Source organism: Candidatus Enterococcus moelleringii (assembly GCF_017377575.1).
GTDB lineage: Bacteria > Bacillota > Bacilli > Lactobacillales > Enterococcaceae > Enterococcus_A > Enterococcus_A moelleringii.
The window spans coordinates 115,343-173,013 of sequence record NZ_JAFREM010000004.1 but is presented as its reverse complement, the minus strand read 5'-3'; the positions used below and the strand labels follow the sequence as shown (position 1 = coordinate 173,013).

54 protein-coding genes (2 of these 54 running past the window's edge) are annotated in these 57,671 nt (G+C 43.5%); 37 read left to right on the top strand and 17 right to left on the bottom strand.

Annotated features, from left to right (window positions below):
* The 8 genes from rplU to JZO70_RS02610 form a co-directional block, all read left to right on the top strand.
* Positions 1 to 277, top strand: partial view of a 50S ribosomal protein L21 gene (gene rplU, locus JZO70_RS02645; RefSeq protein WP_207671990.1) — the 3' portion only. 32 nt of this gene lie to the left of the window's left edge; the window shows 277 of its 309 coding nt (coding positions 33-309); its start codon lies beyond the left edge, outside the window; it ends in the stop codon at positions 275 to 277.
* 21 nt (positions 278 to 298) lie between these two features.
* A complete protein-coding gene (locus tag JZO70_RS02640; protein ID WP_207671989.1) occupies positions 299 to 640 on the top strand; it encodes a ribosomal-processing cysteine protease Prp in 342 nt (113 codons plus the stop codon).
* A 16-nt stretch (positions 641 to 656) separates the two neighbouring features.
* Entirely contained in the window at positions 657 to 950 is a 294-nt protein-coding gene (gene rpmA, locus JZO70_RS02635; RefSeq protein ID WP_207671988.1) for a 50S ribosomal protein L27, read from the top strand.
* A 157-nt stretch (positions 951 to 1,107) separates the two neighbouring features.
* Positions 1,108 to 1,347 carry a type II toxin-antitoxin system RelB/DinJ family antitoxin gene (locus JZO70_RS02630; protein ID WP_207671987.1) on the top strand — a complete coding sequence of 80 codons (240 nt, stop codon included), beginning with the start codon at positions 1,108 to 1,110 and terminating at the stop codon, positions 1,345 to 1,347.
* The gene (locus JZO70_RS02625; RefSeq protein ID WP_207671986.1) at positions 1,344 to 1,640 is read left to right on the top strand and encodes a type II toxin-antitoxin system RelE family toxin; all 297 of its coding nucleotides are present in this window, start codon (positions 1,344 to 1,346) and stop codon (positions 1,638 to 1,640) included. The genes JZO70_RS02630 and JZO70_RS02625 overlap by 4 nt, the downstream gene beginning before the upstream one ends.
* Positions 1,641 to 1,881: 241 nt before the next feature.
* Positions 1,882 to 3,240, top strand: a complete 1,359-nt coding sequence (gene brnQ, locus JZO70_RS02620) for a branched-chain amino acid transport system II carrier protein (RefSeq protein WP_207671985.1) — start codon at positions 1,882 to 1,884, stop codon at positions 3,238 to 3,240.
* Between the two features lie 116 nt (positions 3,241 to 3,356).
* Positions 3,357 to 3,749, top strand: a complete 393-nt coding sequence (locus JZO70_RS02615) for a BlaI/MecI/CopY family transcriptional regulator (RefSeq protein WP_207671984.1) — start codon at positions 3,357 to 3,359, stop codon at positions 3,747 to 3,749.
* Complete coding sequence (locus JZO70_RS02610; RefSeq protein WP_207671983.1) at positions 3,742 to 5,100, top strand: M56 family metallopeptidase; 1,359 nt, start codon at positions 3,742 to 3,744, stop codon at positions 5,098 to 5,100. The genes JZO70_RS02615 and JZO70_RS02610 overlap by 8 nt, the downstream gene beginning before the upstream one ends.
* A gap of 43 nt (positions 5,101 to 5,143) precedes the next feature.
* Here the strand turns inward: JZO70_RS02610 and JZO70_RS02605 are convergent, their stop codons facing one another.
* Positions 5,144 to 6,103 carry an aldo/keto reductase gene (locus JZO70_RS02605; protein ID WP_207671982.1) on the bottom strand — a complete coding sequence of 320 codons (960 nt, stop codon included), beginning with the start codon at positions 6,101 to 6,103 and terminating at the stop codon, positions 5,144 to 5,146.
* A 124-nt stretch (positions 6,104 to 6,227) separates the two neighbouring features.
* Here JZO70_RS02605 and JZO70_RS02600 point away from each other — a divergent pair, with 124 nt between their 5' ends.
* Together JZO70_RS02600 and JZO70_RS02595 are read left to right on the top strand one after the other, a co-directional pair.
* Entirely contained in the window at positions 6,228 to 6,764 is a 537-nt protein-coding gene (locus tag JZO70_RS02600) for a TetR/AcrR family transcriptional regulator (protein WP_207671981.1), read from the top strand.
* An 84-nt stretch (positions 6,765 to 6,848) separates the two neighbouring features.
* A complete protein-coding gene (locus JZO70_RS02595) occupies positions 6,849 to 7,415 on the top strand; it encodes a methyltransferase family protein (RefSeq protein ID WP_207671980.1) in 567 nt (188 codons plus the stop codon).
* A 46-nt stretch (positions 7,416 to 7,461) separates the two neighbouring features.
* On the opposite strand, the gene JZO70_RS02590 is transcribed toward JZO70_RS02595, so the two are convergent.
* Both JZO70_RS02590 and JZO70_RS02585 read right to left on the bottom strand, forming a co-directional pair.
* Positions 7,462 to 8,763, bottom strand: a complete 1,302-nt coding sequence (locus JZO70_RS02590) for an FtsX-like permease family protein (protein ID WP_207671979.1) — start codon at positions 8,761 to 8,763, stop codon at positions 7,462 to 7,464.
* On the bottom strand, positions 8,753 to 9,520 hold the full coding sequence (locus tag JZO70_RS02585; protein ID WP_207671978.1) for an ABC transporter ATP-binding protein: 768 nt from the start codon (positions 9,518 to 9,520) through the stop codon (positions 8,753 to 8,755). The genes JZO70_RS02590 and JZO70_RS02585 overlap by 11 nt, the downstream gene beginning before the upstream one ends.
* Positions 9,521 to 9,713: 193 nt before the next feature.
* Between JZO70_RS02585 and trkA the strand changes: the two genes are divergently transcribed.
* Together trkA and JZO70_RS02575 are read left to right on the top strand one after the other, a co-directional pair.
* Positions 9,714 to 11,075, top strand: a complete 1,362-nt coding sequence (gene trkA, locus JZO70_RS02580) for a Trk system potassium transporter TrkA (protein WP_207671977.1) — start codon at positions 9,714 to 9,716, stop codon at positions 11,073 to 11,075.
* 11 nt (positions 11,076 to 11,086) lie between these two features.
* Positions 11,087 to 12,526: a TrkH family potassium uptake protein gene (locus tag JZO70_RS02575; protein ID WP_207671976.1), complete on the top strand. Its 1,440-nt coding sequence runs from the start codon at positions 11,087 to 11,089 to the stop codon at positions 12,524 to 12,526.
* A gap of 87 nt (positions 12,527 to 12,613) precedes the next feature.
* Here the strand turns inward: JZO70_RS02575 and JZO70_RS02570 are convergent, their stop codons facing one another.
* Complete coding sequence (locus tag JZO70_RS02570) at positions 12,614 to 13,636, bottom strand: hypothetical protein (protein WP_207671975.1); 1,023 nt, start codon at positions 13,634 to 13,636, stop codon at positions 12,614 to 12,616.
* A 433-nt stretch (positions 13,637 to 14,069) separates the two neighbouring features.
* On the opposite strand from JZO70_RS02570, the gene JZO70_RS02565 reads away from it, so the two are divergent.
* The gene (locus JZO70_RS02565) at positions 14,070 to 15,848 is read left to right on the top strand and encodes an ammonium transporter (protein WP_207671974.1); all 1,779 of its coding nucleotides are present in this window, start codon (positions 14,070 to 14,072) and stop codon (positions 15,846 to 15,848) included.
* Between the two features lie 122 nt (positions 15,849 to 15,970).
* On the opposite strand, the gene JZO70_RS02560 is transcribed toward JZO70_RS02565, so the two are convergent.
* From JZO70_RS02560 to JZO70_RS02540, 5 genes are read right to left on the bottom strand one after another with little or no spacing between them, the layout of a single operon-like run.
* The gene (locus tag JZO70_RS02560; RefSeq protein WP_207671973.1) at positions 15,971 to 19,543 is read right to left on the bottom strand and encodes a WxL domain-containing protein; all 3,573 of its coding nucleotides are present in this window, start codon (positions 19,541 to 19,543) and stop codon (positions 15,971 to 15,973) included.
* Positions 19,524 to 19,847, bottom strand: a complete 324-nt coding sequence (locus tag JZO70_RS02555) for an EF2685/EF0750 family sortase-dependent surface protein (RefSeq protein ID WP_207671972.1) — start codon at positions 19,845 to 19,847, stop codon at positions 19,524 to 19,526. Before JZO70_RS02555 ends, JZO70_RS02560 begins: the two co-directional genes overlap by 20 nt.
* Positions 19,848 to 19,869: 22 nt before the next feature.
* The gene (locus tag JZO70_RS02550; RefSeq protein WP_207671971.1) at positions 19,870 to 20,940 is read right to left on the bottom strand and encodes a WxL protein host-binding domain-containing protein; all 1,071 of its coding nucleotides are present in this window, start codon (positions 20,938 to 20,940) and stop codon (positions 19,870 to 19,872) included.
* A 47-nt stretch (positions 20,941 to 20,987) separates the two neighbouring features.
* Complete coding sequence (locus tag JZO70_RS02545) at positions 20,988 to 21,698, bottom strand: WxL domain-containing protein (protein ID WP_207671970.1); 711 nt, start codon at positions 21,696 to 21,698, stop codon at positions 20,988 to 20,990.
* Positions 21,699 to 21,717: 19 nt separating this feature from the next.
* The gene (locus JZO70_RS02540) at positions 21,718 to 22,422 is read right to left on the bottom strand and encodes a WxL domain-containing protein (RefSeq protein WP_207671969.1); all 705 of its coding nucleotides are present in this window, start codon (positions 22,420 to 22,422) and stop codon (positions 21,718 to 21,720) included.
* Positions 22,423 to 23,112: 690 nt separating this feature from the next.
* On the opposite strand from JZO70_RS02540, the gene JZO70_RS02535 reads away from it, so the two are divergent.
* Positions 23,113 to 25,017: an endonuclease MutS2 gene (locus JZO70_RS02535; protein WP_207671968.1), complete on the top strand. Its 1,905-nt coding sequence runs from the start codon at positions 23,113 to 23,115 to the stop codon at positions 25,015 to 25,017.
* Positions 25,018 to 25,388: 371 nt separating this feature from the next.
* A complete protein-coding gene (locus JZO70_RS02530) occupies positions 25,389 to 26,015 on the top strand; it encodes a DUF536 domain-containing protein (protein WP_207671967.1) in 627 nt (208 codons plus the stop codon).
* Between the two features lie 47 nt (positions 26,016 to 26,062).
* Here JZO70_RS02530 and JZO70_RS02525 read toward each other — a convergent pair whose 3' ends face one another.
* The 5 genes from JZO70_RS02525 to JZO70_RS02505 form a co-directional block, all read right to left on the bottom strand.
* On the bottom strand, positions 26,063 to 26,446 hold the full coding sequence (locus JZO70_RS02525) for a VOC family protein (RefSeq protein WP_207671966.1): 384 nt from the start codon (positions 26,444 to 26,446) through the stop codon (positions 26,063 to 26,065).
* A 64-nt stretch (positions 26,447 to 26,510) separates the two neighbouring features.
* Positions 26,511 to 27,281, bottom strand: a complete 771-nt coding sequence (locus JZO70_RS02520; protein ID WP_207671965.1) for a DUF6597 domain-containing transcriptional factor — start codon at positions 27,279 to 27,281, stop codon at positions 26,511 to 26,513.
* Complete coding sequence (locus tag JZO70_RS02515) at positions 27,274 to 27,570, bottom strand: MazG-like family protein (RefSeq protein ID WP_242703728.1); 297 nt, start codon at positions 27,568 to 27,570, stop codon at positions 27,274 to 27,276. The genes JZO70_RS02520 and JZO70_RS02515 overlap by 8 nt, the downstream gene beginning before the upstream one ends.
* 95 nt (positions 27,571 to 27,665) lie before the next feature.
* The gene (locus JZO70_RS02510; RefSeq protein ID WP_207671964.1) at positions 27,666 to 28,070 is read right to left on the bottom strand and encodes a DUF2871 domain-containing protein; all 405 of its coding nucleotides are present in this window, start codon (positions 28,068 to 28,070) and stop codon (positions 27,666 to 27,668) included.
* A 12-nt stretch (positions 28,071 to 28,082) separates the two neighbouring features.
* The gene (locus JZO70_RS02505; RefSeq protein ID WP_207671963.1) at positions 28,083 to 28,460 is read right to left on the bottom strand and encodes an HsmA family protein; all 378 of its coding nucleotides are present in this window, start codon (positions 28,458 to 28,460) and stop codon (positions 28,083 to 28,085) included.
* Positions 28,461 to 28,636: 176 nt separating this feature from the next.
* Here JZO70_RS02505 and JZO70_RS02500 point away from each other — a divergent pair, with 176 nt between their 5' ends.
* The 19 genes from JZO70_RS02500 to JZO70_RS02410 all read left to right on the top strand — a co-directional run bounded on the left by JZO70_RS02500 (position 28,637) and on the right by JZO70_RS02410 (position 50,595).
* Positions 28,637 to 28,909, top strand: coding sequence for a SemiSWEET family transporter (locus JZO70_RS02500; protein ID WP_207671962.1), 273 nt, complete (start codon positions 28,637 to 28,639; stop codon positions 28,907 to 28,909).
* 397 nt (positions 28,910 to 29,306) lie between these two features.
* On the top strand, positions 29,307 to 32,078 hold the full coding sequence (locus tag JZO70_RS02495; RefSeq protein WP_207671961.1) for a sigma-54-dependent transcriptional regulator: 2,772 nt from the start codon (positions 29,307 to 29,309) through the stop codon (positions 32,076 to 32,078).
* 191 nt (positions 32,079 to 32,269) lie between these two features.
* A complete protein-coding gene (locus JZO70_RS02490; RefSeq protein ID WP_207671960.1) occupies positions 32,270 to 32,791 on the top strand; it encodes a PTS sugar transporter subunit IIB in 522 nt (173 codons plus the stop codon).
* Positions 32,792 to 32,841: 50 nt separating this feature from the next.
* A complete protein-coding gene (locus tag JZO70_RS02485) occupies positions 32,842 to 33,816 on the top strand; it encodes a mannose/fructose/sorbose PTS transporter subunit IIA (RefSeq protein WP_207671959.1) in 975 nt (324 codons plus the stop codon).
* A gap of 33 nt (positions 33,817 to 33,849) precedes the next feature.
* Positions 33,850 to 34,659 carry a PTS mannose/fructose/sorbose transporter subunit IIC gene (locus JZO70_RS02480; protein WP_207671958.1) on the top strand — a complete coding sequence of 270 codons (810 nt, stop codon included), beginning with the start codon at positions 33,850 to 33,852 and terminating at the stop codon, positions 34,657 to 34,659.
* An 18-nt stretch (positions 34,660 to 34,677) separates the two neighbouring features.
* Positions 34,678 to 35,589 (top strand): PTS system mannose/fructose/sorbose family transporter subunit IID, encoded by a 912-nt coding sequence (locus JZO70_RS02475; RefSeq protein WP_207671957.1) that lies wholly within the window; start codon positions 34,678 to 34,680, stop codon positions 35,587 to 35,589.
* Positions 35,590 to 35,695: 106 nt separating this feature from the next.
* Positions 35,696 to 36,067: a DUF956 family protein gene (locus JZO70_RS02470; protein ID WP_207671956.1), complete on the top strand. Its 372-nt coding sequence runs from the start codon at positions 35,696 to 35,698 to the stop codon at positions 36,065 to 36,067.
* 152 nt (positions 36,068 to 36,219) lie between these two features.
* A complete protein-coding gene (locus JZO70_RS02465) occupies positions 36,220 to 36,957 on the top strand; it encodes a helix-turn-helix domain-containing protein (RefSeq protein WP_207671955.1) in 738 nt (245 codons plus the stop codon).
* Between the two features lie 227 nt (positions 36,958 to 37,184).
* Positions 37,185 to 38,954, top strand: a complete 1,770-nt coding sequence (locus tag JZO70_RS02460; RefSeq protein WP_430748881.1) for a PTS mannitol transporter subunit IIBC — start codon at positions 37,185 to 37,187, stop codon at positions 38,952 to 38,954.
* Positions 38,955 to 39,036: 82 nt separating this feature from the next.
* The gene (locus JZO70_RS02455; RefSeq protein WP_207671953.1) at positions 39,037 to 41,094 is read left to right on the top strand and encodes a PRD domain-containing protein; all 2,058 of its coding nucleotides are present in this window, start codon (positions 39,037 to 39,039) and stop codon (positions 41,092 to 41,094) included.
* 13 nt (positions 41,095 to 41,107) lie between these two features.
* Positions 41,108 to 41,545, top strand: coding sequence for a PTS mannitol transporter subunit IIA (locus JZO70_RS02450; RefSeq protein ID WP_207671952.1), 438 nt, complete (start codon positions 41,108 to 41,110; stop codon positions 41,543 to 41,545).
* Positions 41,546 to 41,547: 2 nt separating this feature from the next.
* Complete coding sequence (locus JZO70_RS02445) at positions 41,548 to 42,687, top strand: mannitol-1-phosphate 5-dehydrogenase (protein ID WP_207671951.1); 1,140 nt, start codon at positions 41,548 to 41,550, stop codon at positions 42,685 to 42,687.
* A gap of 496 nt (positions 42,688 to 43,183) precedes the next feature.
* Entirely contained in the window at positions 43,184 to 43,888 is a 705-nt protein-coding gene (gene nagB, locus JZO70_RS02440) for a glucosamine-6-phosphate deaminase (RefSeq protein ID WP_207671950.1), read from the top strand.
* A gap of 121 nt (positions 43,889 to 44,009) precedes the next feature.
* Positions 44,010 to 44,681: a response regulator transcription factor gene (locus tag JZO70_RS02435; RefSeq protein WP_207671949.1), complete on the top strand. Its 672-nt coding sequence runs from the start codon at positions 44,010 to 44,012 to the stop codon at positions 44,679 to 44,681.
* On the top strand, positions 44,657 to 45,787 hold the full coding sequence (locus JZO70_RS02430; protein ID WP_207671948.1) for a sensor histidine kinase: 1,131 nt from the start codon (positions 44,657 to 44,659) through the stop codon (positions 45,785 to 45,787). Before JZO70_RS02435 ends, JZO70_RS02430 begins: the two co-directional genes overlap by 25 nt.
* Positions 45,788 to 45,882: 95 nt before the next feature.
* A complete protein-coding gene (locus JZO70_RS02425) occupies positions 45,883 to 46,542 on the top strand; it encodes an ABC transporter ATP-binding protein (RefSeq protein WP_430748880.1) in 660 nt (219 codons plus the stop codon).
* Position 46,543: 1 nt separating this feature from the next.
* Complete coding sequence (locus tag JZO70_RS02420) at positions 46,544 to 49,030, top strand: ABC transporter permease (RefSeq protein WP_207671946.1); 2,487 nt, start codon at positions 46,544 to 46,546, stop codon at positions 49,028 to 49,030.
* Between the two features lie 95 nt (positions 49,031 to 49,125).
* Positions 49,126 to 49,845, top strand: a complete 720-nt coding sequence (locus JZO70_RS02415) for a pseudouridine synthase (RefSeq protein WP_207671945.1) — start codon at positions 49,126 to 49,128, stop codon at positions 49,843 to 49,845.
* Positions 49,846 to 49,890: 45 nt separating this feature from the next.
* Positions 49,891 to 50,595, top strand: coding sequence for an MgtC/SapB family protein (locus JZO70_RS02410; RefSeq protein WP_207671944.1), 705 nt, complete (start codon positions 49,891 to 49,893; stop codon positions 50,593 to 50,595).
* A gap of 70 nt (positions 50,596 to 50,665) precedes the next feature.
* Here JZO70_RS02410 and nrdF read toward each other — a convergent pair whose 3' ends face one another.
* The 3 genes from nrdF to nrdH all read right to left on the bottom strand — a co-directional run bounded on the left by nrdF (position 50,666) and on the right by nrdH (position 54,570).
* Positions 50,666 to 51,631, bottom strand: a complete 966-nt coding sequence (nrdF, locus tag JZO70_RS02405) for a class 1b ribonucleoside-diphosphate reductase subunit beta (protein WP_207671943.1) — start codon at positions 51,629 to 51,631, stop codon at positions 50,666 to 50,668.
* Positions 51,632 to 52,062: 431 nt separating this feature from the next.
* Positions 52,063 to 54,222, bottom strand: coding sequence for a class 1b ribonucleoside-diphosphate reductase subunit alpha (nrdE, locus tag JZO70_RS02400; protein WP_207671942.1), 2,160 nt, complete (start codon positions 54,220 to 54,222; stop codon positions 52,063 to 52,065).
* Positions 54,223 to 54,351: 129 nt separating this feature from the next.
* Positions 54,352 to 54,570, bottom strand: a complete 219-nt coding sequence (gene nrdH / locus JZO70_RS02395) for a glutaredoxin-like protein NrdH (RefSeq protein ID WP_207671941.1) — start codon at positions 54,568 to 54,570, stop codon at positions 54,352 to 54,354.
* Positions 54,571 to 54,924: 354 nt separating this feature from the next.
* On the opposite strand from nrdH, the gene JZO70_RS02390 reads away from it, so the two are divergent.
* The 3 genes in view from JZO70_RS02390 to JZO70_RS02380 are tightly spaced (each overlapping or abutting the next) and all read left to right on the top strand, a layout consistent with a single transcriptional unit that may run on beyond the window.
* Positions 54,925 to 55,395, top strand: a complete 471-nt coding sequence (locus JZO70_RS02390; protein ID WP_207671940.1) for a FeoA family protein — start codon at positions 54,925 to 54,927, stop codon at positions 55,393 to 55,395.
* Entirely contained in the window at positions 55,396 to 57,561 is a 2,166-nt protein-coding gene (gene feoB, locus JZO70_RS02385) for a ferrous iron transport protein B (protein ID WP_207671939.1), read from the top strand. It abuts the gene before it with no gap.
* Positions 57,549 to 57,671, top strand: partial view of a FeoB-associated Cys-rich membrane protein gene (locus JZO70_RS02380; protein ID WP_207671938.1) — the 5' portion only. 9 nt of this gene lie beyond the right edge of the window; 123 of the gene's 132 nt are visible here — the first part of the coding sequence; it begins with the start codon at positions 57,549 to 57,551; the stop codon falls past the right edge of the window. Before feoB ends, JZO70_RS02380 begins: the two co-directional genes overlap by 13 nt.

The window sequence follows — 57,671 nt, the reverse complement described above, 5'->3', positions numbered from 1 at the left end:
AATCAAAGTTGAAGAAGGTCAAGCAATCTACATCGAAAAATTAGATGTTGAAGCTGGCGAAAAAGTCACTTTTGATCAAGTAGTTTTAGTCGGCGGTGAATCTACGAAAGTAGGAGCTCCGATCGTTGAAGGTGCAATCGTTGAAGGTACAGTTGAAAAACACGGCAAACAAAAGAAAGTCGTAACATTCAAGTACAAACCTAAAAAACATTCACACCGTAAACAAGGTCATCGTCAACCTTACACTAAAGTTGTCATTGACTCAATCAAAGCGTAAACTGCTGAAAGAAGGTGCCGAATGATACTAGGTACATTCACACGTAATGAAGCAGGTCGTATTGTTTCTTTTGAACTCTCTGGCCATGCGCAATCCGGTGAATACGGACACGATATCGTTTGTGCCGGTGTTTCCGCTCTAGCAATCAGTACCGTTAACGGCATTGACGCGCTGGCAGGAACGCAGCCAATCATTGATGCGGATGAAGTTGAAGGTGGTTACCTTTATGCGGAACTCGTTTCGGGATTGACTCAGGAGCAAACCAATATCACGCAAATTTTATTAGAAAATTTGTTGTTGGGCTTACAGGCCATTGAACTTGAGAACGATCAGTATATCCAAACAAAAACAATCAAACAATAATCAGGAGGTGCATCTTATGTTGATGAAAATGAATTTGCAATTCTTCGCTCATAAAAAAGGTGGCGGTTCAACTTCTAACGGACGTGACTCAGAATCTAAACGTTTAGGCGCTAAACGTGCAGACGGTCAAACTGTTACAGGTGGATCAATCCTTTACCGCCAACGCGGTACAAGAATCTTCCCAGGCGAAAACGTGGGTAGAGGCGGAGATGATACTTTGTATGCGAAAGTTGACGGCGTAGTACGTTTCGAACGTAAAGGCCGCGACAAAAAACAAGTATCAGTATATCCAGTAGCTTCAGAAGCTTAATTAGTAAAGATAAGGCCAGAATCCTTTGGGGTTTTGGTCTTTTTTTGTATACAGTTTGGGATGATTGGAGATTTGGATTTCTTCTGGAAATTGATTCGAGAGTACAAAAGGTGTATAATAGGTGTATAAATTCATTTGCATGAAAGAGGTGTCTTTGATGAAAACTAAAGAGAGATTAAACGTTAATTTAGACAAAGATCTGAAAGAAGAAACTTCAAAAGTTTTAGATGAGTTGGGCTTAGACTACACTACTGCTATAACTATGTATTTTAAACAGATCGTAAACAAGAAAAAAATCCCATTTGAAATTTCAACTGAGAAATACTACTCTGTGGAAGAGGTTTTTGGTGATAATTGGCGAGATAGAGTAGCTGAACTTGAGGATGAATGGGAATGAGATATGAAATCAAATTGACTAAGTCGTCTAAGAGAGATTTGGCAAGGTTAGATAACAGTCAGAAGGATCAAATCCTGAAGTCATTCGTCAAAATTGAGCAAAGTGGAATGTCAGCTGGTCAACAATTGCATGGCAAATTGAAAGATTGCCGAAAGCTCAAGCATAAGAAATTAGGGCTGAGAGTGATTTTTCGAGAATCTGCAATAGGCATCGAGATTATTGAAATAGTAGTTGTAGGTAAGCGAGCAGACAGTGAAGTCTATACGTTAGCTGAGAAAAGACTCGGGAGATAAAGGTGGGGTAACTTAACTTAGGTTAAGTTGCTTTACCTTTATTTTTTGTTGAAAGAATGTCGTCTTTTGCATGTATTTTTTCAAAAGACGTATCAATCATTAAACCCTCAATTTTTGATGGAAGCACCTCATTCTAAACAAAGAATGAAAATTTGGAAAGAATAACTTGTAAGTTTTCATCCGCTTAGGTACTATTACCCTATATTTCTTCACATTATATAATATAGATTGTAGGGGTTTGATGGATAAAAAGCTTTCGTTTAAGCAGTATTTATATGTAGGATCAATGTTGTTTGGTCTATTTTTTGGGGCGGGGAATTTAATCTTTCCTGTGAATATGGGGCAGCTCGCTGGTGAGAATGTGTTTATGGCGAACCTGGGCTTTTTGGTTACCGGGATTGGCTTGCCTTTTCTTGGAGTTATTGCGATCGGGATTTCCCAGAGTAAGGGAGTTTTCGAGCTGGCCTCAAAGATTGATCGGAGATATGCTTTTATTTTCACTATTTTGATCTATCTGGTGATTGGTCCGTTTTTTGCGTTGCCGCGCTTGGCGACCACTTCTTTTGAAATTGGGTTGGCGCCGTTTATCGGCAGCGGGGATCAAAAAATTGCTCTGGCAGTCTTTAGTTTGGTATTCTTTCTAGCAACTTGGTTCTTTTCACGAAAACCGACTAAGATTTTGGATTATGTTGGAAAATTCTTAAATCCGATCTTTTTGCTGTTGTTGGGGGCGCTGCTATTTTTAGGCTTTACTCGTCCTTTGGGGCCGGTGGCCGGCACGGCGGTACAGCCGGTGTATCAAACAACGGCATTTGCTCAAGGCTTTATTGAAGGCTACAACACGCTGGATGCGTTGGCTTCGCTGGCGTTTGGGATTATTATTGTGACCACCATTCAATCGATGGGTGTCATCAAGCCAAATCAAATCACCAGAGACACGATTAAGTCTGGTGCCATCAGCATTTTTCTGATGGGAATCATCTACAGCATGTTGGCGTACCTGGGAACGATGAGTTTGGGGAAATTTGCCATCAGTGAAAATGGCGGAATCGCTCTAGCGCAAATCGCCAATGAGTATCTAGGCACGGCGGGTAGTGTCCTGCTGGCATTGATCGTTATTTCGGCTTGTTTGAAAACGGCAATTGGCTTAGTAACGGCTTTTTCGGAAACCTTCGTGGAATTATTTCCGAAACACAGCTATCAATTTTTTATTGTCTTGGCTAGTGTCTTGCCGTGTTTGTTTGCCAATGTTGGCTTGACCAATATTATCAAAATATCTTTACCGGTCTTGATGTTTGTCTATCCGTTGGCGATGACGCTGATTTTATTATCAATTGCAGGTCCGTTGTTTAAGCATCGCCGGGGGGTGTATCAAATGACTACGGCCTTCACCATCGTTCCAGCGATTTTTGATGGGTTGGCAGCTAGTCCTGCTGGAATTTCTAATAGTCCAGTTGTCAGTTCGCTTTTGACTTTTGTTGGAAAGTATTTGCCGTTTTTCCATATCGGTATGGGCTGGATTTTACCGGCAGTAGTTGGGTTCTTGATTGGATTGGTTTATGCAATGTATGGGGAAAAGCATGTGAAATATTCAGGGTAGTGAGTTAAGTCCATCTTCGGGTGGGCTTTTTTTTAATGGAAAAAACTTTGACTTTCTTGTTGGATCGCTATACAATCGTTTTAGACATTTGTCGATAATAGAAGGGGTGAGTATGAATGGTAGAAATAAAAAAGCTGCCGGATGCGGAATTTGAAGTAATGAAGGTGATTTGGCATTCGGAAATACCAGTTGTTGGGAACACAATTGTAGAAAAGCTGGGATTAGAAACGAAGAAGGAATGGAAGCTGCAAACAGTCCATAAGTTATTATCGCGGTTGGAAGAGAGAGGCTTTTTGCGATCGGAGAAAAATGGCAAGCAGCGTTTTTTTACGCCTTTGATTATGGAAGAAGACTATCTGCAATATGAGGCGCAAAATTTTGTGAAGTCTCATTATGAAGGTTCGCTTTTAAATTTGGTGAATGCGATGTACCAAGGGAAAAACTTGGATGAACAGGACCTGGATGAGCTGCAGGAGTGGTTAGACGAAAGGAGTAAACGGGATGATTGATTTTATGGTAGCGTTGTTTAGTTGTTCGCTAGGGATGAGTTTGATGATGGCAATGTTTTTAGTATTGGTACGCTTTTTTCAGCAAAGGTTTTCCCCTAGATTCTTTTACTATCTTTCGGTAGCGCTGCTTTTTGGGTTTGCAATTCCGTTTCGGGTGAAGCTGCCGCATTTTTTGATAGGCAGGACAGTAAATCCATCAAACACGGTTTCTCTCCAAGAAAATATTGTGACAGCAGTGCAGGAAAATACAGTACTGGAAACCGGCAAGTGGTATTCAATGGTTGATCCAGTGTTCACATGCTGGCTGATTGTTGCCGCATTGATTCTGATTTATTATGTGGTGCAGCACGTGGAGTTCACCCGGACACTTAATCGTTGGATAGAATCGGATGATCATTTGTTATCAAAGCTGGATATTTCAACGGATTTAAAAACGGTTCGCTGTAAATGTATTACTACTCCGATGCTGGTTCAGTTGGATCAACCGACAATTTTGCTGCCGGATGTAGACTATTCACCGGAAGAATTGGCGCTGATTATTCAGCATGAAGAGATCCATTTCTTGAGAAAGGATTGGCTGTTGCGAGGAGTAATGATTTTCGCGGTGGCGCTTCATTGGTTCAATCCACTGGTGTATGTCTTGGCGCGGCAGATGACGAAGTGGTGCGAAATTTCTTGTGATGAAGAAGTAACCAAAAATTTAAGCAGGGCCCAACGCTACAAATATGCCGACATTATCCTCGAAACAGTTAGAAGACAATCGAAACAAAGTATGCTGTCTTCGTTATTGTCTGACGGAAAACACGAGTTGCAGCAGCGGCTTTCCTTTATTGTTGAGACTAGAAAGCGGCCTTTTAATGCCGATGGGCTAGTTGTATGTCTGCTTTTGATCCTTGGTGGAAGCACCGCTATTAGCCTCCCCACTAGTGCGGCGACCGGTGGGAGCATCGATATCAGTATTCCTGAGGGCGAGCTGTCTGTTGAAGAGTACTACCAAACGGAAGCTGAGAGAAAGGCAGAGTTTGAGATAGCGATGTCGGAAGTGTTCAGTAATGAGTTTAAAGAAAGCGACTTTGCTGGGATGACGATCAGCTATGATGAAAGGGGTGTGCCGATTGTCAGGGATCCTAATGCCGAAGAAAGGAACCATGCAATATCTGCAAAAACAAAAAAACGGCTTACCAGCTTCTACTCCTCTTCATCCTGTGATAAGGATTCTCTGTATTTCCAAGTGGAAAGAGACAACATTATTGGCGTAACTGCCGGCGGATATGGCTACAAAGCTGTTAAAGTGAAGTATGCTGGAAAGACTGGTTACATGAAAAGTTCAAATATTACTTTTAGATTCTAATAGGACGCTCAATCTTATTTTTGGATTGAGCTTTTTTGGTGCGCTAAATTTTACAGCTGCTCAAAGCATCCCGCTCAGCCGGCTTCAGCTTGAAGGTAGTTGAGCCAATGTTCTGCTCCACATGGTGAAGTTTAGTAGCACCAGGGATGGCAAAGACGGTTTCGCCGTGTGAGTGGATCAACCAATTGAGGGCAATTTGAGCTGGAGTCTTATCATATTGATCGCCTAGTTCCTTCAAGAGGTCGATAAGCGGCTGGGTTTTCTGCAGCTTTTTCTCGGTAATGCCAGATTGATATTTGCGCAGGAAGAAAAGCTGCCGCATTAATTCAGGATGTTCATGAAATTTCCCCGTCAGCAGGCCTTGCTGCAAAGGTGAATAGGCAATAATGGAAATGCCGAGTCGTTTGGCTGTATCAAGTACACCGTTTTGTTCGATTTTCCGATTCACCAGGTTGTAGCAGACTTGGTTAGAAACAAGTTGGGCTCCGGCATCCTGCAGATAAAGGTGAGCTTTTTCCATTTGTTTAGGGGAAAAGTTGCTGACACCGACATAGCTGATTTTGTGCTGGTAGACTAATTCGCACATCGCCTCTACTTGCTTTTCGATGGAAGAAAAAGAAGTGGGATGGTGAATTTGATAGAGATCAATGGTTGATTTTTGTAAAAGGGCTAGACGTTGGTCAATTGTTGTGGTTATTGAGCGAGCCGTTCTAGCCAAGGGCCACCACTTGTCAGCGATATATGGGGCTGTCATGCCTTCGCTTTCCAATTCTTGAATGATTCTGCCGATGACTCGTTCTGATTCACCGTTGCCATAGGCTTCGGCGGTATCCACCCAGTTGACGCCGTTTTCTAAACTGATTCTTAGGATTTCTTTCATCGTTTGGAAATCCACCTGATTCCAAAATTTTGAAGTTAGTCCGTTTCCTCCTGAAAACTGCCAAGTACCTAAGCCGATGGGAGATAAGGCTAGTTCGGTTGTTCCGAGTTTTCTTGTTTCCATCCAATCCTTCTTTCCTGCTGCGTTTGTGATATCTTGGGTTTGATTATATACTTGAAAAGATCGGCAATTCAATAGGTTTTGCCAAGTGCTACATAGTCGAAAAAATGTGACAGGAGCTGCAAAGATGAAAAGAGTGAAACAAATTGAACAATCCAAAGCGTGGTTTGTCGAAGCTTTACTGAGCTTGATGGAGAAGGAAAACTTTGAAACAATTACGATTAAGCAGATTGCGGAAGCGGCTCAGCTGGATCGCCGTACCTTTTATCGGCATTTTTCTTCCAAGGAAGAGGTCCTGAATTATCGGATCAAGCAGCTTTTAGCTAGTCACTTTGGGAAAATTAAGCAGTTGAAGTTGCGGGGTGAGGAAGAAATTATCTGCCAGCATTTTTACTTCTTAGAGGAGCAGATCCAACTGATGAAGGTCCTGAAAAAGCAGCAGCTGTTTTCATTTTTGTTGGACAGCTATGGGGAATACACCGAACTGTTTGCGACTATTTTTGCAGATGCACCGCTGGTAGAAAACGAAAACAACTATCAAATCGCTTTTAAAGCTGGGGGCTTTTTGAATATGGTCGCTTATTGGATTCAGCAGGAAACTCGGGAAAGTCCTGAAGAAATGGCGGCGTTATTGACGCGTTTTTATCGTTTTGGGGTGGAGTGAAATTGGATTGTCCTTGACTGAGTAACCTCGCTAAGTTAAAGTTAAACATATGAATAGATAAACATATGAAAGCGAGGGATTGGAATGCTGATAAGAGCTTTGGTGTTTGGACTAGTGTGTCTGTTTTATCTTGCCTATTTAGTAAAAGCGTTGTTGTTGAAACGACAAGGTGTTCAAGTGAATTTATTAGGAGTGGGCAGGAAGAGCAAGCGGACGTTGGCTTTTGAATTGCTGATGGGGATAGTAACCGTGGTAGGCGGGATCCTGCAATTTTTGTCACCAATATTCGTAGAGCCCAGCTCATTTCCCTTGAGCTGGCTAGGTGTACTGCTGGCATTGTTGGGAGCGGGATTCTTCATTATCGCAGTGAAGACGATGCAGGATAATTGGCGAGCGGGCTTCGATGAGGAGCAGGAGACAGAACTGGTTACAAGTGGAATTTATCGGTTCAGCCGGAATCCAGCCTTTGTGGGCTTTGATTGTTTGTACCTTGGTGTGGCATTGGCATTTCCAACCTTGATAAACATTGTGCTGGCAATTGTTGCTTTAGTACTTTTTCATATCCAGATTGCTGGTGAGGAAAAATATCTGCTGGCAACCTTTGGTGAGAGTTATCGCTGCTATCAAGCAGCTGTCAGAAAATATATCTAAAATAAGCCGGATTCCTAGTAAGTGAAGGAATCCGGCTTATTGGTGTTTATGGTTGCAGGACTTTTTCAATCAGCTTCACGTTTAACCGATAAGAAATCAGGGTAAAGCTGCAGCCCAACAAAATGAAGAGGGCAAGAAAACTGCTGGCTGAAGCAAAAATGGTCTCTGTCACTTGATTTGAAAGATCACTGAAGTAGGAGCCGATCAAAAGCACAGCGATGGTCACGCCAAAGGTAACAACTGGTAAAAGAAATCGAATGGCGATGTCAGTTAGCGCAAACTTTTTCAAGGCTGGCTGATCTTTGCCTAAATAATGCAAAATGCGAAAATCGTTCTGTGTTTGGTAGCTGTCGATCATTTGGATCAAGGACAGCAACGTGAAATAAAGAAAGACAAAGATGAAGCACAGCATTCGCTGCAGAAAAATCATATAGACGGCGACTGAGAAATCTGGAAAGACTCCGACGGCCAATAAGCTGGAAAAGATCAGCGATGAAAAGGCGAATATCAGACACAGGCACAAGATCGTATACAGAACCGCCGTTGTTCGGTGGCTGCTTAATAATTTGCTGATGCGAACCAAGCGGTTGTTGGTATATAGATCCGCGTTTTCCGGCTTCCGATAATGGCTGAGTCCGGCAAACAGTGTTTTGTAAAAGACGAAAATATTAAGGATTAGCGGCAGACTGACGACCGAGCTTAATGACAATCCCAGTCCTTCAATATCCCAAAAGATTAACCCGAATAAACCAAACGTAATAAGCGAATTCAGGTCCAAACACCTTTTCCAAAAACGGAGGGAACGTTTTTCACGGCGCTCTTGCTGAACCTTCCAATCCACCAGCTGACTTAATCGCACTTTTTTGATTCTTCTTCTTAGCAGCAAGGCCGTAAAGAATTCGATTAACAACAGATAGCCGAGATTTTGGCCAAAAATGCCTAGGATCGGAACCTCGATTGATAAAGAAGCGCGGCTAAAGAAGGCGAACAGTGCAAATAAACTTCCTACCAAAGCGGTGCCTAAGACCAGGCAAACCATTCCCAGCAAGAATAATTCTCCACAAACTAAGAGGGAGATCCGGTCTTTGTTGATTCCCAACAAGGAGTAGGTGGCTAATTCCTGGGCCCGCTGCTTAAGGAAAAACTGGTTCATATAATCCAGCATGGCGATCGCAATCAGCAAAATCAGCGCAGGCAATGAAGAACCCGAAAGTCCCGTCTGAGCCGAAATAGTGGAAACGATGTTGGACAGACAGATAATCGCCGTCAGTACAGTCAGGGTAACCACATAAATCAGATAGTCCTTCAGTGAACGGCGGGCGTTGCGGAGGGTTAAATTAAGATACATGGTCATCATCTCCTAAAAAAGCGTCCATTTTTTCCAGGATCAGCTGAAAGGTTTCCTTTTGCGAAAGCTGATCAGTTGTCAGCTCGTTAATGAAGCGGCCGTCCTGCATGAATAGAATGCGTTGGCAATAGCTGGCAGCGATGGCGTCATGAGTGACCAGCAAAATCGTGGTTCCTTTAGTTTCGTTCAGTTCTTTTAAGGTGGTCAAAAATTGCTTAGCTGAACGCGTGTCTAAGGCACCGGTGGGCTCATCAGCCAAAATCAGATCTGGTGATGTGGCTAAAGCGCGGGCACAGGCACAACGCTGGCGTTGACCGCCGGAAACCTGATGGGGAAACTTATGCAGCAGCTCATGAATGTCCAGTTGCCGAGCAGTATCCAAAACCAGTTGATTAATCTCGTTTTTCGGATGCCCTTTGACAGTAAGAGCCAGGGCAATATTTTCATGCAGGGTCAAATTCGCCAGCAGATTGTAATTTTGAAAAACGAAGCTTAAATGCTGGCTGCGAAACGTGGCTTGTTCCTTTTCCTTTAATTGCGACAGTTCTTCGTCGCCAACTAAAACCATGCCCGAGCTGGCAATGTCCAAAGTGGAAATAATATTCAGCAGGGTTGATTTGCCAGATCCTGAGGCCCCCATAATCGCGACAAAATCGCCTTTCTTCACTGAAAAGCTCAGGTCATCAATTGCCGTGTAGCTGGTGTCTTCAATCTCGTAGACTTTGGTTAAATTTTTTACTTCCAGAATATTGGTCATAGGTCAGCTCCTAGTGTTTTATTTAAGTTTAGCATAGCCAGTGGATTTTACACTAAAAAATTGAAAAAGCAAATTACATATGAAAGCTGCTGTCAAATAAAACCTCAATTATAAAAGGATTGTCTCGACACTTCGTTGTATTCCCCAGTGGGATGAATTAAAATGAAATGGAAGATAAAGTAGGGGGAGAACCGTGAAGATTATCATTTTGGGTGCCGGCAAAGTAGGCAAGGCACTGACGCAGCAACTGGCCAATGAAGATTATGATGTGGTGATTATTGATCTGGATGGCGAGAAGGTGGAACAGATCGTCAATCAATTCGACGTTTTAGGAATTGCCGGCAATGGCGCGACTTTTGACATTTTACAGGAGGCGGAGGTCGCAGAGGCGGATATCGTGATTGCCGTGACGGATTCTGATGAATTGAATATTTTGGCGGGAATGATGGCGAAAAAGATGGGTGCCGCCAATTCGATCGCCCGGGTGCGTAATCCAGATTACTTGAAACAGCGCTCCTTTATGCGGGATCAGCTGGGCTTGTCGATGATTATCAATCCCGAGCTGGAGGCCGCCAATGAGATTCGCCGGATTTTGCTTTTTCCGGCAGCCTTCAAGGTAGATACCTTTGTAGGTGGGAAAATTGAGCTGGCAGAATTTCGTTTAACCGATAAAACCAAACTAAACGGGGTACCGTTGTATCGGTTAGTGACAATTTCTAAAACCAACGTCTTGATTTGCGCGGTGCAGCGGGGCGAAGAATTGATTATCCCGGATGGTGATTTTGTTTTGGCTAAGGGTGATCGGATTCATGTGATGGGGAGTCACCGTGATTTGGTGCGCTTTTGCCAGGATATTGGTTTGTTTGAGCAGAAGACGAAGCGGATTATTATTGTTGGCGGTGGGCGGATCGCTTTTTATTTGGCCCGTCAGTTAACGGAGCACAACATTCAAGTCAAGATCATCGAAAATAATCCTAAGCGCTGTTTGGATCTGTCGCGGAAATTACCAGATACGATGATTATCGAATCCGACGGCAGTGAAGAAGAAGTGCTGCTTGAAGAGGGCATTGAAAATGTCGATGCGCTGGTGGCTTTGACGGGATTAGATGAAGAAAATATCGTGATTTCTTTGTACGGCAAACAAATGCATGCGAAAAAGACCGTCGCCAAAGTAACGCGGATGAATTTCTCGCAAGTCTTAGAGCAGCTGGAAATTGACAGCGTAATTTCGCCAAAAGGAATTATTGCTACCCAAATTTTGCGTTACGTTCGAGCCAAAAACAATAAGGATGACGACAGCAGTGTCAAAACGCTCCACAAATTAGTCAACGATAAAATCGAAGCGATGGAGTTTGTGGTGACCGATCATACTTGTTTTGTGAATAAACGCATTGCAGACTTGAATTTTAAAGACAACATTTTGATTGCAGCGATTTCCCGTGAACAGGGTTTTGTGATTCCTAAGGGTGATACCGTGATTTATTTAAAGGATCACATCGTTATTCTCACCACTGATAAGAAAATTTGCAGCTTAAACGACATCATTAGGAGATAGTGCGAGAAATTATGAATAAAAAAATGATTTTGTTTACGTTAGGTAAATTATTAAAGGTTGAGGCGGTTTTCCTGCTGCTTCCGCTGCTGGTGGCATTAACCAGTGGGGAAGAAGAGGTCGCGGCCTACGGCATTGCTTTTGCCATCACCTTTTTAGTTGGGACTTTATTAAGCTTGAAGGCGCCAGAAAATCGGAACATTTATGCTAAAGAAGGCTTCTTCATCGTTGGCATCAGCTGGTGCCTGCTTTCCTTTTTTGGTGCGCTGCCATTAGTCTTTTCCGGTGAAATCCCTTCATTTGTCGATGCTTTTTTTGAAACGGTCTCTGGTTTTACGACTACCGGGTCCTCGATTTTGACCGATCTGGACGTCATCAGTCGCGCAAGTCTCTTTTGGCGCAGCTTTACCCATTGGGTCGGCGGTATGGGTGTACTGGTATTTACCGTAGCCTTTATTCCCTTGGCTTCTGGCCGCTCGATGCATATTTTGAAAGCCGAAATGCCGGGACCGGTGGTGGGGAAACTGGTCTCCAAGGTCCGGGTATCGGCCCGGATTTTGTATGTCATTTATGCGGTGTTGACGGCGATCGAAATTGTTTTGCTGCTGCTAGGGGGCATGCCGCTGTTTGACAGTGTGCTGAATTCCTTTGCCACGGCTGGAACTGGCGGCTTTTCCATGACTAACGAAGGCATCGGACTGTACAACAGTGCCTACATCGATGGCGTGATTACCTTTTTTATGATTTTATTCGGCATCAATTTCAATCTGGTCTATTTCTTTTTGATCGGCAAAATTCTGCCGGTACTGAAAAGCGAAGAGCTGCGAGGCTATCTGGTGATTATTACCTTAGCCACCGTCGGAATCACCTTGAATATTTCGCCCATGTACCACTCCTATTTAGAAGCCTTTCGTTACGCCGTTTTTCAAGTTGCTTCTATTATAACTACCACCGGGTTTGCCACCGCCAATTACGATTTGTGGCCGATGTTCTCCCAAACGATTCTGCTGCTGCTAATGTTTGTCGGCGCCTGCTCAGGATCCACTGGTGGGGGAATCAAGGTTTCCCGGATTTTGATGCTCTTTAAAAATGCCGTCAAGGAAGTCAAAAAGCTGCTGCATTCCCGCAGTGTCATGACCGTGAATTTTGAAGGAAGTGCGGTTTCGCCGAAAACCCTCAACAATATTCACTCGTTTCTGGTGCTCTACTTTTTAGTTTTTGCGGTCGCGCTGCTGATTTTATCGCTGGAAAATCTAGATTTCCAAACAACTTTTTCGGCAGTTGCTACCTGTATCAATAACGTCGGCCCCGGCTTTAAGGCAGTCGGCCCGACGGAAAACTTTGCCTTTTTGTCTAACTATTCAAAATTAACCCTGTCTTTTGTGATGCTGGCAGGTCGTTTAGAAATATTTCCCATCTTTATCCTGTTCTCCAAATCCTTTTGGAAGGGATAGCCAATTAGTCGAATGTGTGCGTGCTGTGATTTACCGATCGCAGGTGGCCGTTCGGCTTTTTTTATTTCTGAAATCTGGTATCAGCAGCTATTTCTTCTTGCGCCCCTTCTTTTTCTTTCCGGAATTTTTCGGTTTTTTGTTTTTCTTCTTTTTCTTTTTCGTTTCACCATGCCAGCCAGGTAAATTGCCCATTAGTCGGTTTTTGACCTGGTCCTTTATGTCCGAATTTTTCTGCGTGTCCGGGTCTTTTGGCGGCTGTTTTGTATCCGGCTCAGGTGACGAGCTTTCATCAGGTGACGGTGCAGCTTCTGTTTGAGCCTTCGTTCTTGCCTGTTCGTTGGAACCTTTGCTTGAAGTATTGACTGTTGTATCTGCTGGTTGCTTTTCTGTTGGTGCGGGTTCAGTTCGTTCTTGATTAACCGGTTTCATTTCTTCGACAATATTCTGAGCTTCCACCGGCTGCTCCTGGGTTTTGGCGATTTGCTCTTCACTTTCGCTATCGTAAATCGGAGTAGTTGGATGGTAAACATAGCGAACCAATTCTGTAAAACGGCGCGTGCCGTCTTCTTTTTGGAAAATAGTAAGGGTGTTTAAAATGCTCAATAGCTCGGTGGTCTCTTGAACAGAATAGCAGGGATCGACATTTTTTAAGGTCCAGCGGTGTTTTTTGCCGGCCTCATCGCGATAGGTGGTTACGATATTCATTAATTCGGCTGCTTCACGTTTGCCGCTGTAGAGCATTGGCTGAAGGTTTTCGCTATGCAAACGAGTTTCCTCGGTTATTTTCAAATATTCTTGCTCGTTGTTAAACAGGCGAGCTTTCACTTTTTTCCACTCATCGTCAGAAAAATACGAGCGGAAATAAACGCATAGATGACGAACGGAGGTCAAAGCAGCGGGATCGTGCTCTAATAAGATGGTACAAATCGATTCTTTGGCTAGACATGAGAAATTTTCAGTGCTGAAGGCGTTGCGTACCAGCACAAACACGGCACATTGCAGCACGTAGGCCGCGTCAAGGTAAAGCTCATAATGGGATTGGAGTCTTTTTTCGAGGTTCTTGCAAGTGAGGTCACTCAATTGTTTTAATTGTAGGATTACTTTAGTCATATATTTGCTCCTTTTATGTAATTATCAATCATGCTATAAATATATCGTAAGCGCTTGCTCTGGTCAATAGTCATTTTCAGGTTGAAAAAAGTCTCTATAAATAGCAATTATTTAAAATGTGAAATGCAAGCTGGTTTTTTTAATAATTAATATAAAAATTCAGCAGGTTAAAGGTCCAGGGATTTTAATCAAAAGAAACAGTATTTAATAATGAGCAAAAATTTTTTTTGAGAAATAGCTATTTTTAAGAGAGTTTAGCTGGAGCGTTTAGTAACTGATCACAAATGTATGTCATTAAATATTACATAATAAAAGCGTTGAGCTGAAAAAAACGGAATTTGTGTCATATAATCTAACATAAAGTATTGACGGATAACTTTTTTGGTGGTAATTTGTTAGATAAGGTTACACGAAAAAAGAAAGGGTTGGTAGGATGTATTCATCAGTAGACGTAATTTGGACGTTGTTAGGAGCTTTTCTGGTATTTTTCATGCAGGCAGGTTTTACTTTAGTAGAAGCGGGATTCACTAGAGCGAAAAACGCCGGCAACATCATTATGAAGAACTTGATTGATTTTTGTTTCGGAACGGTCTTGTATTGGATCATTGGTTTTGGCATTATGTTTGGCGGAAGCAGTGCCATCTTTGGCGGATTTAACTTTTTCGCTTCAGGAACACTGACCTTTGATCTTCCGACACCAACGTTCCTGTTGTTCCAAACAGTATTCTGTGCGACAGCAGCAACCATCGTTTCGGGAGCGATGGCAGAACGAACTAGTTTCATTGCTTATTGTATCTACAGTGCCATCATTAGTGGTCTTATCTATCCGATTTCTGGGCACTGGATCTGGGGCGGCGGCTTCTTAGCTGAAATGGGCTTCCATGATTTTGCCGGATCAACCGCGGTTCATATGGTTGGTGGTGTAGCAGCCTTTGTTGGGGCAGCGATCTTAGGCCCACGTATTGGGAAATACACGAAGGACAAAAAATCACAGGCGATTCCAGGGCATAACTTAACCTTTGCGGCTTTAGGGGTATTTATCCTTTGGTTCAGCTGGTTTGGTTTTAATGGTGGTTCAACCACTTCAATGACTGGTGACGACACGATGATTTTAGCATCAAATGTATTAGTGAACACCAATATTGCAGCAGCTACCGGTACGATTGCGGCAATGGTTGTTTCTTGGATTAAGTACAAAAAACCAGATGTATCTTTAACCTTGAATGGTACGTTGGCTGGTTTAGTCGGGATTACTGCCGGCTGTGACGTGGTAAGTGCACCAGGTGCAGTGGCAATTGGTTCGATTGCTGGGATTGTGATGGTCTTTGCGGTTGAATTTATCGATAACAAATTACACGTAGATGATCCTGTTGGTGCCGTAGCGGTTCACGGGGTATGTGGCGCTTTAGGTACTCTTTTGACTGGTGTCTTTGCTGTAGAAGGTGGTTTGTTGTATGGCGGCGGCTTGAGTTATTTGGGAACGCAGTTTATCGGCGTATTTGTTACGATGGCTTGGGTTGGCGCGACAACTACGGTATTGTTCACCGTATTAAAACACACCGTCGGCTTACGAGTTTCAGCAGAGGAAGAAATTGCTGGGATGGATTTGATGGAGCATGGCTTGCCAACAGCATACAGCGGCTTTGTCATTACACCAGATATGACGGATGGCAGTGGTCAAACAGTGACGCAAAATGCTCTTGCTGGCAATGGTTCACTCTTGAATCCAACCCCAGAATTGGCAACCAATGTGGCGAATATCCAGTTAGAAGACACAGTAGAGGAAACTAGTTCAGCGACAACGGCAACCAAAGACTGGTTACGACCGTCCGCTGCTAAAGAAAAAACCGACATTACCACGATTTCAGTGGTGATTAACGAAAATAAATTGGAAAAATTGAAAAATGGCTTGGAAGACATCGGGATCGAAGGTCTGACTGTCACTCAAGTATTAGGGCATGGCATTCAAAAAGGCAATACCGAGTACTACCGTGGTTCACCAGTTCCAACCAAGCTTTTGCCGAAAGTGAAGGTTGACGTAGTAGTCAGCAGCATCCCGGTTCACCAAGTCGTGGAAAAAATGAAACGCATCCTCCACACTGGTAACCCAGGGGACGGCAAAATCTTTGTTTCAAACATGGAAAACGTGATTCGTATCAGTAACAGCGACGAAGGCTCTGAAGCGCTGCAAGGATACGACACCAAAATCTGATGTTAGCTAGGTACACCACCTGCTTGACATATTCTCATTCTTTAGCGGCTTGCCCACACAGCAAGTACGTCGAAAAAAGCCAAGCTGCCTGTAAAAAGGTAGTTTGGCTTTTTTGCAGTTTATTAATTCGCAGCCCCTGCCTCCACAATCCAAGTAATCGTGGACTGGTAGGTTTCACCAGCCTGGCCTTGGCCTCGCGGTACCCGTAATTGCACTTGGTTTTTCTTCCAAACATAAGTGGATTCATCCTTTGAATTTGCGCCATCACCAGTTAATAGGGTGGTAGGACTAGTGGTTAAAGGTACTGCTCCTTGAGAAACCAGACCTGTCGGATCAACCGTTCCGCCGCTGTTGCGGTTGTAGATTTCACCTTGCGGTAGGATTAAACTAGCTCCCAATAGTTGATCGCTGCCGGATTCAAAAGGTGTTGCAGAAGCTTTCAGCTCCCAGCCTGATTCATTGTTGCGATTGTCGGAAATTTGCACCCATTGATCGTCGGTTCCTTGAGCAGAATAGGTGCGATCGGTCCATTGGATGACGCCCGCGCCAAAATCAAACAGGGTAGGAACATAGTCCAAACGTAAATCACCATTTTCGCCGGTCCCTTGATTTTCCGGGTCTTCTATAAATTCACTAGAAGAAGGATCGCGGGGATTCACGATATTAGAAAGCACCGATAGATTCACGGTGGTTGTTAGGTCTTGAGCCAACTGGTTTTGCGCAGTCGCCGGAACCACTAGCTGGATCGGATACGGACCTCCAACGTCAGTCGGAATTGAAGCCAAATTACCAATCGTAACCTCAGCGGTCAAATCAACGATTTCACCATCAACAATAGTTTGAGCTGTGGCATTCAATTGACCAAGCAGATAAGACTCATATCCAGCTGATCCTACTTCGAATTCGGCGACATCACTGTAGCGCCGAGTCAGATTGTTGGCTCGGATCGTGTTAATGGTATCGGCTCGATGAACCACCAAAGTCACATCAACCGGCTCCGATTCATTGCCGCGAGTATCATCGATAATGACTTGATCTTGATACGTTTGTGTTTCTTCCTCTGTGCTAATTGCCGCGGGAGTACCAGCTGCGATCGTCCCGTTAACTAAGCGATAATTGAAAGCCGCTTTATCGGTTTGGGCCGGATTTGTATCGGCAACACTTGCGATAAAAGTCTCGGCATTGGGAATCATCGTATTTTCGGCTACGTGAACCGTTCGGCCAGTGCCAGTGGGAGCAGTCACGTCTTGAACAGCCGTTTCCGCATACTTGGCGGTATCACGAACGTAAGTAGCTCGGATGGTATCGCCATAGTAAAAGGGTCTTGGTAAAGCACCTTGCCATTGATACGTACCATCATCTTGGATGACCGTCTGCTTTTGTGCAGCCGTCAAAGATGGATCATCAAAGGGGCCGCCGGATAATTCCACCGGTTCACCTGGCGGCTGTGCCGTCCCAGTAACCGTATATTCGCTCTGAGTCTGATTGGTTATCGGGTCAATCGACTCAACTTCTTGAACTAGCGGCCGAATCAGCAAACGCTGAGCAGACGAAGTGAAGTCGGTACTAAATCTGCCAACCACACCATTATCGGCAAAGGTGGCAGCGACTTGGGTTTGCCTGCCAGTAACAACCGTTCCGGCATAAGTCAAAACAGTCTGATCCAATGGCCGGAAAAGTTCGCTAGGCGTGTCGCCGAATTGCCCGCTTGTCCAATTCCCGATTTGATGGACATAATTCCCAGTTTGCGGAACGCGAATGTTTCCAAATAGGTAAATCAGCGGATTGGCGGCTGGTTGCAAGAAGCCGACATCAAAGGTTGCTTGATCAGCTAATTGGATGGAAGAAGGCGCCGTCGGCATGAAAATCAGCCCGGTAGTGGTGGTGCTGGCACTTCTCAATCTAAAATCAGCCCCCGTCCCAATCTGGATACTGCCTAATCCAGCGAAATAAATGGCATCGCCAGTGACAGTTCCGAATTCATTGGAGCCGACAGCATCAGGCAGTTGACCCACAGTTAAGTTAAAGTCGGCATTGTCGCCTAAAACAATCGTTCCGCCGCCGGAAAAAAACATCGGAGACAAGAACAAGCCGCCGCCGGCCGTATTTTCAGCAATATAGCCGTTAAAGCTGGCGTTATCGCCTAACTCAAAGAGGCCATTTCCTAGCATAAATTGAATCAGTCCGGCATTACGCCGGCGGGCAGCGCCGTTTTCCATAGTGACAGCAGCATTATCGCCAAAATAAATACTGTTGGTCCGTCCCTGCAAAGAGGCAGGGCGATAATTAGCTGGCCACGGCTGGGCAGAAATCCCCGCAACGATGGAAATGTTCGACGGCGAATAGTCTTGATAGCCGCCCCAACCGTTAGGGCTAAGAGGCTGTTCCAAATTGCTTAATGTAAGTTCGGTCTGTGCTCCGTCTTCGATATAGAAATTCCCGCCGGTAGCAACACTAAAATTGCTGCCGTAGCGGCCGTTATCCATCCGAATAGTAGAGCCGGTTTTTATATAAACTTCACCCACCTCAACATTGGAGCTCCCGTTCCCGCCGACAAACCGCTGATCGCTTTGCACCGTCTGCTGATCAATCGGTGATACATAGCTCTCAGTATTGCTGCTGGTCATGGAGGTATTGCCGGAAATAATGATCTTGCCCCGAGAGCCTTCAAAGGCTTGGCCTCCGTATTGTACATAGTTATGAACGGTAATGATAGGAAAGCCGGTGACATTATAAGCATCCGCGATTCCCCAGTCATTCGCATTGAAGACGTTCAAGTTTTGAAAAACCAAATCCCAATTGGCGCCATTAAAGCGCATGGTTAAATCGCGAAAATCAATTGTATGACCGTTGCCTTCCACCACCAGCTTCTTATCGGCGCGGGTGGTTGTCGCGATTTGGGCGCCATCGACAACGGTGGTTACCGCCGACATCTGGAAGTCTTGCGTGATATTGATATATGTAATTTCTTGGGCATTGTTATTGGCTGTTGTTAAAGCGGCATCCCATTCAGCACGAGAACCCACGTCAAAATAGCTGACATTGGCATACTGATCTTGCGTTACCGGTGCAATTGGCAAGGTCCGTTGTGTCGGAATGCCTAACTCCAGGTCGCCTTCAGCTAACGGTGCCACTTCTTGTATAGGTGCATCGTTTGCGCTTGGGGCAGCTGCTTTTGAACTTTGCGACTCTTCAGCTTCAGTAGTACTTTTGGTTAATTCAGCACTGGCTTGTCCTACCGTTGAACCAACAACAGACAGCTTGCCAGATATTTCAGAAGAAACAGTCAGCTCTTCAGGGTTCACCGTCAAAACTACCGCCGACTGATCTTTCGCCTGTGACAAATCAATCGTTAGTGTTCGCTCCTCTTGTTGAATCGCTGAGTCTAGCTGAGAATTTTTCTCTGACTCATACGAAACGCCTTTTGGCAGCTCAAGTAGTAATTCTTCCGTCGTCTTAGTTGGTTCCGGCAAAGAATTTTCAGTAGAAAGAGCTAGTGTTTGATAGGTGAAGCTCAAGGTTACTTGGGTGTCGGACTCCTGGATTTCAGCCGAAGCTTCGCCATTAAGTAAAAGCTCCAGGTTGTCTTCAGGAAGTTCCTTTTCACTGGCAAAGGAATAAAAGGCAGCAGGAGAAAACAAGAGACTAAAAATCAAAATGGTACTGAAAAAAAGCTTAGTGACTTTCTTCTTCATTGTTTTTCTCCTTCTTTCTTTTATAAATCACAAACAGTACAAAGCCGCTTAGTAGCAGGCCAAGTACTGTCAAGGTTTGAGTAAGCTGTGTCCCCGTTTGCGGATAGTGCTTGCCAGAATCGGAAACACCGCCACCGGCTGGAGTCTCAGCAGATTCAGTCGGTTCTTGCCCAGGCTCGTCGGCCCAGTCCGAGAATCTAATAGCGACCTCGGAGTCAGCGTTGGAGGCAACAGCAGAAAGAGGAAGAGCAACGAAGCAGCCTAGCACTAGTAAACAGCTGATAATGATTGACTTAGACTTCATTGCTTTCCCTCCTTGAACTCTGTTATTGATCGTTTTTACGTTTTTTACGGAAGAGAACAATCAGCAAGATTAACAGCAGCAACAGGATGATTCCGATTAAGACGTAGACTAAATAATTAGGCTCCGGCTCGGGATCGTTGACCGCCGCTTGGTTGATTTCATCGGCTTGTTCCCGGGTAATGGTGAAATCTTTGGTCCATTCCCAAGTTTGTTCCTCCCACTTTGGATCGGTGGTGGTGGCCTTTAAATGCATAGTATAGTCGCCTGGCTCCAATTGACGTTCGCCATAGAAAAAGGGAACATTGTAGTTGGAGTTAGGGGCCATAACCCGATTTTGCAGCGATTGATTCAGCAATACCCGATCGTTGCCTTGGCGAGTGATCTCGCCAGTAATGGCCAGCTCGCTCAATATGGCTGCCTGATCATTTTGCACCTGGGCATTGATCACTTTTTGATAATTGTTTAGTCCCGGCTCGACCTTCAGAAGATTCATATTCGGTGAGCCGATCTCTGATTGCACCGTCAGCTTGACTGCCATCGCATAGGCAAAACGGTTATCGATCTGAACCCCGCCCTGATCCGGATCGGGTGCTTCGGTGTTAGTTCCTTGTTTTTCAAAATACCAAGAACCTAAAATGACGCCATTTGGTGCTTCTTGCGGAATATTGATCCCCATCGAAACAACTTTTTTCTCTCCAGGAGCAAGTGTCACAGTATCGCCTTCCATCAAGGAGGAGATCGATGAGAAAGGCAGTTCCAAACTTTTATCCTGGCGATCTTCTGGCATGGGCGCCGAGTAATTGATCTCCCCGTTATCATTGGTGAAGGTGGTATAGTTTCCCATCTTGATGGTATTCTCATCGGCGCTGTAATTGGTTAATTCAGCCTGAATAGTTACTTCATCTCCTGGTTGAACCAGCAAATCGTAAAACGCACTGTTGGGATCGACTTGGGGAGAGGTGGGCGCAATTTTAGTTGCACTAAACTCAGCCGCTTCGCCAGGATCGCTGCTGTCTTGGGCAGAAGCGATCACAGGCGTCAAAGCCAGTAATATGAAGGTCAGGACAGTAAAAATCTTTTTCAACTGTTTCACTTTATTCGTATCCTTTCTAACAAAATCGTTGTTTCAAACGGAAGCTTTTAAGCACCCGCACCAGCAGTGACAGTCCAAGTGATGGTGGAAGCAAAGGTTCCGGCAGTGGCATCACCAGGTGCCACGTTCAATTGAGCCCGAGTAGAACCTTGGTTCAATGCACTGGTGGTATTAGCTTTACCGACTTGGTTACTGCCTTGAGTTGTTGATAAAACACTTAAGGTATTGGTGGGACCAACTGGAATATCACTAGGAGTATTAGAGACAATTGACCCATTAGTGATTTGTGTTTGCGGTCCGGCGGTATTACCTTGAGCGGCGGTAGCATTACTGTTGCGGATGACGCCGCTAGGTATAGATAAACGCGCCTCCAACTGTCCATCGCCATTTGCGAACTCAGTCCTAGAAGCTGTGACCGTCCAGCCATCAACCGCGGCATTCCGATTGTCTCGTACTTCAATATAAGTGTTGTTAGCCTCAGTATCGTTATAAGTACCACCGGTTTGTTCGACAGTTTGTTCACCGAAATTAAAGTAAGGAACCACTTTTAAGATCAATGGACCTGCCTCGCCGGTAGGAATGACATCACCATTGGGATTTTCTTGACTTGGGTTATTAGGATCACTAGGATTTCCGGCACCGGTACCTTGGTCAAGAATAATGGTGGCATTAGAAGTTGCGGCTAGAGTAGATGCGGCGCCTCCTAATAATGTTGCAGCAATGAGTAAACCTGTAGCTAGTAATTTCGTTTTTTTCATGATCGTTTTTCTCCTTACGTTAGTTTGATGGACCTCCATCTGTTAAGATCCAATAAATTTTGGTTGAATAGTTTCCTGGTTGGACCGTATCTCTTGGAATGCTTAGGGTTACATCGTTGGCCTGCCAGAAATTGGTTGATGTCGCTTTGCCAGCATTCTCACGATTTGGTGCACTGAAAATTGTCACTTCCTGATCTGTCACTGGAACGCTTGCAGTTAGTAAACTGTCCGCATTCGCCGCCGAACCAGCCAGATTGTTCTGATTCCTAGGTTGGCCCTGAGGCAGGTAAAGAGTCGCCCCGGTCAATTCATAATCGGTTTGACTATCTCGTAAATAATCTGCTTGGCGAACCTTTAATGACCAGCCATTCACAGTCGCGTCGCGATTATCCGTGACCTGCAAGTACTGGAGATGATTGTCGGTTCCATTCGCTTGATACGTATGGGCCGCATGGTACATTTTCTGAGTCCCAAAGTAAAAGCCAAGCGGCACGACATCCAACGAGAGAGGGCCTTTTTCGTTGGTTGGACGGTGGTAGGAATCACCTGGTCGAGGTTTTGCGGGATTTGTGGGTTCTTTTGGTTCAGTCACGCGATTGTTTTCACCCAGTGTGATTTCCCCCTCGGAGTTCACTTGTGCAAAGGCAGCGTCTTTCGCTGGGAAAACCATCAGAAATCCTAAGCAGCCAATACAGAGTACGGCCGCTGGCAACCTTCCTTTCAAGCCTTCACCTCCTTTGGCACATTTCCACGGGATCATTTTGAAATATTTAATCTCGGGTGTTCGTTGAGCATTAAAAGTAACAGATTGGTGATAATTTTGACTATTTCAGAATAGAATATGTATCAAGATAAAACTACTCTATTCACTGTAAACCCTATCACGAATACGTTATTTCTGCATTTTTTATGCTTGAATTGATAAGTTTTGTAAAAAATGAAAACAATCATAATTTTGTTAATGTATTCAGCATTAACGGGGTTTCTAAAAATAAAAAATTCAAAAAGTAAGTATTCAGAATGAAATAAATGGCCGCAACGATTCCGAATCGGTGTTTTCTATAAAGTAAATGGTATTGGGCAAAAGCGAGTAAATTTTAGTGGAAATTTGACAGGATAATAGGTCCTTGGTATAGTGTTCTTGAGAATAAATTATAGACCTAGAACAAAGGGGACCTTTTAGTGAGTGCAACAGGTATCTAAATCAGTAAGTTGAATAGCCAGTAAACGTGTAGGTTTATTTGGTGTGCTTATATGAGTGATACCTGTCGATAGATAGAATGAGTGTATTCTAAGACGATAGTATGACTATCGTCTTTTTTGCGAGTTCCGCGATAAGGAGCTGGCTTGTATTTTTCTAGGTGGATAATTTATTTAGGGACAGGTATCTCTTTTTCAGAAAGGGAAGAGAGAAATGAATAACGAAACAATCAACCATTTGCAATTTGATCGCATTATTGAAGAAATCCAAACCCGAGCCATCGGTGATTATAGTAAAAAACGAATCGCAGCAATTCAGCCGCAAAGCAATCTTGCAACCGTGCGGGCTTGGCAAAAAGAAACCCAGGAAGCCCGCTTGATCATTGACAGTAGTCAGCACGTTCCCTTTATGGGCTTGAGTCAAATTGACCATTTGATCAGCCAAGTGAAAAAGGGTATGCTGCTGGCACCGCCAGAATTAGTAGAGGCCGCCGATTTCCTTCGCAGCAGCCGGATGATCACCAAATTTTTTGAAAAAAATCAGTACCAGACGCCGCTGCTGTACAATTACGCCAAAGCATTGCCGCAGCTGTTGGAGGTAGAAGAAGAAATCTATCAAAAGATTCATAATCACAAAGTTAGTGACGATGCTTCAAAAAATTTACGACGAGTGCGCAAGCAAATTAACGAAACCGAAAGCGAAATTCAAGACAAGCTGCTGAAATTTTTGCGGCACCCCAATAACAAAACCATGCTGCAGGAAGCTTTGATCATAAAAAAGGGCGAGCACTACACCGTGCCGATTAAAGCCAGCTACAAAAATAAAATTGCCGGCACGATTGTGGAGCAGTCCGGCAACGGGCAAACCGCCTTTATCGAACCGAATACGGTTTCTAAATTAAACGAACGCCATGCTATGCTTAAGGCGGAAGAAACAGCCGAAGAATATCAAGTATTGGCAGAATTAACCGGCTTACTGGCTGAAAATGAAGAAGTCATTGATTTCGCCTTAGAGACGATTACCGCCTTTGACATCATTTTCGCTCGAGCAAAATACAGTCGCGACTTGAACGGTATCACACCTGACGTCAACAAATCCGAAGTAATTCAGATCAAAAAAGGCCGCCATCCCTTCTTACCTAAAGATGCTGTACCGCTGGATTTCAGTCTCGGTGAGGAATATCGCGGCTTAGTTATCACCGGTGCCAACGCCGGTGGGAAGACGGTTGTTTTGAAAACTGTTGGCTTGTTGACTTTAATGACCATGGTCGGTTTGCAGATACCAGCTCAAGCAGGAACGAAAATCGCGGTACTGGATGATTTGTTTGTAGACATCGGTGATCAGCAAAACATGGAAAATGCTTTGAGTACTTTTTCTGGGCACATGCACAACATTGCCCAGATCTTAAACAAGGTGAAACGCAATACGCTGATTTTGTTAGACGAAATTGGCAGTGGAACGGAACCTAATGAAGGAGCGGCTTTGGCGGTTGCCATTATGGAAAGTATGTACGAAAAAGGCGGCTTAGTGGTAGCGACTACCCATTATGGCGAAATCAAACGCTTCGCTGAAATTCATGAGGACTTTGTACCGGCAGCCATGGCCTTTGATCGGGACACTTTAACGCCAAAATACAAGCTGCAGGTGGGCGAAATTGGTGACAGCCAGGCTTTGTGGATTGCTAAAAAGATGCACATGTCCAAGGACCTGATCAAACAAGCTCAGAAGTATATTGATCAAAAGGATTATCGTACCGCCAAACAAACCTTCGCAAAAACCGAAGAACCAAGCTTGTTCAAAAAAGAAAAAGAGATCACGCTGTTCCAAAAAGGTGATCGGGTGCAATTAACCGAAACTGAAGCTATCGGTTTGGTTTATCACGACGAAGGGGCGTCTCAAATCGAGGTACTAGTCAATGAGGAAATCAGCGAAGTCCCTCGTCAGCGAGTGAAGCTGTTAATGTCAGCTCAAGAACTCTATCCCGCCGACTATGATTTAGACAGCTTGTTTATCGATTACCATACCCGCAAGAAAAACCGTGACCTGGACCGCGGCTCCAAGCAAGCGCAAAAGCAGCTGGATAAAGAAATGCGGGAACGGCGGTCTAATATTAAGTAGAAGGAACACCTGACTATTTTTCAACGGATACTAAAAACCAAACAGTGAATTTACTTTTGTTTCTAGAAAGTAAATTCACTGTTTTTCTATCAATTCCTCAAATTTTTTTCTCCTCACTTTTTCTTACAAAAGGCGGCCTATATTTAATCCGGCCGTATCAAATACAAGAAAAATCGCTAGAGGTTTTTTTTGCTCCTGTCAGAAGCAAGAGTCAGCCGCTTATTTTTGCTAATAATTCCTTGATAAATCACCATTTCCCGCGATTTACTAAGGTTTGTGAAAGCAATTTGATTGTTTTATAATTCAAGTGATAGATAAATGCAGGTCCATTGTGGAGTGAAAATAGAGGGTTTTGGCTAGGGGAGTGAATGATGGGGAAAGCGTTGGAACAATTAGCCGAAGAATTACAGGTCGGCAAAGGGGAAATCAAAAAGATTCTGTATCAGCTGGAAGGGGAAAGGGTGCCGCCAAAAAACCAAGGTGCTTTTATGCTAAGCGAGGAACAAGAAAAGGTGGTTCGTTTGATGGTGACCAATCACCGCCTGCGAAAGCAGCCGCGAATTTTAAACGGTGAAACCATCGTGGAGGACACGGAGACTAGTGAAGATACACCAACCGTGGGCGAATTTATTTTGGAGCAGCTGGATAAAAAGGACCAAGTCATTGCCAAAATGCAAAAGCTGTTAGATCAGCAGCAGCAATTAAGCCTAGAGGACAAACGGATGATGCGCATGATCAGCAACCAATCCGGCGATATGCCGATGGAAATTCCATTTTTGGATGAGCGGGTGGTTGAGGCCTTGGTCATCGAAAACAAACAGTTGAAGCAGGAAAACCAGCAGCTGAAGCAGCGGGAAAAAACGCTGGTGGAGGAAAAACAGCGAGTCACCGATAATTTGAATTATTGGATGAATTACTATAGCGAGCTGCAAAAGAAATACGATGAATTAACCGAAGAGCAATCCGGTTTTTTGAAAAAACGTTGGGGCTTTAAATAAACCAATAGGACAGGGTCTACATTCAAAATGTAAACTCTGTCCTGCTTTTATTTTTCCGCGAAGGTCAACACGTAGCCGGTATTATCTAAAACCGCAAATTCCTTTGTCCCATAAAAGGTCTTATGAAGATCGGCCGCCAGAGTAACCTCAGATTTTAGCGCGTCATACAATTCATCAAAATCGGAGACATTAATGAACAAACTGACAGAAGGCTTAGTGACGGACGCCTCCAGCATTGGATATTCTTCGATAAAATTGCGGCGTTCCTGGAACATCAAGTTTAAGCCGTCCTTAGCCACAATCGCAAATTGCAAATAACCGTCTGCGTGAGGGACGGAGGCCACCAAGCTAAATCCTAATTTTTCCGTATAAAAAGCCAACGTTTCTTCAATACTTTCCACCATTAAATTGGCGGTGAGCTGTTGATACATAAGAATTCCTCCTTTTTCTTAAGTGTACGAAAAAGGGGTGGCCAGTTATAGGAAAAACCCGACACTAGCGGTAGTGCTGGATCAGCTCTTTCGGGGTGATGCCCAGATTTTTTTTAAAGTCCTGAATAAAATGCGACTGGTCGTAATAATAGCTGATCGCTGACGGCTCTGCCGAATGCAGCATTTCCTGCAATCCTTTTTGAAAACGCAAAATCGACAGCACCTTCTTAGGCGACAAAGCATACTTCTCCTGGAAAATCCGTTGGCAGCTGCGTTCCTTAAGCTCTAGTGCTTCGTATAATGTTGCTGCTGATTCCGGCAATTCCTCCGTTAAAGCATCAAAAAGCTGCGTATAACGATCTGCCTGTTTGCTAACCAAAAACTGAATCCAGTAATCAATCAAATATTTCTTCGCTTCCTCAAAAGGCAACTTAAAAAAATACTCGCAATTAAACGTCGCGTCCAACGTATCAAAAGGCAAAAACTGATCCATTCCTCGATCTGCCGGCAGCTGAAACAACTGGTGAAAAGCGCCTGGCTTGAAGCGCAGTCCCATGAAGCGCTCATTTGAAGGCACGGTAAAGTGAAAATCCGTCTCTCGCATGCCGGAAAAACCGATTTGCTGCTGATCGAAGGCGACAACTAAATCAATACAGCCATCGGCGATGATAATATTTTCAATCGAATGCAGTTCATCCGTTAATGGAGTCATCTGCCAGTAACAAATCACAAACTCCTGCAAGCCGGCAAACTGTTCCTCTTGGTAAAGAACAAAACGCTGAAATTCCTTCGACAGCAGGTAAGGAATCTGAATAGGATAATACGTCTTAGCCATCTTGTTTGGCCTGCCATTTCGCCAGTTTCGTTTCCAACAGAGTTTGTAATTCCGTCTCGTCAGTACCTAGTTTATGCAACAGCGCAAAGGTGACCAACAAGGTATCCACCAATTCCTCCTTCACATCCGCCGTCGTAAAGTTCTTGTACTCGCTGCCAGGCGCATTTTGACTGGCCAGCAGGGCCTGGGACGCTTCGCCAACTTCTTCCATTAACTTAATCAATAATTGCTGCGGATTCTTTTTTTCCTTTTCCGCTGCCTGGAAAATTTCTATCATTAATTCCTGCAAGGTGCATCCTCCTTTGTCACTGAATCTTCTAAATCCATTATAGCCCATATCAAGCCAAAGAAAAAAAGCCCTTCAGCTAAATGAAGGGCGAAAAATCAGGTTTGCGGCAAAGACTTCAGCAAACTATTGAAGAAAAAGCCTAAACCAATCGTCAATAAAATGTGTCCGATCCCAGCAATCCCGGAAATCGCTGCGGAATCTGGATAACCCAGCACCGTCAACGTGCCATGAAGCAACAGCATCCCCAAAGTAACCACTAATCCTAAATTGAAGAACAAGTAAAATTTGTTAAAATGCTTTTGCCGACTAAGACCGAAATTCTTTTCCAGCAGCAGAACAACCAAAAAGAACACCATTCCCAAAACCAATGTATGAGTATGCAACACCGACAGCTGTGTCTCACCAGTAAAATCAGTGAATTTTGTGAATTCCCGATAATACACGCCAAACACCAAACCAACAATCATGTAAACTAAACTTGTACGCGCTAATTTTCGCATGTTCTTCCTCCTTTAGTGTTTCATCCCGACTACCATTCCTGCAATGTAAGGCACTAGCCAAAAGAGCCAAACCACCAGACTGAAACGATGAAAGGTGTGTTTTGCTTGGCTGCTGCCTTTAAAATACACGTAAATGCCCCAAATCAAATGAAAAGCCATCAATAAAATTGCCAAGACACCGGTGATTTGATGCAAGGTGATGCCTGTGACCGGCTCAGTTTTGGCGATGCCGGACATAATCGTGGTTCCCGTAGTGTCAAAAACCAGACCCAAGGCAAACAAGCCTAAGTGCTTCAGCTTTAATTCACCGGCCCGCCGTTCCGCGAACACGCCAATCGTATAAAAAACCAATGCCAATGTGATAGTAACAATTGCTAAAACTAATTGCATTTCTAAATAGACCTCCAATTTAAAGTGACGATTCGTCACTCTTTGTAATTAGTATAAACTAACGGTGACAAAATGTCACTATGTTTTTCAGACCTCTTTGACAAAGGCAGTAAAACAGAGTATTTTTCTTCGCCGTGCTATACTAATGAAATAAAAATTTTTAAAGGATGATAAAAATGAGCAGACAAAATGAGAAAGAACATAAAATTCAGCAGTTAGGCAGAGCAGCTTCGGTTTTATCAGTGCTGATGTACGTTTCTTATATTCCCCAAATTATGAACAATCTTGAAGGGAATCCCGGCAGTCCGATTCAGCCCTTTGTGGCGATGATCAACTGTACCTGCTGGGTGATTTACGGTGCCTTGAAAAAACAAAAAGATTGGCCGTTGGTGGTAGCTAACCTGCCGGGCATTTTCCTAGGGGCGATGACCTTCTTTACCGCCATATAATTAGTCAAACCACTGCCCGAAAGTCGGTTTTCACCAAACTAACCGACTTTCCAAGACGTGTTTCTTCTATTATATGTACGAATAGTGAGCTTTCTCGTGATAGTTTGCACAATAGCTGATTAGTGTGTTACCTTTGAACAATACACTAGTTTGTACGGCGATCCACCGACAAGGTTGTTTAGCGGCGGATGAATTGCCAGCTGTCATGACTCAAGAATGGGAATAATACCTGATTTTTACAGGGAAAAAGGTTTTCCCAATAATTTACGAATACTTAAAAGAAAAGGGTTATCTTTTGTATTCGTCTAAAATTTAGTGTATTATTTCTTTAGAAAATGATTACCTTTTCAAGATTTTTTCTTGGAAAAGGATACACTTAGAAAAAGCGGGTGGGGAAATGGAACGACGAATTGATCGGATCTACCAATATGTTTGCGACCATTCACATGTCACAACCAAAGAAGTTGCCGATGCTTTGCTGCTGCAACGCACGAATGCCAGTAAAGATCTTAATTTGTTGGTAAAAGAAGGCACACTGCAGAAGACCGATGGACGACCAGTCCGCTATTTTGCCCAAGTTCAGGAATCCAGTCTAACTCAGATGACCAAAGAAACCTTTTCCACCGTTAAAGTGGAGCGTCCTGAGAAGCGGATTCTCGCTAAGCCGCAAGGGGACGTTTTTTCACGAATTATCGGTTCCACCGGCAGTATGAAGAATGCCGTTGACCAAGCCAAAGCAGCGATTTTGTATCCGCCGCGGGGCCTAAACTGTTTGATCACCGGCCCAACTGGTTCGGGGAAAACCTTTTTCGCTCATGCCATGTTTCAATTTGCTCAATCGCAGCAGGTAATTGATCCAGAGCGGGAATTAGTGGTCTTCAACTGTGCCGATTATGCCAATAATCCAGAATTATTGATGAGTCATTTATTTGGTTACGTCAAAGGCGCCTTTACCGGAGCCGACAGCGACAAAGAAGGCTTAATCAAGCAAGCCGATGGCAGCATGCTGTTTCTCGATGAAATTCACCGCCTGCCGCCTGAAGGCCAGGAAATGATTTTCTACTTCATGGACCACGGCAGCTACAATCGTTTAGGGGAAACCGGGAAAAACCATACCGCGGACGTACGGATTGCTGGGGCAACTACCGAAGATCCCCATTCATCTTTGCTGGATACCTTTGTTCGTCGGATTCCGATAAATATTCAAATGCCGCCTTTTAACAGTCGGCCGCCTGCTGAACAAATCGATTTAGTGCGGGTGATGGTAGCGATGGAAGCCAATCGGATTCAACGCAAAATTACCTTAGCCGAAGATGTAGTGAAGGCCCTGCTTGGCAGTGTCACCTACGGCAATGTGGGACAATTGAAATCAAATGTCCAGCTGGTTTGTGCTCGCGGTTTTATGCTGCACATGAATCAGGATAAAATCAGCATTACCTTGAACGATTTAACCGACGGGATCAAATCTGGTTTGGTCCAATTATCCGCTGATCGCTTGAAGACGACGGATATTTCTCCTTATTTGGAGCCAAAAATGATCGTGACACCTAATGAGATCGATAACCTAATCAGAACTGATACCTATGAATTACCTTATAACTTATACGATATTATCGGCGACAAAGCAGCTTTATTGAAGATGGAAGGGTTAGACCAAGAAACCATCAACCACTTTATCTCTACCGATATTAATATCCATTTGAAATCATTCTATAAAGATCACGGCTTTACCTTTGATACCGAAACCCGTTTGGCCGAATTTGTCGACAAGCGAGTCATTGAAACCAGCAACCGTATCGCGTCTTTAGTCAGCGAGCGTTTAAATACCTATTTTCAACAAAATTTTGTGTATGCTATGAGCTTGCACATTTCCTCCTTCTTGAAAAAAATTCATGAAGGGGAAACCCGTGAAACCAATGCCAATATTCGCGAGATGGCCACCAATTATCCGAAAGAATTTGAGGTCGCCAAAGAAATCCGCCAGCTGGTGGAGCAGGAGTTCCAAGTATTGATTCCTGAAAGCGAAGATTATTACTTAACGGTGCTGCTGGTTTCCCTTAGAGAAGATCAGCCCACTGGCAGAATCGGTGTCGTGGTGGCTGCTCATGGTAACAGTACCGCAACGTCTATGGCTCAGGTTGTCCGCGAATTGTTGGACGTGACCAATTTGAAGGCTGTTGATATGCCGTTGGATATGCACCCCCGGACCGCCTTTGAAAAAATTCGGGAGGCCGTTTTGCAGGTGGAAGAAGGCAGCGGTGTTTTGCTGCTGGTGGATATGGGTTCCTTGGCATCATTCAACGATGAGCTGCAAAAGGAAACCAACATCGCCATTCGCACGCTAGATATGGTAACCACTCCGCTGGTGGTAGAAGCTGCCCGGAAATCTAGTGTATTAGGTTCCGGTATCGAAGAATTGTATGAATCTTTGAAAGGTTTCCGCGGTTACGGCAAGGTAGCGCCAATGGAAGAGCCAAAGGTGGAAGGGAAACAAGCCATCTTAGCCATTTGTGCTTCTGGCGAAGGTACGGCCCAACGCTTAAAGGAAATTATCGAGTGGCCGTTAAAGCAGCGTAAGCTAGATCATATTGAAGTCCTGACCTTGTCGGTGACTGAAATCAACCAAAAAATCCCTGAATTCAAAAAGGATTACAAAATCATTGCCACCACCGGAATTATGGACCCGAAAATCGGCGTGCCATATATCCAAATGGAGAAATTCATCAATCAGCGGGCCGATCAAGTCATCGATGAGCTGTTGTTGGAGAATGATTTAGAAAATCAAGCCGAAGTCGAGCTGACCCATGAAACGGCCAGGGCTTTGTGTATTACATTTATGGAAGAAAGCTATACCTTCATTAATGCCAAGAAAATCATCGAACCGGTCTGGCGCTTGGCAAATTCTGTGATTGTCGATGATGGACAATCTGCGGATTATGCTCTAATGGTCAACTTCGTCATGCATATGGCCGGAGCTATTGAACGGGGAATTTTAAATCAACCGCTGCATATTGATAAAGCGACATTGACAGAGTATCAACACGTAACCGATAATACAGCGATGAATCGCGGATTAAATGACCTGGAAAACCAATTAAAGGTCACTTTCCCCGATTCAGAACGATACTATATCTATCAGTTGTTAAAGAATCATAAAGAAATACTCTAATAACAATACACAAAAAGCGATACAGTATACTGTATCGCTTTTTGTGTATTGTTAAAAACCCTTGGTTTAAGGCTTTATACAGGTTAGTGTATCTTGGCACGGCACTTGCTTATATAATAGGTGAGTGCTTGTGTACTCAGGAAACATCGAAACCTTTAGATAAGTTGAATTAGAAAATGGGGGTGACGCAAATGGTAATGGATGTCCGCTTGGCTCGGATTGATGATCGTTTGATTCATGGACAAGTAGCGACTGTTTGGTCCAAAGCTACGGGCGTAGAACGTATCCTCGTTGTCAGTGATGAAGTTGCGCATGACGAATTGCGTAAATTTCTATTGAAGCAAGCTGCACCACCAGGAATTAAGTCAAATGTCATTACGAAGAAAAAATTAGTTGAGATTTATCACGATCAATTGTTTGACCAGTTAAAAGTAATGCTTTTGTTTGCTATTCCGCAGGATGTTTTAGAAGTTGTTGAGGCAGGTGTCGAGTTGACCTCAATTAATATCGGCGGTATGCGCTTTTTGGAAGGCAAGAAGATGGTGACCAACTTTATTTCTTTGGATGAAGAAGATGTAAAATGCTTTATGAAGCTTGCTGATCGTGGGATTGAGTTAGAAACTCGCAAAGTTCCCTCTGATCGAAAAAATGATTTGATTCAACAGATTCAAAAAGAAAAGATGTTGCCACAAAATCCGGTTACAGGTTCCTAGAACTTATTCATATTATTTAGACTGTAACAATAATAGTAGGAGGTAAAAAGATGGTAGGAATTATCATTGCCAGTCATGGCGAATTCGCAAATGGTATCTTGCAATCTGGAGCGATGATCTTCGGAGAACAAGAAAACGTAAAAGCTGTTACGTTAATGCCAAGTGAAGGTCCAGATGACGTGAAGGCAAAAATGAAAGAAGCAATTGCATCTTTCGACGATCAAGATGAAGTGTTGTTCTTAGTCGATCTTTGGGGCGGAACACCATTCAACCAAGCCAACAGCTTGTTTGAAGAGCACAAAGACAAATGGGCAATCGTTGCTGGTATGAACTTGCCAATGGTTATTGAAGCATATGCTTCTCGTTTCTCAATGAACACTGCACACGAAATTGCTGAGCATATTTTAGGCACAGCAAAAGAAGGTGTACGGGTGAGACCAGAAGAGCTGGAGCCTGCAGAAGCAGCAGCTGCTCAAGCGGAAGCACAACCTTCAAATGCTGGCGCACCAGGAACATTCGATTATGTTTTGGCACGTATTGACTCTCGTTTGTTGCATGGACAAGTAGCAACTGCTTGGACAAAAACTACTGGACCTACACGTATTATCGTTGTATCTGATACCGTAGCTGAGGACGAACTTCGTAAGAAATTAATTCAACAAGCTGCTCCTCCAGGCGTTAAGGCTCACGTTGTACCAATTGATCAAATGATTAAATTGGCAAAAGATGACCAACACTTTGGCGGACAACGCGCACTATTGCTTTTTGAAAACCCTCAAGATGCACTTAGAGCAGTTGAAGGTGGCGTTCCATTGAAGACAATCAACGTTGGTTCAATGGCTCACTCACCAGGTAAAGTTCAACCAAATAAAGTTTTAGCATTCAGTCAAGATGATCTAGATGCCTTCAAGAAACTTGCAGATCTTGGTTTGAGCTTTGACGTACGTAAAGTTCCTAACGATTCAAAAGGCGACATGAATGAAATCATGAGAAAAGCGCAAGATGAATTAAACAAACAAAAATAATTTGATTATCAGAGAAACGGAGGATTAATAATCATGGAATTAAACTTTATTCAAGTGATATTAGTCGTTATCGTCGCATTCTTAGCTGGTATGGAAGGTATTTTGGATGAATTCCATTTCCACCAACCAGTAATCGCATGTACGTTAATCGGCTTAGTAACAGGCAACCTAATGCCATGTCTTATTCTTGGTGGTACATTACAAATGATCGCTCTAGGTTGGGCAAATATCGGTGCCGCTGTAGCGCCCGATGCTGCATTGGCTTCAGTAGCGTCTGCAATTATCTTAGTTTTAGGTGGACAAGGTCAAGCTGGGGTTTCTTCAGCTATCGCAATCGCAGTTCCTCTAGCTGTTGCTGGTCTACTACTAACAATCATTTGTCGTACAATTGCAACAGCGTTCGTTCATTTAATGGATGCGGCAGCAAGAGAAGGCAACATTAAAAAAGTTGAATTATGGCACATCGTTGCTATTGCTATGCAAGGGGTTCGTATTGCTATCCCTGCAGCTCTAATCTTAGCTATTGGTGAAGGTCCAGTGCGTGGATTGCTAGAATCTATGCCAGTTTGGTTAACAGACGGCTTGGCAATCGGCGGGGGAATGGTAGTAGCTGTTGGTTACGCAATGGTTATCAACATGATGGCTACTAAAGAAGTATGGCCATTCTTCGCAATTGGTTTCGTATTGGCAACAATTTCACAAATTACTCTTATTGGTCTTGGTGCAATCGGTGTATCTCTTGCTCTTATCTACTTGGCGCTTTCTAAACAAGGCGGCGGTTCAGGTAACGGCGGCGGTTCAAACACTGGTGATCCACTAGGCGACATTATTGATAACTATTAAGAAAGGAGCTAACACGAAATGGCAGAGCAATTGAAATTAACGAAAAAAGATCGTATTTCCGTTTGGTGGCGTTCAACATTTATTCAAGGTTCTTGGAACTATGAACGTATGCAAAATGGTGGTTGGGCATTCTCAATGATCCCAGCGATCAAGAAATTATATCCTAATAAAGAAGACCGTTCCGCGGCATTGATTCGTCACTTGGAATTCTTCAATACACATCCATATGTAGCTTCACCAATTATCGGTGTAACATTAGCACTGGAAGAAGAGCGTGCAAATGGCGCTCCTGTAGATGATGTAGCAATTCAAGGGGTTAAGGTTGGTATGATGGGACCTTTAGCCGGTATCGGGGATCCAGTTTTCTGGTTCACTGTTAAACCAATCCTTGGTGCGTTAGCTGCTTCTCTAGCAATGGCTGGTAACATTCTTGGACCAATCATTTACTTCGTAGCATGGAACGCTATCCGTATGGCATTTATGTGGTACACGCAAGAATTTGGCTACAAAGCTGGTTCTAAAATCACTGATGACTTGTCTGGCGGATTATTGCAAGATATCACAAAAGGTGCATCCATTCTAGGGATGTTCATCTTGGGCTCACTAGTTAACCGTTGGGTATCTGTTGGATTTGCTCCAACTGTCTCTGAAGTTCAACTTGACGAAGGTGCTTATATAGACTGGAGCAGCCTGCCTGCTGGAGCTGAAGGTATTAAATCAGCTTTGGAACAACAAGCGTCTGGTCTTTCATTAAGCGATATTCAAGTAACAACTTTACAAGATAACTTAGACAGCTTAATTCCAGGATTAGCTGGTTTAGGTTTAACTCTTCTATGTATGTGGTTGCTAAAGAAAAAAGTTTCTCCAATCGTTATCATTCTTGGATTATTCATCGTGGGTATTGTTGCTCACTTAGTTGGATTGATGTAAGAATAACTAGGCCTGGGCAGCAATGCCTGGGCCTTTTATGTTTTTGCTTAAATTAGGAAAAACCAGTATAATGACTAGTGAAATAAAAGGAGATGGAGTAAAAAGAATGGTTCAATCAATCAACAGCAAAGTTGACTTAGTCATGAATGCCACCTCGCACATGGGGCTGACCGATTACGGGAAAATTATGATCGGTGATAAGGGTTTTGAATTTTTCAATGATCGTGATGCTCATAAATTTATTCAAATTCCTTGGGAAGAAGTTGACCAGGTGATTGCTTCGGTAATTTTTAAAGGCAAATGGATTCCACGGTATGCCATTCGAACTAAGAAAAATGGGACCTTTACTTTTTCTTCAAAGGAACCAAAAAAAGTGCTGCGAGCAATCCGTGAATATGTTGATCCTAATAACATGGTGCAATCCTTAAGCTTTCTCGACGTAGTAAAACGTGGAGTTAAATCAACTTTTAAACGATAAACTGGCTGGTAGCGGTCAGTTTTTTTCTTTGCCCAAAATGCTATCATATCAACATGATACGTATCGTATCACAAGAAAAAACGGTATGATAGAGAAGATAGCTTTCCTTTTAAACAGGTTCCCCAGATAATGATTGCAAGGAGTGGATACCAGTGAATATTGGCGACAAAATTAAAGAACAGCGTTTAAAAAAAGAATGGACACAGGAACAGTTAGGACAACTGCTGAATGTGTCGCGGCCGACAATTTCCAGCTGGGAGGTCGGGCGCAACTACCCAGATTTGGAAATGACTGTTGCCATCAGTGATTTGTTTGGTATCTCTCTGGATGAGTTATTAAGGGGAGATCGAGAAATGACTAAGAATTTTTCAAAAAAGCTTCGTTGGAACAGATACTACAAGATTATTTTAGCAGTCATTGCTGTAGTAGTAATCGTTCCAGCGAGTTCGTTAGCAAAGCTGCATTGGGATGAACATAGGTATCGAGAAAATTTGGCCGCTCATTCTTGGCGGGAAGATGAAGATTCACGTTATCCTGATGGCTATCTTTTAAATGAAGGGGAAATTGAATATTCTGTCTTTATCACGAGGGTGGGATGGTTACCTATTCCTTTACCAGAGTATCGCCCGGGTGTAACTGCGATAAAAGGAGATCTGATGGTACATGTAAACGAAGGAGATCAAAATTCTATTACAGTACATGATGCTCCTGGTAAAAATAGGACTTATACAGACAGCATCGCAGTCGATGATCAGGCCAATATAATAGAAGAAAAAGATTGGTCGGCTGAAAAGAAAAAGGCCATTGAGACCTACATCGCCGATCATAAAACCGAATATATCACTCTGCTTAAGGCTGCTGCCGAAAAAAGAGCCGAGATTGTTCAATAGCGAAAGTCGTTTGATCTGAAAAGATCAGCGGCTTTTTTCTTTTAACCAGAAACCGCACCCCCAATAAGCTTGCAACCCCTTTCTTCCTTGTCAAAAATGTTGCTCAGCAATCTTGGCACAAAGTTTTGTGCCAAAGACCTAGGTACTATTTCTTGTAAGCACTTCCGGTTACAGGCTACAATATACATGTAAACGAAATCATAATTTTTATTAGTTTAAAGGAGGAAATGAACATGGAGAACACAGCACAGAAAAGTGGGCTGAAGGCGAAAGTTCAGCGTCTGGGAAGTTACCTTTCCGGAATGGTTATGCCCAACATCGGAGCCTTTATTGCATGGGGAGTTATCACGGCATTATTTATTGAAACGGGTTGGATGCCAAATGAACAGTTAGCAACGATCGGCGGGCCGATGTTAACTTACTTATTGCCACTATTAATTGCTTACACAGGTGGTAGTGTAGTACACGGTCAACGGGGTGCCGTAGTTGGGGCAATCGCGACGATGGGTGTCATTGTTGGATCTGGGATACCGATGTTTATCGGTGCCATGATTATGGGTCCACTAGGCGGTTGGTGTATCAAGAAATTTGATGATGTCTTCCAAAACAAGATTAAAGCTGGTTTCGAGATGTTGGTTAACAACTTCTCAGCAGGATTAATTGGTTTTGCATTAGCAATTATCGCGTTTTATGCAATTGGTCCCGTAGTAGAAGGTTTGACGAATATGATGGCAGCTGGGGTAGAAGCCATCATCAACATGCGTCTATTGCCATTAGCAAATGTCTTAATCGAACCTGCGAAAATTCTCTTCCTGAATAACGCAATCAATCATGGTATTTTGACACCATTAGGAGCCGATCAAGCGGCGGAAGCTGGTAAATCAATTCTATTCTTATTAGAAGCAAACCCTGGACCTGGTCTAGGAGTCTTGTTGGCCTTCACGATCTTTGGTAAAGGTTCAGCGAAATCTTCAGCACCAGGTGCGATCATTATTCAATTCTTGGGTGGTATTCACGAAATTTACTTCCCATACGTAATGATGAAACCTTTGTTGTTCTTAGCAGTAATTGCCGGCGGGGTTGCCGGAACCTTCACTTTCCAATTGTTAGGTGCTGGTTTGCAGGCCGCAGCTTCACCAGGTTCGATTATCGCAATCTTGGCGATGACACCTAGGGGCGGATATTTTGCCAACATCGCAGGTATCGTCGTGGGAACCATCGTTTCCTTCCTAGTTGCAATGGTGATTATCAAAGCAGACAAGAGTGATGAAGACGATTTGGCCGCAACACAAGCAGCTGTTCAAGACTCTAAATCGCAAAGCAAAGGTGGAGCAGCAACTGTTCAAAGTTCTAACCAAGAAATGTTTGGTAACGTAAATAAAATCATCTTCGCCTGTGATGCCGGAATGGGCTCAAGTGCTATGGGTGCCTCTGTCTTAAGAGACAAGGTGAAAAAAGCCGGCGTGGATATTCCTGTAACTAATTCAGCTATCAACAACTTAACGGATGATCCAAATGCCTTAATCGTTACTCAAGAAGAATTGTACGATCGGGCGAGTCAAAAAGCCCCAAGTGCAACTTACGTTCAAGTGGAAAACTTCATGAACTCACCACGCTACGATGAAATCGTCGAACGCTTAGGCAAAGCTCCAGCAGCCGAATCGGACGGAAAAAAGTTGAGTGATGACGTTGTTGAAGGCGTAGCCGATTACGACCGAGTGGACCATATCGTCTTTGCTTACGTAGAAGGCAAGGGGTCAGCCAACATGGGTGCAACTATTATGAAGAAGGCCTTGAAAGAGAAAAATGTCGCTCTTCCAGTTACAGTTGCCAAAGTGACTGAACTGAAAGATGCCCCTTCAGCAATGGTCGTAACCATCAAAGGTGAAACTGTCAAAGCCGAACAACAAGCGCCAAGTGCCGTTCATGTACCGGTTGAAGACATGGTTACCTCCGAAAAATATGACAAAATTGTCGCTCAATTGAAAAATAAGTAGTCTTTTTTGCAGAATCGTATTACTCTTAAAGCAGTGAATGTATTCACTGCTTTTACCCGTTATGATCTTGGAGGAGGTAGCTGTGTATTTTTCGGTTCGAGAGAAAAAGATTTTAGCGTTATTGATCGCCTATCCAGATGGTGTCTTGCTGGAGCAGCTGCAAGAAGAACTGAACGTCAGTAAACGAACCGTTTATCGTGAAGTTTCCAGTATCGAAAAAACCATCAAACCGTTAGATGTTCAAATTATCAAACCTCGCGGTGCCGGTTATCGTCTCGTGGGGGAAAGTATTAACCTAGACAAATTAAAAACAGAAATAGAAGAAAATAAAGAAGAGCTGTTTACCGATAATGTTCAACGGCAAGGAGCGATTGTTACTACCTTGTTAATGGTGGACGAAGAGGAGACGATTGAAGGACTGTCGCTGGATTTTCAAGTCAGCACTTCGACGATTGTTTCTGATTTGCAGGCAATTGAGCAGAGCTTGGAAGATTATCGGCTGCAGCTGCTGCGGTTAAAAGGACGCGGGATAAAAATTGCTGGTCGGGAAAAAGAAAAGCGGCAGATTTTAGGCAACCTGATCTTCAATGGCGTCAATGAATACGAGTTTTTCCAGTTCATTGACCATTTGGAAGGTCCGGACACGGAGGCTGTCACCGACAATTTTTTCTTAAAGCAATTAACGCCTCATAGTTTGTATTTGGCCCGAGATATTCTTTACCACATTCCGCAATATTCAGTAAAGGAAGTCACCGATAATCAGCTTCAGCGGATTTTGATTTTGTTGGCACTGTCGATTGACCGCATCCGTCAAGAAAAGTTTGTGGAAGAAGAACAAGACAGCAGTCCGAAACCAGAAAGCATGCAGATTGCCAGTCAGATTATGGTCAAGGTAGCAACGACTTGCGGTCATTCAATTCTGGCTCAGGAGGTTCGCTTCTTTGCTTATCAGCTGGAAGGGATCAACTACAAAAAGCCGCAAAACATTTTTATTGATCACTTTGATGTAGAGCTGTCCTATCAAATCAAGGAGCTGATTCGGGTAGTTTCCGAAAACAGCGGGTTGGAATTTCGCAAGGATGAGCAGCTGTTTAATGACATGTTGACCCATATGTCGGCGGCGTTAAAGCGCAGTCTGACGGTTTTGCCGAATATGGTAAACCCGTTGTTGCAAAAGATTCAGGAGAAATACAGTACCTTGACTGATGCAGTGACCAATGGCTTGGCTGAAGTGTTTCCTGATTATAATTTCACTCATGATGAATTAGGCTATGTAGTAATTCATTTTGCTACATCGCTGGAGCGGCATCCCTCAGGCAAAGGCTTGTTCGTTTTAGTCCTTTGTTCCAGTGGAATTGGAACAGCCCGGATTTTAGAAAGCCGGATTAAGAAATACATGCCAGAGATTCAGCAAATTCAAGTAGCGAAGATTTCGGAAATGAATCGCTTGAACTTTAAACAGTATGATCTAATTCTAGCCACCCTATTTTTACCAGAATTCACCTTGCCGTATAAGGTGATCTCACCTTTGCTGCTGGATGAAGAAATTCAAGAGCTGCGGGCCTATATTCATGATTTGCGTCCAGAAACCGAGCGCATGGCGCAAGAAGAATTAGTGCAGGAACCCGGCGATACCTTTGACGACCTGTATGAAACGATGCGAACAGCCAATCATCTGTTGAATCAGCTGCAGGTAAAACCCTTTGCGGCAGAGGAAACGGTGGAGCTGACCCTGGAAAAAATCGTCAATGAGCTGGAAGGGACAGTGGTTTCAAATGCGGAGTATGTCACTCAGAAAGTGATTGACCGCTACATTGTGGCCCCGATTGGCGTTCCCAATACCAACTTTGCTCTGTTCCACAGTGCCAATAAATGTGTCATGGAACCCTTTTTCGCCATTTACGATTTGGACAAAGCCTTTTCGATTTTAGGTATGGACAAAAAAAGCATCAAGCTGACCCGGATTTTACTGCTGCTGGCCCCTGATCCTATGAAGGAAGCGCAAAAAGGGATCTTAGGCAAAATCAGCAGTTCGGTGATTGAAAGTGATTTGAATACGGAGATTTACAAATTTGGCAATCATGAGCTTGTCTATCAATTGTTGAGTTCATTGTTTATCAAGGAAATAAAAGAAAGCTAAGGAGGAATTACAAATGGATTTACAACCAGAAATGATTTTAATGGATCAGTCGTTTACCGACAAAGAAGAGGCGATTCGCGCCTGCGGACGCTTATTGGCGGACAGCGGCTGTGTCGAAGAAGACTACATTGAAGCCATGATCGAACGCAACAATCTAGTGTCGACATACATGGGGAATTTTATTGCCATCCCTCACGGTACCGATGAAGCAAAACGCTTCGTGAAAAAAAGCGGCATCTCGATTGTTCAAGTACCTGAAGGCGTTCAATTCGGCAACGACGATACCGAAGATGTAGCCATGGTGCTTTTCGGAATCGCTGGGGTGGAGAATGAACATTTGGACTTGCTGCAAAAAATTGCGATCTTCTGTTCCGAAGTGGAAAATGTCGTAAAATTAGCAGACGCGCAAACCAAAGAAGAAATGATTAAGTATTTGCAGGAGGTAGAATAAGCATGCGGGCAACTCATTTTGGTGCAGGAAATATTGGTCGAGGCTTTATCGGCGAAATTTTAGCGAAAAACGACTTTTCAATTGATTTCGTGGATATCAACGAAACAATTATTAATGCTTTGAAGGAACGCAACGAATACACAATTGAATTAGCCGACGAACAAAAAGAGCAGATTCACGTGGATAACGTTACTGGGATTAACAACAAAGACAATCCCGAAGCTGTAGTGGATTCAGTCGCGGCGGCAGATATTGTTACTACAGCAATCGGACCGAACGTGTTGCCGTTTATCGCAGAATTAATCGCAAAAGGTATTCAAAAACGCCGGGCGGAAAAAGTGACGACTCCTTTAGACGTGATTGCTTGCGAGAACATGATTGGCGGCAGTCAATTCTTGTTTGAAAAAGTCGAAGGATTTTTAACTGAAGAAGACTTAGCATATGTTGAAGAATTCGTCGGCTTCCCGAACGCAGCAGTTGACCGGATTGTGCCGATTCAGCATCATGAAGATCCATTGTTTGTTTCCGTAGAACCTTTCAGCGAGTGGGTGGTAGACGAAACCCAATGCAAAAACAAAGACCTGCGCTTAAGTGACGTGTCTTATGTAGAAGATCTAGAGCCATACATCGAACGCAAACTGTTTTCAGTCAACACTGGACATGCGACAGTAGCTTACACTGGTGCTTACGCAGGCTACAAAACGATTGATGAAGCTATCGGACACGATGACGTGTTGCAACAATTACGGGCTGTTTTAGGTGAAACCGGAAGTTTATTGATTGCTAAATGGGGCTTTGATGCCGACCAGCATCAAGCCTACATCAACAAAATTGTCGGCCGTTTTGAAAATCCGCATATTTCTGACAGTATCGATCGCGTAGCCCGCACACCGATCCGCAAATTAGGCTACGACGAACGCTTCATTCGCCCAATTCGCGAATTGAAAGATCGCGGCTTAGGTTATGTGCATTTAGTAGAAGTCGTTGCCATGATTTTGAAATACCAAGACCCTAACGACGAACAAAGCGTGCAGCTGCAAGGCATGCTGAAAGAAAAAGCGGTAGAAGCCGTAATCGCCGAAGTAACTGGCCTAACCGACGAAACCCTAATCGCCGAAATGACCGCCGAATACAACGCCTAGACTCTGAATTTTTTCAGGGTCTTTTTTAACAGTCACGCTTTTCACAGTTTATTAAGCGTGAAAACTAAAGCGAAATATTTCCGCTAATCATGGGCACAGGATGTTTAGCGTGATGTTATGCGCGCGAGAATAGACTGATTTTTCCGGGTTTTGGAAAAATCAACTCCTTAAAAGGAGTTAGCTGCCAGTCACGCTTTTCGCAGAAGATTAAGAACGAAAGCAAATTATCCATTTTTTGCTTAAGCATGGATTCGTAAAGTTTAGCGTGATGGTATGCGCGCGAGAATAAGACTGATTTTTCGTGGTCTTCGAAAAATCAATTCCTTACCTCGAGTTAGCTGCCATGAAACATACCACTAACCGTTATCGAAGAACTTTTTACGCTACACCCTCCTCCTCATCAAATTCTTAATATTTGGTCTAGACAAATCTATTGCTTATTCCATCAGCAGGTGGTAAAATTGGTGTATACCAAATAGACAAAGGAGCGTTTACCATGGAAGTAATTCGCGTAAAAGATGCCCAAGAAGGCGGCAAGAAAGCATTTGAACTAATTAAAGACGGTATGGCTAACGGAGCGAAGGTATTAGGCTTGGCAACTGGCAGCACTCCTGAAACTTTATATCAAGAAATGACTAGCAGTGATTTAGATTTTTCTGACATGACTTCTGTAAACTTAGACGAATACGTAGGTTTAGGCGGAGATGATACACAAAGCTACCGCTACTTCATGAATGATCGTTTATTCAATAAAAAACCTTTCAAAGAAACCTTTGTACCAAACGGCAAAGCTGAAGATTTGGAAGCTGAATGCAAGCATTACGAAGAAGTAATTGCGGAGCATCCGATTGATATCCAAGTATTAGGAATCGGCCGCAACGGACACATCGGCTTCAACGAACCTGGTACGCCATTTACCGAAAAAACGCATGTTGTAGAGTTGACTGAATCAACTATCGAAGCTAATAAAGTTTATTTCGACAAAGCAGAAGATGTACCTACTACTGCCGTTTCAATGGGTATTGGTTCAATCATGCCAAGCAAAAAGATTTTGCTATTGGCTTTTGGCGAAGTAAAAGCAGACGCCATCAAAGGCATGATCGAAGGTCCTGTGACCGAAGATCTACCAGCAAGTATCCTGCAAAAGCATGATGACGTAATCGTGATCATCGATGAAGCAGCCGCTAGCAAATTAGCTTAAACAGAATTTTCTTAGGACTCTCAAAACGAGAGTCCTATTTTTTTACGCCAATAAAGATTGTATGTGAGGATATTCCTTGATAAAGTTAAAGTAAGACATACGCGAGAAATGAGGAACGCCCATGCGAAGAATCTTATTATTGGAAGACGACATCAATTTAAATAGAGGGATCAAGCTGTGTTTGACGAAAGAAGGCTATGAAGTGATGTCCTGCTTTGACATTGCCGCAGCCAAAGCGGCCTTCAAAGCCCTGGAAATCGACCTAATCATCAGTGATATTTCTTTACCGGATGGCAGCGGGCTGGAATTTTGCCAGGAGATTCGCCGCCAATCTAACGTGATGATTATCATGCTCACCAGCTACAACCAGGAATATGACATTGTGGCCGGCTATGAACACGGGGCCGATGACTATGTGACCAAGCCTTTTAGCCTAATGGTGCTGGTCTCCAAGATCAATGCGCTAGTCAAACGAATCGCCGAACCTAACAGTGACGTGCTGGTCTCAGATGATCTTAGCCTGTCCTTATCCGAAATGAAGGTCACTTTAGACAACGAACCCCTGCCCCTTAGCAAGACCGAACTGAAAATACTGACGATCTTTATGAAAAATCCGAAACAGATCCTTTCCTCCGATCAGCTGCTGGAGCATATTTGGGATGTCAAAGGAGACTATGTGGACAGCAACACGGTTTCCGTCAATATCAGCCGGCTGCGGCAAAAAATCGGTAAGGAAAAAATCCGAACTGTTAGAGGAGTGGGCTATTTATGGGTAGACGACGTGCAAAAATAATCGCGCCTTTTCTCTTAATCATTTTTATCAGCCTCGGTTTGGTGATCTGGAATCTTGCTAAAATGCAGCAGGCCTTGCACTACGAACGGGTCGCAACGTTAGGTCGGTTGGCAGAAAATCAGGAGACTGCAGAGCCTCAATTAATCGAGGCCTTTAATGCTGAGGGAACTGAACAGGACTATACAAGAGGGAATGAATTGGAAGCAAAGTATGGCATGAGTACGCGCCAGACTGGTTTTGAACAGTTGATTCAACGATTCGCTCTGCGCAATCTGTTAATTATTGTTGGAACTTTTTTGGTGTTGATCTGCCTCGTCATTTGGAATTTACGAAAACAAAGAAAATTGCAGGAACAAGCGGCCAATTTAGAGGATCAGTATCAAACCGAAAAAAGTCAGTACGAGGTCCTTTTGCAGCGGACCCAACAGGAAGATGGTCAAATCAAATCCAGCATTACCGATATTGCTCACCAATTAAAAACACCCGTGGCTTCCTTAAAGCTGAGTATGGACATCGCGCTTTCTGATAAGTATTCATCAGCTGAACGCCAAGATTTTAGTGAACAGGCTTTAATTCAAATCAACAAACTAGATTTAATGCTGGATGGCTTAGCCAAAATTTCGCAAATGGAAACCGATCTGATTCAGATTAATCCGCAAAACTATTCTCTGAAGGAGCTCACTAAAGAAGCTATCAACAGCGTCATTATTAAAGCGATCGAAAAGGACATCGAGATTGAGCTGACAGAAATCGTTGATGCGGATATTTTTATCGATCATAAGTGGACTCTAGAAGCCATCAGCAATGTCTTGGAAAATGCCATCAAATATTCGCCTGCAAATACCACGATTCAAGTGACTGGAAAAGTCTTGACCACCTATGTCGTGGTGGAAATTATGGATCAAGGCCCGGGCATTTCTGCGGCGGAACAGAACAAAATTTACCAGCGTTTTTACCGTGGTAAAAATAGTGAAGCTGTCGATGGATCAGGGGTTGGCTTGTATTTAACTCGAAAAATCGTCGAGGAACAAGGCGGCACAATCATGGTGAAAAACCGCCAGCCAACCGGTGCCAACTTCCAGATGACCTTCCCTTTGGCCCACTAATTTCTTATCTTACAATTTTGTAAAGTTCCTTGAAAGAGAACTGCAAGGTTCAGCCGTTAAACTAAAGGTAAGATAAGAGAGAGAGGGAGATGACCATGATCTTAAGAATTAGAGATTTAGTCAAGCATTACGATGATGGGAATTCAATTGTAAAGGCCGTAGACCATGTTGATTTAGATGTACACCAAGGAGAATTCGTAGCAATTGTCGGCAAGTCCGGCTCCGGTAAAAGTACTCTCTTGAATTTAATCGGCGGCTTGGATCGCCCGGATGCCGGCGAAGTGCTAGTGGAAGGCAAAAATATTTACCGCATGAAGGATGAGCAGCTGGCGGTTTTTCGTCGTCAAAAGGTGGGTTTTGTTTTCCAGAATTACAATTTGATTCCTTCCTTGAACGTTTGGGAAAATGTGGTGCTGCCGATTGGCTTGGATAATCGTAAGGTGAACGTTGCCTTTGTAGAAGATTTACTGAAGACCATTGGCTTACTTGATCGAAAAGATGCCTTGCCTAGCATGCTTTCTGGGGGTCAGCAGCAGCGGGTAGCGATTGCCCGAGCGATTGCCTCACAGCCGGCGATTGTTCTAGCCGATGAACCAACCGGAAATTTAGATACGAAGACCGAGCTGGAGGTTATGACGCTGCTGAAAAGTTCAGTTGAGAAATTTGGCCAGACCTTAATTGTGATCACCCACGATGAAGGCATTGCCCAAACAGCTGACCGCATCATTCATATTGAAGACGGGCAGGTGGTCTAAAATGAAAATGATCAATTCGGTGGCTTGGGCCAACACCAAGTATCACCGCAGTAAAAATCTGCTTTCCGGAATTGCCATTATTTTAACCACGTTGTTAGTGTTTTTGATTCTGACTATGGGCCTAGGTGTCGTGCATACCCAAAACGCGGCCGTCAATGAAGTTTTCCCAACCTTTCACGCCATGTTCCGCGGCGTCTCAGAGGAGAAAAAAGATCAGCTGGCACAGCATGCCGCCTTGGAAACGTACGGCTTGCGGCAAGATGTCGGTCAGTCGATGCTGGATGGCGGATATGTAGTTATGCTTTATATGGATCGAAACGCTACGGACTTGAACAAGGTCGTCATGGAGGATGGGCAGGTGCCAGTGAAAGAGAATGAGGCCGCCCTTTCGAAGACGACACTAAAAGCCTACGGTTATGAGAACGCTAAAGTCGGAGATACCGTTACACTTCCATTTCAACCTTATACCAAAAATGGAATGGGGATCGAAGAGGAGCAAACCTTCACGATTTCCGGATTGATTGAAGAGACAGGGACTTCTAACAACGTGAAACAAAGAGTCTACTCTATGATGGTATCAAAACCTTTTATGGAAAAATATATTCCAGTCGATCAGCGAGACTATCGTGTGCTCCTGCGCCTGACACCGGAAGAGGCCCGAACCACCGATGGCATTGAAGCGGCCACCAAAGAAATTGGCAAAAGCTTTGACGTACTGGAAAGTGATATTGTGACGAATGATGACTATTTGTTTGCCAATTACACCGACCCGGCTTTCTATAGTGGGATGGCCATCATTGTGGTCATTATTTCCATCGCCGGCGCTTTAACGATTTACAGTATTTATTACGTGTCCTTAATCAGCAAAGTGCAAGAATTCGGTAAGCTGAAGGCTCTTGGTGCTACCAAAAGACAAGTGCGGCAAATTGTGTTAAAGGAAAACCTGCTGGTAGCAGCCATCGCGATTCCGATTGCCTTAACCATCGGGAGTGCAGCCGTCTTATTGTTCTTCGAAAGATTAGTGGAAGCCTTTGACTTAGGAGGAGATATCCTGACCACTACGATGCGACAAGTATTATCCAACGGCGAAGTTCAGCTGATTGTTCCTTGGATTGTGGCATTAAGTATCGGAATTTCCCTTTTGACAGTGATCATCGCTTCTCTCAGACCGATGCGCTTAGCTAGCAAAATTATGCCGATTGAAGCCATGCGCTACACCGGTCAAAATGAAACCAAACGCAAAAAACGCAAAGGGTTTATTAATCTAAACCTTGAGCGCTTAACAGGTGCCAACTTATCAAGAAATAAAAAACGAACCATCATAACGATTGTTTCACTGGGATTAATCGGGATTTTGTTTGTGGTAGTCTCAACCGTCTTCAATTGCATGGACCCGCAAGATATTGCTCGACAGGAAATTGCGGAAGACTTCCGACTGGAGCTGGAAACCTGGGGCGGCGATCAGATGGCGCCGGAGCGGGATTGGAACAACCTGCAGCAAAACAATCCATTAACACCAGAAACCCTCCAGCAAATTGCCGCAATTCCCGGCGTTGAGCAAGTAGAACCTCATATAACCATCCATGGAGAAATCTCTACTTTTAAAGATATAAATGATGGAAAGTCTTTGACAGTTTCCATCGGAGGGATCACTCAAGATCAGATGGATGAAGTGCAGGCTAATCTACTCAAAGGTGATGTCACCTATGAAGAATTAGCTGGGAAAAACACCTTGATCGCCTGTGGGTTTATTGCCCATAATTATCCTGAGCTGGAAATTGGTGAAACCGTTGATGTGACCATATTCGATGGCAACGAAAGCTTCGTCAAAAAGATGACGATTGTCGCAGGTGGTGATTTTTCAAAAAGCCTCGATAATTACAATACTCTATTGGCATCAGAAGAGACCATCAAAGGCTTCTCAAACAATAATTTAACTAGATCTGTAGATATCAAGGCGGATCAAGCTCAGCTGCCGGAAGTCAAAGAACAGCTAGAAGCAATCAAAGCCGAAAGCGAGTTTTACAAATTAGACAGCTTTGAAGATTCGCTGGAAATGTGGGAATCGGCTACACTAATGATGCGGGGCGCCGGCTATGCTATCTTGCTGGTTCTGGCAATTGTGGGAATCATGAATCTAGTCAATACGACGATTGACAGTATTTTAAGTCGTAAAAAAGAGCTGGGAATTATGCAGGCAATCGGTATGTCTAACGGTCAAATGAAGAAGATGCTGCGGCTGGAAGGAATGTTTTATGCTGGTGGAATTGTTCTGCTGGCGGCTGGATTAGGCAGTATTATTGGTTATCTGGTGTTTTTATACATCGAAGCCGAAGGGATTATGCAGATAAGAACCTACAGTTATCCGTTTTTGCAGGTAATCCTGCTGATAGCTGTAGTCGTCATAGTCCAGCTGATTTTGACCACCGCCACGATTCACCTAGTCAACAAAGAAACCGTCATTACCCGGATTCAAGCATCAGAATAAAGAAACAAGCGCCGACTATCTCGCTGATAGTCGGTTTTTCGATTTGATAATACTACTTTCTGTGGCATAATAAAGAAAAAATCGAGGAGCATCCTATGCGTTTAGATAAATATTTAGCCGAAGCCGGCCTTGGCAGCCGCAAAGAAGTCAAACAGTACATTAAAAAGGGTCAGGTGACGGTCAACGACCAGGTTGAGAAAAAGGATAAAGCCCAAGTTGATCCTTTGAAGGATGTGGTTACTTTTGCCGGTGAAGTGATCAAGTATCAAGAATTTTACTATTATTTATTGAACAAGCCAGCCGGGGTCGTAAGTGCCACCGAAGATAAAAAGGATCGAACGGTGATGGATTTGTTTGCCGAAGCGGATTATCGCAAAGATTTATTTCCAGTGGGGCGCTTGGACAAGGACACCGAAGGCTTTTTGTTAATTACTAATGATGGACAGCTGGCTCACGAGTTATTATCCCCTAAAAAACATGTGGAGAAGGAATATTTGGCCCAAGTTAAGGGAGTTATGAATGAACAGGACCAGCAGACTTTCGTCAAAGGGATTCAGTTGGATGGGGAACTAACTTTACCAGCCGAGTTGATGATTGACGAAACTGACGAGGAAAAACAAACCTCAACAGTGCGGATTGTTTTAAAAGAAGGCAAGTTCCATCAGGTGAAGCGGATGGTGAAGGCTTGCGGTAAAGAAGTGACCTATTTGAAACGAATCCGAATGGGAGGCTTAGCTCTGCCAGACGATCTAGCCAAAGGCAGTTACCGTGAATTAAGCGGGGAAGAATTGGAACAATTGAAGGCCTCAAAATAAGTCTTCCACACGTGAAGTGCTATACTTAAATAGAGGTGATCGAAAATGGATATGGAGTTATCTATCACAGAAATTATGATTCGTTTATTAATTGCCATGGTGATGGGTGGGGCAATCGGGATTGAACGGGAGTACCGCAATCGACCGGCCGGCATTCGAACCCACATTTTGGTTTGTATGGGGGCCACCATCATTGCCTTGATTCAAACGGAAATCGCCAGCAATTCTTTGCGCTATGCCATCGAAAATCCTTCTTTAGCCGGCGTCGTTCGCTCAGATGAAGCCCGCTTAATTGCGCAAGTTGTCAGTGGTGTCGGATTCCTAGGTGCTGGTACAATTCTGGTTACTAATCGTTCTATTACTGGTTTGACCACAGCAGCTTCTATTTGGGCCGGAGCCGGTCTAGGTTTAGCCATCGGAATGGGCTACTATGATATTGCGATTGCTAGTTTTGTCGGGGTGATGCTGGCGCTGACGGTGGTGAAGAAAATTATCAAGGTTCACGCGATCAAGAAACTAGAGATTCGCTTCATTCATCGCGAGGAAACCAAAGAGTTTATCATGAACTACTTTGAAGACAAAAAAATCGCAGTGGAAAATGTCGATTTCAATGTGGATTTCCGTAATGATTATCGCATCTACACCAATGTGTATACGATTGATTTACCAAAAGGCTTGTCCTACACCGATGTCATCGAGGATTTGTCTATGTACAAAAATATTACCAAACTGCGGCTGATTAATGTGTAACAAAAAAAGGCATTATGGAGGATAGTCAACATCTTCCATAATGTCTTTTTAAATGAATTACAAGCTGTTCTTATTCCAAACCAATCAAATAGTCATCATCATTCATGGCTTCAACTTGGCCTAACAAATAGCCGTTCCCAACTTGGGAGAAGAAATCATGGTTGCTGGTTCCAGTTGAGATCCCGTTCATCACGATCGGGTTCACATCATCAGCTGTGTCTGGGAATAATGGGTCCATCCCTAAGTTCATCAATGCTTTGTTGGCATTGTAACGCAGGAAGGTTTTCACTTCTTCGGTCCAGCCGATTTCATCGTACAATTCTTCGGTGTAACGTTCTTCGTTTTCGTACAATTCATACAATAAATCGTACATCCATTCCTTCAAACGTTCTTGTTCTTCTACCGGTTGTTCGTTGAAGCCTCGTTGGAATTTGTAGCCGATATAAGTTCCGTGAACCGATTCGTCGCGGATGATCAGTTTAATAATTTCCGCCACGTTGGCCAGCTTGTTGTTTCCTAAGTAATACAGTGGGGTATAGAACCCAGAATAAAATAGGAAGGTTTCTAAAAACACACTAGCGATTTTTTTCTCCAACGGCGTACCGTTTTTGTAGATTTCATTCACGCGTTCAGCTTTCTTTTGCAAATACACGTTGGTGTTGGTCCATTCAAAGATGTCATCGATTTCTGCCTTGGTATTCAAGGTACTAAAAATAGATGAATAGCTTTTGGCATGGACGGATTCCATAAATTGAATATTGTTCAAGACCGCTTCTTCATGAGGCGTACGAACATCCGCCCGCAGCTGCTCCATTCCGCTTTCTGATTGGACCGTATCCAAAAGAGTTAAGCCGCCGAAAACATAGCCTACCACTTTTTTTTCCAAATCAGATAATTTCCGCCAGTCATCCAAGTCATTGGATAAAGGAATTCGAGTATCTAACCAAAATTGCTCCGTCAGCTTCTCCCAGGTGGATTTATCAATCACGTCTTCAATTTCATTCCAGTTAATGGCTTTGTAATAAGTTTCTGCCATGTAGTTTCCTCCTTGATCTTGCTTTATACTGCTAAACATCACGAATCTAGTTGTAGATTCGTGATGTATGATTGTTGTTTGCGTAATGTTGTGCTGCTAGTTGTGGAACTGACTGGCAGCTACCTCGGAAATAAGGAATTGATTTTTCGAAAACCACGAAAAATCAGTTCGATTGTCGTACGCATACCATCCTGCTAGACATCATGAGCTGAGATTAGTTCAGGAACGAGTCTAGCTTTCACATTTCATAAACTGCGAAAAGCAGGACTGGCAGCTACCTCCATGTAAAGAATTGATTTTTCTTAGGAAAAATCAGTCTGATTGTCGTACGCATACCATCCTGCTAGACATGTTCATCAAGGGATGAATGGTATATTTATTATCAGTCTCTTTTACAATACTAAACTGTGAAAAGCAGGACTGGCATGGCACTAGATAACACAACTTTCACATTGGTTTGAACCGATCTCTTCGGCGTCTTCGGTGAAGGTCCGCACGTAGTAGATGGATTTGCAGCCTTTGTAGAAGGCGTAGTTACGCAAAATGTTCAAATCCCGGGTGGTTTGTTTGGTTTCGTTTTTCCATTCGTACAAGCCGCGTGGAATTTCAGAACGCATAAACAAGGTCAAGCTCATGCCTTGGTCAATGTGTTGTTGCGCCGTTGCATATACATCAATCACTTTACGCATATCCATGTCGTAAGCCGAAGTGTAGTAAGGCAAGGTTTCATTGTTCAAGTAAGGTGCTGGATAGTAAATCTTACCAATTTTCTTTTCTTGACGCTCTTCAATCAAGCGAGTGATCGGGTGCAAGCTGGCACTCGTATCGTTAATGTAAGAAATTGAGCCGTTTGGCGCTACAGCTAAACGGTTTTGGTGATACAAGCCGTCTTTTTGAATCGCTGCTTTTAATGCTTCCCAATCTTCTTTAGTTGGTACGAAAATGTCCTTGAAGATTTCTTTGACTTTATCGGTTTTTGGCAAGAATTCGCCAGAAACATATTTGTCGAAGTACGTACCATCGGCATATTTTGATTTTTCAAAGTTATGGAAAACTTGTTTGCGTTCTTTGGCAATTTGATTGCTTTCCATTAAAGTCCAGTAGTTCAACAAGGTAAAGTAAATGTTAGTGAAATCAATTGATTCTGTTGAACCGTAAATCATCTGGTTTTTAGCAAAGTACGTGTGCAAGCCCATCGCACCTAAACCGATCGTATGGTTCAAGCTGTTGCCGTTTTGAATTGAAGGAACGACATCGATATTTGATGCATCAGTAATATAAGTCAAACCGCGAACCATCGTACGAACAGATTGACCGAAGTCAGGGCTGTCCATCAAGTTCACAATGTTAGTAGAACCTAAGTTACAAGAAATATCCGTTCCTAATTCGTCATATTCTTGACGATCGTTAATCGCTGAAGGAGTTTGCACCTGTAAAATTTCGGAACACAGGTTACTCATCACGATTTTTCCGTCAATCGGGTTGGTTTTGTTAGCCGTATCGATGTTGATGATATAAGGATAACCAGATTCTTGTTGTAATTTAGACAATTCATTTTCCAAATCACGGGCGCGGATTTTTTTCTTGCCAATATTTGGATTAGCGACTAAGTTGTCGTATTCTTTAGTGATATCTACGTAAGAATAAGGCACGCCGTATTCCCGTTCGATGCCGTAAGGGCTGAACAAGTACATATCTTCATTTTTACGGGCCAATTCGTAAAACTTATCGGGCACCGTTACACCTAGCGACAAAGTTTTCACGCGGATTTTTTCGTCGGCGTTTTCTTTTTTCGCTGATAAGAAGACTTCAATATCTGGATGGAACACATCCAAGTAAACCACGCCGGCCCCTTGACGTTGGCCTAATTGATTAGAATAAGAGAAGCTGTCTTCGAATAATTTCATCACAGGAACCACACCGCTGGCTGCACCGTCATACCCTTTAATTGGCGCGCCGGCTTCCCGCAGGTTGGATAGGTTGATCCCCACACCGCCACCGATACGTGACAGCTGCAAGGCTGAATTAATCGAACGGCCGATACTGTTCATGTCATCGGTTACTTGAATCAAGAAACAAGACACCAATTCGCCGCGGCGTTTTCTGCCGGCATTCAAAAATGATGGGGTAGCTGGCTGATAACGTTGGTGAATCATTTCATCTGCCAAACGCATCGCCAATTCTTCGTCGCCGTTGGCAAAATACAACGCATTGTAGGCCACGCGATCTTCGTAGCTTTCCAAGTATTCAGTGCCTTCGTTGTTCTTCAAGGCATATTGGGAATAAAACTTGTAGGCTGCCATAAAGGATTTAAAGGTAAAGTTTTGTTCATCTAAATAAGTAAAAAGTCGTTCAATAAATGCTGGTGAATAATTTGCGATGAATTCTTCCTCTAAATAATCCTCTTTTAATAGGTAGGAAATTTTTTCTTCCACGGTCGCAAACTTGCGGGTATTGGGCTCCACGTTTTCCTTAAAGAAGGCATCTAGCGCATCCTTGTCTTTATTCAACGGGATTTGTCCATTAACGGGACGGTTGATTTCATTATTCAGTTTAAAGTAGCTTACGTCTCCTATATCTTTTAGGCTCATATCGTCACATCTTTCCTTAATCATAGTTTTGGACCAATTCTTCAAATGAAAAATCAGTCCATCAATTGTCTTGCATTTATTCTTTTAAAAGAATAAACTTTGCAATCCTTCGACTGCAAAGTTTACAGGTTAAGCTAAGGCTTTTAGTTGATCAGGTCTAAAACCGATGATCGCTGATTGGCCGCCGAAGACTACGGGAACACTTTGAAATCCTTGATCCTTCAAGAAATCCAACGCCGCTGGCTCGTTATCAATATTTACTTCTTCAAAGGGAATGCTATTGTCAGATAAATAACGTTTCGTCATTTTGCACTGCATACAATTATTTTTCGAATATACTTTAACCATAAAAAGGCCTCCTTTTTTCTACACTTCTTAGTATAAAAGATGTAGCGAAAAAGTCAATCATAAGATACTACATCTTGTGCCGTTGGAAAGTGCATACACTAGAATTAGTGTTTTTTGGAAAATCATGAAAACGCCTTGTTTCAGAGATTATAGTGACTTTAAGCAAAGAACAATGTTAGTCAATGTTTTTTAACCAGCCGAAAAAAGTTTGAATAACTATTTTTCGGTTTTCGAAAATATAAAATCCTCAATTTGTCAACTGAAATGCTCAAGATTTTATTGACTTCTCATGGGAATGATTGTATTCTAAATGAGAAAGATTATCATTATTAATGAAATCAAACGGAGGGCGCCATGACAACGTTAGCAGAGATCCCATTAAACAAAGTTGTACAAATTGAAACGATTCAGTTAGATGCTGAGTTAAAACGACGGATGCAAGATTTAGGAATGACTGTCGGAACCAAAGTGGCGGTAGTGAACCATTCCGGGGACAACAGCATTGTTTTGTTACATAATGCTCGGGTGGCTCTGGATCAGTCTTTATTAATGAAAATACTCGTGAATGAGGTAACAGAAGAGCAACGGGCTTGGGTATCCTTGGACCAGCTGACAGTAGGAGATACCGGACAGATTGTCAACGTCCATGGCACTGGAGCCGTGAAGCGCCGCTTAATGGATATGGGCTTAACTAAGGGCACCGAAGTCAAAGTGGTCAAACTGGCACCTTTAGGCGATCCGATGGAAATCCGAGTTCGCGGCTACGAATTAAGTTTGCGAAAAAATGAATCTGAAATGGTTGTTGTAGCTAGGGAGGCGAATTAGATGGCAGAATTGCATATTGCTTTAGCGGGAAATCCCAACAGTGGGAAAACCAGTACTTTTAACATCTTAACCGGCACCAATCAGTTTGTCGGAAACTGGCCGGGGGTTACCGTCGAGCGTAAAGAAGGAAAATACAAAAAGCAGCAGGAGATCATCATTGATGACCTGCCGGGTATTTATTCCTTATCTCCTTACTCACCAGAAGAAGTCGTGGCGCGGGATTACTTATTATCCGATATCCCGGATGCTATTTTGAATATTGTGGACGGCACCAACTTGGAGCGGAATCTGTATTTAACCACCCAGCTGATTGAAACCGGAATTCCGGTTGTAGTGGCGGTTAATATGATGGATTTGGTTAAAAAAGACGGCAAACAGATTAATCTGGAAAAATTGTCTTATGCCTTGGGGGTTCCAGTTATTGGAATCAGTGCACTAAAAAATTGGGGACTGGACAAAGCGGTTGAGCAAGCCATCGAAGCGGCTAAGAACCCGCAGGAAGAACTAACTTTTCCTCATTATGATAAACGGGTTGAAGCAGCCTTAAGTGAAATTGCCAACATCTTAGGCAATACCGTGTTGGAAAAATACAGCCGTTGGAACAGCGTGAAGCTGTTTGAACGTGATGTTCGGGCCCAGGACCAATTAGCCTTAAGCAGTATTCAACAAAAAGAGATCGAAGAAACCGTCAAAATTACCGAAAGAATTTTTGGTGATGATGCGGAAACCATTATTATTAACGAACGCTACGATTTCATTACTCACTTGAAAGCCTTGTGTATGGTAGACAATAACGAGTTCAAGCTTTCCTTGTCGGATAAAATCGACCGGATAGTAACCAACCGTTTCTTGGCCTTACCGATTTTTGCCTTTGTAATGTGGTTGATTTACTACATTTCTATTCAAACAATCGGCGTTATGGGAACTGACTGGGTCAACGATGTGCTGTTTGGTGAAGCCGTACCGAATTTTGTCGGCAATGCCTTGGCTTCCTGGAATGTCGCTGATTGGATGCAAAGCTTGATTTTAGACGGAATTATTGCCGGAGTGGGAGCTGTTTTAGGCTTCTTGCCGCAATTAATGGTCTTGTTCTTATGTTTGGCTTTGTTAGAGGATTGCGGTTATATGGCCCGCATCGCCTTTGTAATGGACCGGATTTTCCGTAAATTTGGTTTATCTGGCAAATCCTTTATCCCTATGTTGATTGCTACTGGTTGTGGTGTCCCTGGGGTCATGGCTAGTCGAACAATTGAAAACGAAAAAGATCGTCGCATGACAGCGATGTTAACGACCTTCATGCCTTGTTCAGCGAAACTGCCGATCATCGCTTTAATTGCGGGTGCCTTTTTCCCTAGCAGCAGCTGGGTAGCACCATCAGCTTACTTTATCGGTATCGGTGCGATTGTTTTATCGGGGATTGCGTTGAAGAAAACGAAACTATTCGCCGGCGATCCAGCACCATTTATTATGGAATTACCCTTGTACCATATGCCAAGGATCGGCAATACTTTGCGTTATACCTATGACCATAGTAAAGCCTTCGTGAAACGGGCAGGGACGATTATCTTTGTTTCAAGTATCATTATCTGGTTTATTTCCAGCTACAACTTCTCACTGCAATCAGTGGATGAGAATGATAGTATCTTAGCCTTCTTAGGTGGAATAATTGCTCCAATCTTCGCGCCATTAGGCTGGGGCGACTGGCGGGGCGCTGTGGCAGCCATTACTGGTTTAGTCGCGAAGGAAAATGTCATCGGCACCTTTGGGATTTTGTACCGTCACGCTGAGGTTGCTGAAGACGGTGTGGAAATTTGGGCGGCTTTACGAGCGGCTTATACACCAATTGCCGGCTATTCCTTCTTAGTCTTCAATCTGTTGTGCGCGCCATGTTTTGCGGCAATGGGTGCAATTCATCGGGAAATGGGCGATATGAAATGGACAGTTCGTGCGATTGCTTACCAATGCGGACTGGCTTATGTTGTCAGCTTCATTATCTATCAAATTGGTCATGTGATCTTTGAAGGTGGAAGTATCGGCTTTGGAATGGTTCTGGCTGTTGCTTTGTTGGCAGTCCTGGTATACTTCGTAGTAAGAAGACCAGCCAAACGTACGCCGATTGTAACGATTGAACACATCAAAGAGGTGAAAGAAGAATGGCAACCTTAGTCCTATCCGTATTGATTTTCGGCGGTGCCGGAGTCATCGTCTACCGCAGAATTAAAAACGGCAGCTCTTGTGAAGAGTGTGATTGCAGCTGTCCCGTGAAACATGAACAA

Bases quoted from the DNA above. Each gene is read 5' to 3' on its own strand.
- JZO70_RS02640 (WP_207671989.1), top strand. From the start codon at position 299: ATGATACTAGGTACATTCACACGTAATGAAGCAGGTCGTATTGTTTCT.
- rpmA (WP_207671988.1), top strand. From the start codon at position 657: ATGTTGATGAAAATGAATTTGCAATTCTTCGCTCATAAAAAAGGTGGC.
- JZO70_RS02630 (WP_207671987.1), top strand. From the start codon at position 1,108: ATGAAAACTAAAGAGAGATTAAACGTTAATTTAGACAAAGATCTGAAA.
- JZO70_RS02625 (WP_207671986.1), top strand. From the start codon at position 1,344: ATGAGATATGAAATCAAATTGACTAAGTCGTCTAAGAGAGATTTGGCA.
- brnQ (WP_207671985.1), top strand. From the start codon at position 1,882: ATGGATAAAAAGCTTTCGTTTAAGCAGTATTTATATGTAGGATCAATG.
- JZO70_RS02615 (WP_207671984.1), top strand. From the start codon at position 3,357: ATGGTAGAAATAAAAAAGCTGCCGGATGCGGAATTTGAAGTAATGAAG.
- JZO70_RS02610 (WP_207671983.1), top strand. From the start codon at position 3,742: ATGATTGATTTTATGGTAGCGTTGTTTAGTTGTTCGCTAGGGATGAGT.
- JZO70_RS02605 (WP_207671982.1), bottom strand. From the start codon at position 6,103: ATGGAAACAAGAAAACTCGGAACAACCGAACTAGCCTTATCTCCCATC.
- JZO70_RS02600 (WP_207671981.1), top strand. From the start codon at position 6,228: ATGAAAAGAGTGAAACAAATTGAACAATCCAAAGCGTGGTTTGTCGAA.
- JZO70_RS02595 (WP_207671980.1), top strand. From the start codon at position 6,849: ATGCTGATAAGAGCTTTGGTGTTTGGACTAGTGTGTCTGTTTTATCTT.
- JZO70_RS02590 (WP_207671979.1), bottom strand. From the start codon at position 8,763: ATGTATCTTAATTTAACCCTCCGCAACGCCCGCCGTTCACTGAAGGAC.
- JZO70_RS02585 (WP_207671978.1), bottom strand. From the start codon at position 9,520: ATGACCAATATTCTGGAAGTAAAAAATTTAACCAAAGTCTACGAGATT.
- JZO70_RS02575 (WP_207671976.1), top strand. From the start codon at position 11,087: ATGAATAAAAAAATGATTTTGTTTACGTTAGGTAAATTATTAAAGGTT.
- JZO70_RS02570 (WP_207671975.1), bottom strand. From the start codon at position 13,636: ATGACTAAAGTAATCCTACAATTAAAACAATTGAGTGACCTCACTTGC.
- JZO70_RS02565 (WP_207671974.1), top strand. From the start codon at position 14,070: ATGTATTCATCAGTAGACGTAATTTGGACGTTGTTAGGAGCTTTTCTG.
- JZO70_RS02560 (WP_207671973.1), bottom strand. From the start codon at position 19,543: ATGAAGAAGAAAGTCACTAAGCTTTTTTTCAGTACCATTTTGATTTTT.
- JZO70_RS02555 (WP_207671972.1), bottom strand. From the start codon at position 19,847: ATGAAGTCTAAGTCAATCATTATCAGCTGTTTACTAGTGCTAGGCTGC.
- JZO70_RS02545 (WP_207671970.1), bottom strand. From the start codon at position 21,698: ATGAAAAAAACGAAATTACTAGCTACAGGTTTACTCATTGCTGCAACA.
- JZO70_RS02535 (WP_207671968.1), top strand. From the start codon at position 23,113: ATGAATAACGAAACAATCAACCATTTGCAATTTGATCGCATTATTGAA.
- JZO70_RS02530 (WP_207671967.1), top strand. From the start codon at position 25,389: ATGGGGAAAGCGTTGGAACAATTAGCCGAAGAATTACAGGTCGGCAAA.
- JZO70_RS02525 (WP_207671966.1), bottom strand. From the start codon at position 26,446: ATGTATCAACAGCTCACCGCCAATTTAATGGTGGAAAGTATTGAAGAA.
- JZO70_RS02520 (WP_207671965.1), bottom strand. From the start codon at position 27,281: ATGGCTAAGACGTATTATCCTATTCAGATTCCTTACCTGCTGTCGAAG.
- JZO70_RS02510 (WP_207671964.1), bottom strand. From the start codon at position 28,070: ATGCGAAAATTAGCGCGTACAAGTTTAGTTTACATGATTGTTGGTTTG.
- JZO70_RS02505 (WP_207671963.1), bottom strand. From the start codon at position 28,460: ATGCAATTAGTTTTAGCAATTGTTACTATCACATTGGCATTGGTTTTT.
- JZO70_RS02500 (WP_207671962.1), top strand. From the start codon at position 28,637: ATGAGCAGACAAAATGAGAAAGAACATAAAATTCAGCAGTTAGGCAGA.
- JZO70_RS02495 (WP_207671961.1), top strand. From the start codon at position 29,307: ATGGAACGACGAATTGATCGGATCTACCAATATGTTTGCGACCATTCA.
- JZO70_RS02490 (WP_207671960.1), top strand. From the start codon at position 32,270: ATGGTAATGGATGTCCGCTTGGCTCGGATTGATGATCGTTTGATTCAT.
- JZO70_RS02485 (WP_207671959.1), top strand. From the start codon at position 32,842: ATGGTAGGAATTATCATTGCCAGTCATGGCGAATTCGCAAATGGTATC.
- JZO70_RS02480 (WP_207671958.1), top strand. From the start codon at position 33,850: ATGGAATTAAACTTTATTCAAGTGATATTAGTCGTTATCGTCGCATTC.
- JZO70_RS02475 (WP_207671957.1), top strand. From the start codon at position 34,678: ATGGCAGAGCAATTGAAATTAACGAAAAAAGATCGTATTTCCGTTTGG.
- JZO70_RS02470 (WP_207671956.1), top strand. From the start codon at position 35,696: ATGGTTCAATCAATCAACAGCAAAGTTGACTTAGTCATGAATGCCACC.
- JZO70_RS02460 (WP_430748881.1), top strand. From the start codon at position 37,185: ATGAACATGGAGAACACAGCACAGAAAAGTGGGCTGAAGGCGAAAGTT.
- JZO70_RS02450 (WP_207671952.1), top strand. From the start codon at position 41,108: ATGGATTTACAACCAGAAATGATTTTAATGGATCAGTCGTTTACCGAC.
- JZO70_RS02445 (WP_207671951.1), top strand. From the start codon at position 41,548: ATGCGGGCAACTCATTTTGGTGCAGGAAATATTGGTCGAGGCTTTATC.
- nagB (WP_207671950.1), top strand. From the start codon at position 43,184: ATGGAAGTAATTCGCGTAAAAGATGCCCAAGAAGGCGGCAAGAAAGCA.
- JZO70_RS02435 (WP_207671949.1), top strand. From the start codon at position 44,010: ATGCGAAGAATCTTATTATTGGAAGACGACATCAATTTAAATAGAGGG.
- JZO70_RS02430 (WP_207671948.1), top strand. From the start codon at position 44,657: ATGGGTAGACGACGTGCAAAAATAATCGCGCCTTTTCTCTTAATCATT.
- JZO70_RS02425 (WP_430748880.1), top strand. From the start codon at position 45,883: ATGATCTTAAGAATTAGAGATTTAGTCAAGCATTACGATGATGGGAAT.
- JZO70_RS02420 (WP_207671946.1), top strand. From the start codon at position 46,544: ATGAAAATGATCAATTCGGTGGCTTGGGCCAACACCAAGTATCACCGC.
- JZO70_RS02415 (WP_207671945.1), top strand. From the start codon at position 49,126: ATGCGTTTAGATAAATATTTAGCCGAAGCCGGCCTTGGCAGCCGCAAA.
- JZO70_RS02410 (WP_207671944.1), top strand. From the start codon at position 49,891: ATGGATATGGAGTTATCTATCACAGAAATTATGATTCGTTTATTAATT.
- nrdF (WP_207671943.1), bottom strand. From the start codon at position 51,631: ATGGCAGAAACTTATTACAAAGCCATTAACTGGAATGAAATTGAAGAC.
- nrdE (WP_207671942.1), bottom strand. From the start codon at position 54,222: ATGAGCCTAAAAGATATAGGAGACGTAAGCTACTTTAAACTGAATAAT.
- nrdH (WP_207671941.1), bottom strand. From the start codon at position 54,570: ATGGTTAAAGTATATTCGAAAAATAATTGTATGCAGTGCAAAATGACG.
- JZO70_RS02390 (WP_207671940.1), top strand. From the start codon at position 54,925: ATGACAACGTTAGCAGAGATCCCATTAAACAAAGTTGTACAAATTGAA.
- feoB (WP_207671939.1), top strand. From the start codon at position 55,396: ATGGCAGAATTGCATATTGCTTTAGCGGGAAATCCCAACAGTGGGAAA.